Origin of the sequence: Paraburkholderia sp. PREW-6R, from assembly GCF_039621805.1 — a bacterium.
In the GTDB taxonomy this organism is placed as follows: Bacteria; Pseudomonadota; Gammaproteobacteria; order Burkholderiales; family Burkholderiaceae; genus Paraburkholderia.
Genome location: NZ_CP155074.1, coordinates 57672 through 115342 on the forward strand (window position 1 = coordinate 57672; position 57671 = coordinate 115342).

Sequence of the window (57671 nt, forward strand, 5' to 3'; positions counted from 1 at the left end):
CCGGCGGACCAGTCGGTCAACATGGAAATCTCCACCGCGAATGCCGACGACGCGCGCGAGGCGGTCGAAGCCGCCGACCTCGCCTGGCGCAAAGCGGACTGGTCCGGACTGAAGCCGCATCAGCGCGCGCTGATTCTGTATCGGATCGCCGATCTGATCATGGCGCGTCACGAAGCGCTCGCACAACTGCAGCGCCGCGACAACGGCAAGCCGATCGGCGAAACGCGTGTGCTGGTGGCGAGTGCCGCGAACACGTTCCGCTACTTCGCGGCTTGCCTCGAAACGCTCGACGAAGACGTCACGCCATCGCGCGGCGACTATCTGACGATGAGCGTCTACGAGCCGATTGGCGTGATCGCGGCGATCACGCCTTGGAATTCGCCGATCGCGTCGGACGCGCAGAAGCTCGCGCCGGCACTTGCGGGCGGCAACGCGGTCGTGCTTAAGCCCGCTGAGGTGACGCCGCTAATTTCGCTCGCGCTTGCGCGCATTTGCGAGGAAGCGGGTGTGCCGAAGGGTGTTGTCAGCGTTCTGCCGGGCAAGGGTTCGGTGATCGGCGATGTGCTGGTGCGTCATCCGCTGGTGAGAAAGGTGTCGTTCACCGGCGGCACCGAGGTGGGCCGAGGCATTGCGCGGCTTGCTGCTGACAAGTTGATGCCCGTCTCGCTCGAACTCGGCGGAAAGTCGCCCACCATCGTATTCGACGACGCGGACCTCGACCATGCGGTCAACGGCGTGCTGTACGGCATTTTCAGTTCCTCCGGGGAGGCGTGCATCGCGGGCTCGCGTCTGTTCGTGCAGCGCCCGATCTACGACGTGTTCATGAAGCGCCTTGCCGAAGGCGCACGCAAGTTGCGCGTGGGCGATCCGTCGCGCAGTGAGACGCAAATGGGTCCGCTGATTACTGCCGCGCATCGCGAGAGCGTCGAGCGTTACGTCGCGTTGGGCCTTCAGGAAGGCGGCCGCCTGCTGTGCGGCGGCGAGCGTCCGGTGGGCGATGGACGCGAAGCCGGCACCTACTATCAACCGACCATTCTCGAAGGACTCACGAACGACGCGCGCATCTGCCAGGAGGAAATCTTCGGCCCGGTGCTGGTCGCCATGCCGTTCGACGACGAAGCATCGTTATTGAAAGACGCGAATAACAGCGTGTTCGGTCTTGCCGCCGGCATCTGGACGCGCGATTACAAGCGCGCTTACCGCACGGCGCGTGCGCTGGAAGCGGGCACCATCTGGATCAATACCTACAAGCTGTTTTCGATTTCCACCCCGTTCAGCGGCTGGAAAGAAAGCGGCATGGGACGCGAAAAGGGCCGGCTCGGCATTCGCGAATACATGCAGCAGAAAAGCCTTTACTGGGGCTTGAACGACGCGCCGCTGGCGTGGGCCAACTGATACGCAGGATAAGCAAGAGGCACGTTATGACGATTCTCGGCATCGAACAGATTACATACGGCGTGACGGATCTGGCTACCTGTCGCCGCTTTTTCGCGGACTGGGGCCTGAAGGAAGTCGCGCACGACGAAACACGCGCGCGCTTTGAAACGCTCAACGGCTGCACGATTCTGGCCGTCAACGCGAACGATCCATCGCTACCGCCCGCGTTCGAGGAAGGCCCGACCTTGCGGGAAGTGACATGGGGCGTTGCGACGAAAGCGGAGCTCGACGAACTGCGCGGCCGCTTCGCGGGTCAGCCGGGCCATGTCGAAACCGATGACGCGGTGGGCTGCATCGACCCGAACGGCATGGCCATTCGCGTGGAAGTGACCCGCAAGCGCGCGCTCGACATTCAGGGTTCGCCTTCGAACGTGTGGGGCCAGACGCTGCGCGTCGATCAGCCTTCGCCGATATACGAGCGCGCCGAGCCGGTCGAAGTGGGCCACGTGGTGTTCTTCACCAACAGGCTCGCGGAGCAGGAGAAGTTCTATCAGGAACTGCTCGGCTTCGAAATGTCGGACCGTTACCCGGGCCGTGGCGCGTTCATGCGCTGCGCGCCGCACGGCGGTCATCACGACATCTTTCTGCTTGCGTTGCCTGGCGGCAAACGCGGTCTGAATCACGTGGCGTTCACGGTGCGCGATATCCACGAAGTGTTCGGGGGCGGCATGCATATCAGCCGATGCGGCTGGGAAACGCAGCTTGGGCCGGGACGTCATCCGGTGTCGTCGGCGTACTTCTGGTATTTCCAGAATCCGGCGGGCGGCCTGATCGAGTACTACGCCGACGAAGACCAGCTCACGCCCGAGTGGCAGCCACGTGACTTCGAACCTGGGCCGACCGTGTTTGCGGAGTGGGCGATCGATGGCGGCATCGACGGTACGACGCGTCGCCAGAAAAACGCGAAGGCGCCCGAAGGCAAGTTCATGACGGAGCAGAAGAAATGACGGACGTTGCTGTCGAGAAGGCGCAAGCCGCGCATGCCGGCCTCGAGGCGCCGCACACCATCGTGGTGATCGGTGGCGGTCAGGCGGCCGGCTGGGTCGTGAAGACGCTGCGAAAGGAAGGCTTCGCCGGTCGCCTCGTGATGATCGCCGACGAGATCCATTTGCCCTACGAACGCCCGCCGCTCTCGAAAGCCGTGCTGGCGGGAGAAGCGGATATCGAAACCGTGCGCCTCGTCAAACCGGACGATGTCGGCGCGCTGAGCGTCGAAGCGTGGCAGCCCGATTGCGCGACGTCGATCGATCGGGCGCAGCGGATCGTGCGCACGCAGTCGGGCCGCGACGTGCATTACGACCGGCTCGTGATCGCGACGGGCGGCGCGGCGCGCCGCTTGCCGGCATCGTTGGTGAAGACTTCGCACATTGCCTATCTGCGCACGCTCGACGAAGCGGTGGCGCTCGGCGAGCGTTTGCGCGCGAGCAAGCGTGTGCTGGTGGTGGGCGGCGGCTGGATTGGTCTCGAAGTCGCGGCGACGGCGCGCAAGCTCGGTGTCGAGGCGACCGTCGTGGAGGGCGCGCCGCGCTTGTGCGCGCGTTCGTTGCCGCCGATGGTCTCGGACTTCCTGCTGGCGTTGCATCGCTCGAATGGCGTTGACGTGCGTCTGAATGCATCGCTCGTTTCGATCGCCGACCATCCGGGCGACGCCAGCCGGATTTGCGCGACGTTCGCCGACGGCGCGACACTCGACGCGGATTTCGCGGTCGCGGGCATCGGCCTGACGCCCCACACGGCGCTTGCCGAGGCGGCGGGCATCAAGGTGGAAGACGGCATCGCCGTCGATCAGTTCGGCGCCACCGACGACCCGCGCATTTTCGCGTGCGGCGACGTCGCGAATCATCCGAGCGCGTGGCTCAAGCGCCGCGTGAGGCTCGAATCGTGGGCCAATGCGCAGAACCAGGCGATCGCCGTGGCGAAGGCATTGCTCGGCCAGTTCGAACCGTATGCGGATATTCCATGGTTCTGGTCCGATCAATACGACGTGAACCTGCAGATTCTCGGCGACATCCCCGGCGACGCGCAGCTTGCCGTGCGCGGCGATCTGCCGGGCAAGCGCGCGACGCTGTTTCACCTGGAAGACGGCGCGATTCGCGGCGTGATTGCGATCAATACGCCGCGCGAACTGAAACTGTCGCGCAAGTGGATGAATCAAGGCCGGACCATCGACCTTGCCACCCTGACCGACGCCTCAACGGCGCTTGCCTAACCACATCTACGGACGGCACAACGGCATGAGAACCATCGACAACACCTTGGGAGACCGCAGCAGCGCCGGTGTCTCCGGTCCTGTGACGCGAGGCTCGATCATCGCGCGGCTTGAACGCTTGCCGAAGAACGCGATGCAGGTGCGAGCGCGCATTCTGATCGGGCTGGCGACGTTCTTCGACGGCTTCGACGTGATCGCGATCGCGGCGACTCTGCCGATCCTGATTGCGAAGTGGCATCTGACGCCGTGGGAGATCGGCTTTCTGATCGGCTCCGGCTCCGTCGGCCAACTGATCGGCGCGTTCGTTTTTCCGTGGTTCGCGGAACGCAATGGCCGCGTGAAGGCGATTGCGCTCAGTTCGGGGATCATCGGCATCACGAGCATTGCATGCGGTTTTGCGCCGACGTTTGCGGCGTTCGTCGTGTTGCGGGTGATCCAGGGGCTGGGGCTGGGCGGCGAGCTGCCGGTGGCTGCGACCTATATCAACGAGATCAGCCGCGCGCATGGCCGTGGCCGCTTTGTGCTGCTGTATGAAATCGTCTTTCCGGTCGGGTTGCTTGCGTCGAACGCGTTGGGTGCGTGGATCGTGCCGCGCTTTGGCTGGCAGGCGATGTACTTCATCGGCGGCATGCCGTTGATTCTGTTTTTCGTGTTGCGCAAGCTGGTGCCGGAATCGCCGCGGTGGCTCGCCGAACACGAGCGGATGGCCGACGCGGACGCCGCCGTGCATGCATTCGAGCGCGCGGCGAAGGGTCCGCTGCCGCCGCTTGCGCATTCCGCAGAGTTCGACGCGATGGCGAACCGTCACCCGAAGCGCCGCATGAGCGATCTGTTCGGACCGGCCTATCTGAGGCGCACGATGGCGGTGGCCATGTTGTGGATCACCTGCGGCTTCATTCAGTACGGTCTGTCGACGTGGTTGCCGACCATCTACCGCACCATTTATCACGCGCCGCTGCAACTGGCGTTGAATCTGGCAGTGGCTGCTTCGGTGCTTGGCGTGGTGGGCTCGCTGACGTGCGCGTTGCTGGTCGACAAGGTGGGACGCAAGCCGATCATCAACCTGTCATTCGTGGCGTGCGCGATTTCACTGCTATTGGCAGGCGTGTTTCACGACTCGTCGGTCTATGTGGTCGCAACGTGCTGTGCGTTCTCATTGGGTTTTCTCGCGTGCGGCTTTATCACGGCCTATGTGTACACGCCGGAGCTGTACCCGACGAGTATCCGTGCGATGGGCTGCGGCGTGGGCGGCGCATGGTTGAAAGTTGCGGCGATTTTCGCGCCGGCGATCGTATCGAAAACGATGATTGGCGGCAATCTGCAGGTGGCGTTTTATATTCTGGCAGCGGTGCCGTTCATCGCCGCAATTGCCGTGCATTTTCTTGGGATCGAGACCAAGGGAAAAGTGCTGGAACAACTCGAAGCGTGATGGGGAGTTGGGACGCGAGGGAGGTGTGGCGGTGTAGCGGCGATGTGCGGTCGTGCCGCAAACGCCATCTCCATTCACAGTGCCTTGCGATAGACCACGAACCCCGACCGGTCCGCTATATGGTCGTAAAGCTTCATTGCCGTCTGATTGGTCTCATGCGTTTGCCAGTACACCCGTTCGGCGCGATCCGCCTTCGCCCGCGCATAGACCGCTTCGATCAACGCCCGCCCGATTCCCTTGCCGCGCTCCGAGTCGAGCGTGTAGAGGTCTTGCAGATAACAGATGGGCCCGGCGAGGGTGGTATGGCGGTGATACAGAAAATGCGCGATGCCAAGCAGTTGGCCATTGCGTTGCGCAACCAGCGCATGCATGGGCTCGTAACCGTCAAAAAAACGATTCCACGTGATGTGCGTGATTTCGCGCGGCAATGCCGTTTCGCCGCTGCGGCCGTAAAACGCGTTATAGGCATCCCAAAGTGGAAGCCATGCGTCGAAATCGCCAGGCGTGACGGGGCGGACTTGGATTGAGTCGGACATGGGTTTCTGAGGGAAGGTCGAACCAACGCGGCTTCGCATGAGTGAGCGCCAGCCGCAACCAGCCGTCAGCATAAGAAATTTGCTGCTTTATTGTTAGCTCCACCCCGCGCGCAAATCGTGGAGCCACCCTGCCGACCGGTCATCTAACGCGTGTAGCCGCTCTACCGCATTTAACGCGTTTCAGTGCGCAACCAGCGCGCGAGCGTCGCGTCGTCGCCGGTCTCCACCGCCAATGCAATCTGCCGGCCCACCGCGGCGCCGAACTTATAGCCGTGACCGGAGCACGCCGACACGACGAACGTGTTGCCAATGCGCTTCGAAAAGAAGCGCTTATCCGCCGTGAACGTGTACATGCAGGTTTTTACTTCGGAGACCGTATAGTCGTCGATGCGACGCAACGGCGGCGAGAAGAGTCGGCGCACGATGTCGCCTTCGCCGGGCGCCGGCACACGATCGGCATCGGGATCAGGCGAGCGCACCTTGTGTGCGCCTGCACCGAACTTGAGGCCAATGCCGTCGAGCGGCGGCAGCACGTAACCGTCGCTATCGCCGCCTATGTCGACAATCGCGGGCGCGCTCGACCATGCGTGTTCCAGATCGGCGGGCGGTTGCAGATAGGCAACGGCGTTGCGGTACGTCATCAGGTTCTCGGCAAGCGACGGGAAGAGCTGCAACGTCCACGCGCCCGCGGTCACCACGAGCCGGTCGGCGCGCACGATCGTATCGTCTTCAATCCTGACGGCAGCGGTGTGCGGATCGACCGCGAGCACCTTGGTATGCAGGCGGATATCGACGCCGCACATTTTGAGCCACGTTTTCATGTCGCGTGCAATGCGCTCGCTGAATAACGCGCCGCCGTCCTTGTCGAGATACGCATAGCGGAAGGTCTCGGGATCGAGAAACGGATAGCGTTCCGCGGCTTCGTGCGGTTCGATCCGCTCGTATTCGAACGCCATCCGGTCCAGCCCCTCGCGAAACTGTTCGCCGGCATCGCCTGCGCGTTGCGAAATGCCGAGAACGCCACAGTTCGCATAGTGCGACACGCCAAGGTCGTTCCACAGCAGATCCCAACAATCGAATGCTTCAGCGATGGCGCGCGCGTAGCCATCGGCCTCGCCATAACCCGGCGAATCATCCGGTGCTGGTCGCCCGAAGCCGCCAGCGGGTTGGGGATCGAGCCCTGCTCGATCAGTGTGATGTCGTGTCCCTGTTTCGCAAGCGACCAGGCTGTGCTGAGGCCCGCGATGCCCGCGCCCACGATTGTTACCCGCATGCCAACCCCCCCGGGATGATAGTTCCGGGTCAAAGTCTAGCAGCGAGACAAAATAATCGGCGCGTTTTACGGAAATCGGTGCGCGAACGCGTGGGGGTTATGACACAGCGCTGTCAGCGATGACGTGACGCGAGACGCTGTCAGTGACGACGCCTCGACGCGTCGCGCAGCTGATCACGCACTTTTTTAGCCGCGAAGAGAGGCACATAGTCGAATACACGGGCATCCTGCCGGTAGACCGCGAGTGTGTCCGCATACATTCTTGAGACGGTTTCCGTTGGCGTATCGGTCTCTTCGGCAATGCTTCTCACCACTTCGTCTACTCTAGGTTCGGGCTGCGACATGGAAATCTCCGGGTAGGCAGCGGTTGCACTGAAAGCGTGGACGGCTGGAGTCCATTAGAGGATGCGACCGGCCGGCGCGCCAATTGAATCGATCTATCGCAGGTTTCATTCCACAGGCAGATTTGTCTTGCAGTGCGGCAAGGTGCTGTGAGTCGGTTGTGAAATCGTCCGCATCCATCCGGCCCCACCGAACGTAATAGCTTTTATCACCGCCACGTTGGAGGCTTGTCGCCATGCGCCGTTTTACCCGGGTTGCCGCTGTCTCCGTTGTCGCTACTGCTGCAGCAGCCGTCGTGCTGCTGTCGCTTGCGGGCTGTTCCAACAATCCGCCGAATCCTAATCCTCGCGCGAGCGTGCCGCTTTCTACTGTGCCAGTCGATTTGCCGCGTTATATGGGCCGCTGGTACATCATCGCGAATATCCCGTATTTTGCGGAGCGCGACATGGTGGGTAGCCGCGCGGAATGGAAATTGCGGCCGGACGGCAAAATCGACGACTCTTATTACGGGCACAAGAAGTCTTTCGACGCGCCGGAAAAACATTACCAGTTTCTCGATACTCCGGTGCCCGGCAAGGATGGTGGGGAGTGGAGCGTGCAACTGTTCTGGCCTGTTCATGTGACGCAGTTGACGCTATATGTGGACCCCGACTACCGCTACACGATTCTGGGTTATCCCGGAAAGAACCTCGGCTGGATCTTTTCGCGCGACGCGGACATGAGCGACGACGTCTACCGTTCGCTGCTTGCGCGGCTCGATGCGATGGGCTACGACACGTCGCGCTTCAAACGCGTGCCGCAACACCCCGACCAGTTGGGCCAGCCTGGTTTTGCATCGCCGGGCGACAAGGACTAGTGGCCGTGCTTCTGTGAAGCTGTGTGCCGCATCCGCTGAAATTCTTGTCGCGTATAACCCGCACCGTCACCGAGTGAGGATTGCATGTCGCCTTATATCGCCGCCCTGATCGCCTTGATCGGCCTGGTTGTGATTTTCAGCGCCGTGTGGGCATGGCAGTTGAAGACCGAAAATGCCGGCATGGTCGACCCGATCTGGGCATTTTCGCTGGGCCTCGTGGCGGTGCTTTACGCGGTGGTCAGCACTGGCGATCCGGTGGCGCGCGCGTTGAGCGCGCTAGGCGGACTCGTGTGGGGCATGCGGCTCGGCATGCATCTGTGGAAACGCAATTTCGGCAAACCGGAAGACGCGCGCTATCACCGCTTTCGTGAAGAATGGGGCGACAAGGCGGCCAGCAAGATGTTCTGGTTCTTCCAGATGCAGGTTGTGATTTCCATGTTGCTGTCCATCGCGTTTCTGGTGCCGTCCTATCGGACCACTACGCCGGCCATTGGCTGGATCATTCTGGCCGTGGTGTTGTGGATCGTGTCGGTCGCGGGCGAAAGCATGGCAGACCGTCAGTTAAAAGATTTCAAATCGGACCCGGCTAACCACGAATCGGTTTGCCGCGTCGGGCTGTGGCGTTACTCGCGGCATCCAAATTACTTCTTCGAATGCGTGCATTGGGTCGCCTATATCGCGCTGTCCGTTGGAACATCGTGGGGCTGGTTCACTCTTTTGCCGCCGGTCTTGATGGCGTTTTTGCTGCTCAAGCTCTCGGGCATTCCGCTGATCGAGCAGAGCATGGCCAATCGCCGCGCGGGGTACGCCGACTACATGCGCACCACCAGTGCGCTAATTCCGTGGCCGCCGCGGCATTGACCGTGGATAGCCTTCGCAGATGTCAGAAGACTCGATAAAGAACGACAGGAGCCGGGATCATGAGCGTTTCCACCACAAATCGCACTTTGCCGCCGGCATCGCCTGCCGGGCCTCGCGACGGCTGGCTCATCCACAGCTGCGAACGTGGCTGGCTGCCGGACAGCGTGATCCGTTTGGGTATGCGTCAGTTGATGCGGCAGCGTCTGCGCGACGAAGCGATCGACAATGGCGAAGTGCGCTCTCAACGCCTTAATCGCCTGCTCGACGAATTGCGGGCGAGCCCGATTGCAATCGAAACACAAGCGGCCAATTCGCAGCACTACGAAGTGCCGGCGTCATTCTTTCACGCACATCTCGGGCCGCATCTGAAGTACTCCTGTTGCCTCTATCCTTCCGGGAACGAGACGCTTGCGCAGGCCGAGGCGGCCATGCTCGAAGCGTATGGGGAACGCGCCGAACTCGCGGACGGCCAGCGCATTCTTGATCTCGGCTGCGGTTGGGGTTCGCTGTCGCTCTGGCTGGCGGCACGCTATCCGCGCTCGCAGATCGTGGCATTGTCGAATTCTTACGGGCAGCGCGCTTTCATCGAGGCGCGCGCCGCTGAACGCGGTCTGCACAACCTGTGCGTGGTGACCGGGAACGTCGTGGACTTCGAATTCGACGACGCACTGCTCGCGGGCGGCTTCGACCGCGTGGTGTCGATCGAGATGTTCGAGCACATGAAGAACTACGGCTTGCTGCTGGCGAAGATCGCACGCTGGATGCGTGACGACGCCAGGCTTTTCGTGCACATCTTCGTGCACCGGACGCTTGCGTATCACTTCGAGGTGAAGGACGGCAGCGACTGGATGTCCAAGTACTTTTTTACCGGCGGGACGATGCCCTCCGAGGCGCTGCTGCTCAATTTCCAGGAGGATCTGGCAATGGAACGGCAATGGTGGGTGAGCGGCACGCATTACGAGCGTACCGCGAACCATTGGCTGGCCGCGCTCGACGCTGCCCGTGACAAAGTAATGCCCATGCTCGTCGATACGTATGGGGCACGTGACGCCGCTGTCTGGTTTCAGCGTTGGCGGATGTTTTATATGGCCGTCGCGGAGCTGTTCGGATATGCGAAGGGAAACGAGTGGGGTGTCGGCCACTATCGTTTCGTGAAGCGTTAAAGTGTCACGGTGCTAACGCATCAGGGCATCAAGGCATCAAGGCATCAAGGCATCAAGGCATCAAGGCATCAAGGCATTAGTCTGTTGAAGCGTTAATGCATGAAGCGCTCGCGGCATTGGAACGCCGGCCGGTTCCGGCGATTTCCCCTACCATCACGCATACCGTCCCGGCGCGGTGCGCGTACAGTTAGCCGGCGGCGGCAGCCGCTTCACCACGCATGCCGCCTTCTCGTGCTGCTCGGACCCGCCCATGACCACGCCCACACCGCCCGTTTCAAGTCGCTTCAAAACCAGCGCGGCGCATTATCTCGCCGGCCGTCCCGCTTATTCTCCGCGCCTGATTCGCCGTGTCGCCGAGTGCTGTCGGCTCGACGGCTCCGGACGGCTGCTCGATCTCGGGTGCGGGCCGGGACAGTTGTCGCTCGTGTTCTCGTCGTGGGTCGGTGCAGGCCTTGCGCTCGACCCGGAACCCGAAATGTTGCGCGTCGCCGCGTCGCTGGGCGCGGGCCTCGCGCCGAATATCGAGTACCAGCAGGGCGGTTCCTACGATCTGGCGCCGGCAATGGGGCGCTTTCGGCTGGCTGTCATTGGCCGCGCTTTTCACTGGATGGACCGCGCCGACACGCTGTCGCGCCTCGACGCGCTGATCGAACCGGAGGGCGCGGTGGCCCTGTTTTCGACCTCGACGGTGACAGATGCGCCGATTGCGTGGCTTGCGCCCTATCAGGCGCTGCTGGAGGAATATTCCTGGAGCGACCCGGCACGGCAGCAGCGCGAAACGCACGACCGGGAAAGTCACGACACGGTTCTTGCGAAATCCGCCTTTTCGGTACTCGAACGGGTGTCATTCGTGGAAACACGCCGCGTCACGGTCGAATCACTCCTGGAGCGGCCCCGGTCGATGTCGAGTCTTTCTCGCGAAAGGCTTGGAGAGCGTCTGGATGAACTGCTCGAACGCGCGGCGCAGCTACTGGATGCGCATGCAACCAACGGTTGGCTCGACGAGCGGATCGAATCGACTGCCCTGATCGCGCGCCGCGAGCCGCCTCGCGCCTAATGTCCGTCAAACGCGACCGTGCGCATCGATAGCGGGCATGACAGTCAAAAGCAGTCGAAACGACAGTCGAAATATTCTGAAACACACTATCGGGCGCGCGGTGAAATAAACCGGCAAACTGAAGTGTTTTCCTGATGTGGCAGCGCGTTGCGTTCGCTATGCCTCGCCACATTTTTCAAACAGCTTTCGCAGCCATGCACTTTCGGACGGAACAGACATGAATACGCACGCCGATTCCCTGAGCAGTTCCACCGGAGCGCCGCTTCCGTCGCGTTACACGCGCACGGCGATGGTGCTGCATTGGCTGATTGCGCTGCTGATGATCGTCAACGTCGTGCTTGGACTGAGCGCCGAGTCATGGCCCGATGACTGGGTGCGGCCGGTGGTCGACACGCATAAGTCGATCGGTATAACGGTGCTGGGTCTCGCGCTCATGCGCATCTTGTGGCGGGTGTCGCACAAGCCGCCGCCGTTGCCGCGCGAGTTTCCGTCGTGGGAAAAGATTGCCGCGCATGTTGCGCACTTTCTGCTGTACCTGCTGATGATTGCGCTGCCGCTCTCCGGCTGGCTGCACGATTCGGCGTGGAAAGATGCCGCCACGCATCCCATGCGGTTGTTCAATCTTTTCCAGTGGCCGCGAATCGGCTATGTGATGAACCTCGACCCGTCGCTCAAGGAAACACTGCATGACCGTTTCGGCGCTTTGCACACATGGCTTGGCTATGCATTGATCGCGCTCGTGGCCATGCACATTGGCGGCGCGTTGAAGCATGAATGGATCGACCGCAAGTCGGTTCTCAAACGCATGGTGCCGTGAGCGGCAACGCGCGCGCACTTTCCCATTTCCGTCCACTCCGAACTAGCCGGCAGTTACCTTGAAGAACACTCTGGAACAGGCGCTCGCCCTTGCTTCGCCGCGCATCGTGCCGCGTCCGTCCACGCCGCTCGGCGCGCTGATTCACTTGAGCGTCATCGCGTTGTGGGTACTGCTGTTCGCGCGGGCGTTCTTTCTGAAAGGCGCGCTGGCGTGGTCGACGGGCATTGCGTACGTGCTGTACGACACGTTGCTGCTCGCATTCGTCACCTGGAAGACGCTGCCGCTCATTCGCGGCACACTGCCGCTCAATGCTGCGGACGACTCGCGCGATCTGCCGACCCTGGGTGTGATCGTTGCCTCGCATAACGAGGCAACGGTACTGCCGGTCACGCTTGCGGCGTTGCTGCGTCAAACGCACGGCCCTGCGCAGATCGTCATTGCCGACGACGGTTCCACCGACCGCACGCGCGAACTGCTCACCGAGCGCTTCGGCCTGACGGCTGCCGCCGAGGGCGTGCTGAGCGCGCCAAGCACGCTGTATCCGAACCTCTTCTGGTTGCGCGTGCCGCACGGCGGCAAGGCGCTCGCGCTGAACGCGGCGATTACGGTGATGACCACGCAGACGGTGATGACAGTGGACGCGGACACGCTACTGGATGACGACGCCACTCATGCGATGCGCGCCGCTTTCGCAAGCGAGCCGACGCTGGTTGCCGCGGCCGGCATTCTGGTGCCGGTGTGCGGGAAGTCGGTGTCAGGCCGCATCTTCGAATGGTTTCAGACGTATGAGTACATGCGCAATTTCATCGCCCGGTTTGCATGGATGCGCGCCGATAGTCTGCTGCTGATCTCGGGCGCGTTCGCGTCGTTCCGTCGCGATGCATTGATCGACGTGGGCGGGTTCGATCCGCAATGCCTGGTCGAAGACTACGAACTGATTCATCGCTTGCGTCGTTATTCCGTCGACCACGGTCTGGGCTGGGTCGTGCGCGTGGTGGGCGGCGCGCATGCCCGCACCGACGCGCCGGATAATCTCGCCGGTTTCCTGCGACAACGCCGCCGCTGGTTCGCGGGTTTCCTGCAAACGCAGTACTGGAATCGCGACATGACCGGCAATCCACGCTTCGGCACGTTAGGCATGGTCATGCTGCCGGTCAAGGCGATCGACACCATGCAGCCGATCTACGGCCTCACCGCATTCGCTTTGTTGCTGGGTTTCGTTTTTGGCGGCCACGGCGCGATTGTCATCTCGATCTTTAGCGTGATCGGCCTGAAAACTGCGATCGATCTCGCGTTTTATCTTTGGAGTATCCATCTGTACCACCGCTGGACGGGCAAGCGTGCGGGCAGCAGTTTATGGATGGCGATGCTCGCGGCGATCGCGGAGCCATTCACGTTCCAACTGGTGCGGCATGCCGGCGCGGCGCTGGGCTGGCTGCACTTTCTCCGTGGCGGCCGCGCGTGGGGTGTGCAGCGCCGCACGGGTCTCGTCACGCGCGACAAGGGCTAGCGCAGGCCGACTTCTTTGGCGGACCCAGGGGCCTTCCGCTTCTAGTAGACTGTGCGACGACGTCGGCCTCGGTATCCGTGCCGGCGACCTTTCATGCGCTCGTGCACGGAGACTCTACGTATGCATGCAGTTCCCCCGCTCGAACAAGATCCTGCCGACGTTACCGTCGACGTGCCGCCGGTGGATGGCGCCGCGTCGAAATCCGCTCACTCCCCGGCTAGTGCGAATGCACCGGGTCACAGCGCCAGCAGCGCGCCCGTGCGTGACCTGCGCCGGGTGGGTATTCACCCTGACTACTGGTATCCGCTCGCGTGGTCGCACGAGGTCAAGCGGGGGAAGACGCACGGCGTGACGTTCGCGGGCGAACCGATCGTGCTGGCCCGCACGGAATCAGGCAAGGTCTTCGCGCTCGAAGATCGCTGCGCGCATCGTCAGGTGCCGTTGCATCAGGGTGTGGTGGAGGGCGAGTCGATCCGTTGCGGCTATCACGGCTGGACCTATGACTGCTCCGGCCAATGCATCGACGTGCCGTATCTGGGCCGCGACCGTTTGCCGAACGGCGTGCGCTCGTATCCGTGCCGCGAAGTGGAAGGTCTGGTTTTCGTGTTTCCGGGCGACGCCGCGCTGGCGGACGAGCGGCCGCTGCCGCCGCTCGGCTCCGTGTCTGACAAGAAGTACAAGACGCGCCGTTTTGGCCGCCCGGTGAATTGTCATTACTCGTTCATGCACGAGAACCTGATGGACATGAACCATCAGTTTCTGCACCGCAAACAGATGGGCCAGATGCGCGCGCGCTCGCTCGGGCGTCGGCGCGGCGACGGTTGGGTCGAGGTCGACTACACCTTTGCGCGCATGGCGGGCCAGCAGCCGATTGGCGAAGCCATCGTGTTCGGCCAGAGCCGCAAGACCGGCGGCGACAACGACAAAGACGTCATGACGATCCGCACCGAGTATCCGTATCAGACGCTGCAGATCCGCACCAAGGATCAGACGCTCGTCATGGACCTGTGGATCATCTACGTGCCGCTCGATCGCGAGCAGCGCACCAATCGCACGTTCGGTCTGCTGTCGATCCGCAAGCCGGGTGTTCCGGGCGTGCTCAATCTCGCGTGGCCGTTGCTGGTGTGGTTCACGGAACGCATCTTCAAGGAAGACCGCGAAATCGTCGAGGCGGAACAGCGCGCCCATGATTCGCAAGGTTCGGACTGGAACCATGAGGTGTTTCCGGTCATCAACGAATTGAGGGCGTTGCTGCGCGAAAGCGGCGCGCCGGACCAGGTGGTGGGCGCGGGCACGGGCGATACGTCGGTGATTCGCTTCTGGGATTCGCGCCACGGCAGTCCCCTCGCGAAGAGCTGATCGCGGCGTTCCTGACGCCGCGCGGCGCGTGAGCTTGCACACGCGGGCTAAGGCGCGCGCTCGGGCGGCGGTAGCGGCGGTAGCGGCCGCGGCCGCCGTCGCCGAGCCCAGCAGCGAGCCGCGCCGCCGCAGCCGGCTTTCCGCGCCAGCAGGAATGAATCCATCTTCATATCGTTGTGAATATCGCGCCTGCGAGCGGCGATAATGACGACCGCGCGGCGCCTGCCGCTTACTCAAAGATGTGCAGCAGATGCAGCGATGTTTGCGCCAATCGAGGTAAGCGACAGCGCCGTGCGTGTACCATTTCGCTTTTTTCGATATTCAAGAGCATCCCGTGAGCACGCAACCACTCAACACTACCCCGCGTAAATCCCTGACTCTGCTGCAAATGCTGGGTCTCATCGGCGGCATCGCCCTGATCGTTGCGATCGTACTGAACCAGTTCGTCTGACCTGCGTAACACGCGGGTTTCATGCATTCGACTACACGCCGGCCCTCGCGTGCCGGCTTCATCGATACACCGATTTCCCATGTACAAGAAGGGCGTAGCCGTTGAAATCCAGTTTTCTCCCGCACGGCTGAACGACGGCGCGGGCGATCCTTACTGGATTGACCTGACACAGGTGGAAGCGCAGCGGCTGCTGGAGAGCTTGCAGGCGCGTCTCGCGGAGAGCAGCGCGGGCACTGCCGCGCCGCTGGTTGTGAGCCTGGATGAAACGCCGTCGGCCGAACCGGCGAACGCGTCGAAAGCATCCGCTGTCTCGACCCCTGCTTCTGCTGTTGCAGATGACTTCAAGCAGTGGGTCTGCGTGATCTGCGGCTGGATTTACGACGAAGCGGCCGGTTTGCCGGAAGAAGGCATTGCGGCCGGCACGCGCTGGGAAGACGTGCCGGCCGACTGGCGTTGCCCGCTATGCGACGTGGGCAAGGAAGACTTCGCGCTGGTGGAGTTCTAGGCGTGGTGCGGCTTTTCTGCTTAACCCGCTCCTTCAGGAAAGTCCGCGCCCACCGTCGTCTCTTTCCATGTGTCGAAATCGCTGCGCATCGAATCGAGCTTCTTGTACGCGAGTTCCAGCGCGGTCTTGCCAAGCAGCAGGCGCAGCGGCGGGGTATCGGAAAGCGCGGCGTCGATGATCGCCTGCGCGGCGCGCACCGGATCGCCCGCCTGCTTGCCGCTGCGCGCTTCCGTCTGCTTGCGGCGTTCGCCGGCGGTGTCCGCATAGTCGTCGATCACGGTGGCCGATTGTTTGATCGACGGGCCCGCCCAATTCGTGCGGAACGGTCCCGGCTCGACCAGCAGCACGTCGATGCCGAGCGGCTTCACTTCCGTTGCAAGCGATTCGGACAGCCCTTCCACCGCATACTTCGTCGCGTGGTAGTAGCCGGTCGCCGCGAAACTCGTCAGCCCGCCGATCGACGACACATTGACGATCAGCCCGCTGTGCTGCTCGCGCATGATCGGCAACACGGCCTTCGTCATATCGACGAGGCCGAACACGTTGGTTTCGAACATTGCTCGGACCTCGTCGTCCTCGCCTTCTTCGATCGCGGCCAGATAGCCGTAGCCTGCGTTATTCACCAGCGCGTCGATACGGCCGAAATGCTGCTTCGCTTTCGCGACGACTTCGTCGATCTGCTCGCGCTTCGTGACATCGAGCGGCAGCACGAGCGCGCGGTCGCCATGTCCTTGCGCAAGATCCTGCACTTTCGACGCGTCGCGCGCCGTCACGACCGCGCTCCAGCCACGTTCGAGCACGAGCTTTGCCAGCTCACGGCCAAAGCCGGTGGAACATCCTGTGATCAGCCAGACGGGGTTGTCTCGATTCATCATTTGGGAAACTCCTGTTGATGGTCAACGACGTAAGGAAAACTTCATGCGGCGCGAACGCGTGGTGGTTGCGCGTGCGGCCGTCGCACTTGGTGCATGTGCTGCAATGGGAGTGATCCGTGCGAGCGGTTTGCCATGGTGTTTAGCGTGAAGCGTGCCCGGCCTGTTGCGAACGCGCCTGAAGGCGATGCAAGGCGCTGACAGCAGCGCCGACGGCTAGCCACGCACGGGGTAGCGTTTGATTGTAGCCGTAGCATGTCCCGTGTGCTTGGCGGCGCCAGCAAGGCCACGATGACTGGAATGACCGCGTGGTTCAGCGCGCCCGAACAGCGCGCGCGTAAGACGCGATCATCGCAGCGAGTTCCTGCGCGGCGGGTGTGAGCGGAACGGCTGCGCGCTGCAGAACACACACGTCCTGCTCGAGCGCCCGCTCGCGCACGTTGATGGACGTGAGCGTGGTGGCGAACGGCCCGCGCTTCACCACGACCGACGATTCGAGCGACAGGCAGTCCGTGGCGCCGACCAGGTGCAGACTTTCATACAGCCCTTCCACCGTCGCAATGATGTTGGGCGGCCGCAGACCGTGGCTCTCGAACAGGTGGCTCAGCCGGTTGACCTGCGGGTCGTCGGTGAGATTCGGCGAGCGCGTCGCGATCCACGGGCAGTCGGCCAGTTCTGCCAGCGTGCGCGCACCGGCTTTCGGATGACCTTGCCGGCAGACGATCACCGGGTCCGATGCATACAGCGGCGTGACTGAAAGATCGGTGGTGTCCGTGTGCTTCGACACGAGCGCCGCCGCAAAGTCCAGCGTACCTTCGCGGATCCGCGAAATCATCATGCGCGACGTGCCGACCCGAAGGTGTACCGCGACCCGTTCAAAGCGCTGGCGAAATTCCATCAGTACTGGCGCGAAGGCATCGATCAGCGGTTCAGTGGACATCCCCAATGTCACTTCGCCAACGTAATCGCCGCGTAGTTGCTGCACGTCCTGCTCGGCCCGCTCGCATTCGCCGATGATCGCGCCGGCCCGCTGCAAGAGGCGCTGCCCGAGCGCTGTTAATGCAATGCCGCGATTCGTACGCGTGAAGAGCGTTGCCCCCAGCATGGATTCGAGATTCTGCAATTGCTGGGTAATGCCGCTCTGTGCAATCCCAAGGGCTCGCGACGCCGCACGGATACTGCCGTGTTCCGCCACCGCTGTGAAAGCGCGCAACTGCGAGAGAGTCAGGGCCATGAGCGATAAGCGTCGGATGATCGGTAAAAGTGATCATGATAGTCTGAACGGGACTTCTGCAGAGCGCAACGGCGACATAGCATGGATTCACCCGTGCTTGGTCCCTCGTGCTCTGCCACCCACACTCCGCTCCCATGAAACTTTCGCTGATGATTCTGAGCGCCGCGCTGACCGTCTGCGCCAGCGCGCTGGCTGCCGAGCCGAATACGCTGCGTCTGGGCATCGACCCCAGCTATCCGCCAATGGACGCCAAGGCGCCCGACGGCAGTTTCAAAGGATTCGACGTCGATCTCGGCAACGAAATCTGCAAGCGCATTCATGCACGTTGCCAGTGGGTCGAGCTGGAGTTCTCCGGCATGATTCCGGCACTGCAGGCACGCAAGATCGACGCGATTCTTTCGTCGATGGCGATTACCGAAAAGCGCGAGCAGCAGATTCTGTTTTCGTCGAAACTGTTTCAATTCAAGTCGCGGCTTATCGCGCGTCAGGGTTCGCCGCTCGCGGGCGGTCTGAATGCCTTGGCGGGAAAACAGATCGGCATACAGTCCGGCACGCAGTTCGAAACGTATGCGTTGAAGAACTGGGCGCCGAACGGTGCGCACGTCGTCGCGTACAAGAGTCAGGACGAAGTGTTCGCGGATTTGCAGAACGGGCGTTTGGACGGCGCGCTGCTCGGTTCTGTCGAGGCCGATTACGGCTTTCTGCGCACACCTGCAGGGAAAGGCTTTGCGTTCGTCGGCGAACCGCTTTCCATGGGCGACCGTGGCGTGGGCATCGGCCTGCGTAAAGACGAAACGGCGGTGCAGGCGTCGATCAACGCGGCAATCGCTTCCATGCTCAAGGACGGTACGTATGCGCAGATCGCGAAGAAGTACTTCGACTTCGATCCCTACGGCAACTGATTCTCCATTCGTTTCTGGCGCACGCGCATATGAACAGGCAATCCATTCCGCTTCTCTCGCCGGCTATCGGCACACACCGTGAACTGGTGTCGTTCCACTTCGGCCCGACGGACAGCGGGCAGAAGATTTACGTCCAGGCGTCGTTGCATGCCGACGAAACGCCCGCCATGCTGACCACCGTGCTGCTCAAGCGCCGTCTTGCGGAACTGGAAAAAGCGGGCGCGCTGAATGCCCGGATCGTGCTGGTGCCGGTCGCGAATCCGGTCGGACTTGGCCAGTACGTGCTCGGTCAGTTTCTCGGACGATTCGATCTCGGCAGCGGCAAAAACTTTAATCGCCACTTCGCGCAGTTCCCGAAGCTGGCCGCGCGCGCACGAGATCTGCTTGGCGGCGACGTCGACATGAACCGGCGCATCATTCGCGATCTGCTCGCGGCGGAGCTGGAAGCGATCAAGCCGTTGACCGAGTTCGAGTCGCTGCAACTGGCGATGCTGAAACTCTCGTATGACGCAGATGTGGTGATCGACCTGCACTGCTCGCTCGAAGCCGCCATGCATGTCTACACGAGCGAGGCCGCGTGGCCTGAGTTCGAGCCGCTGTCGCGCTATCTTGGCGCGCAGGCTTCGCTACTGGCCACCGATTCGGGCGGCGCAGCGTTCGACGAAACGCACAGCCTGCTGTGGTGGAAATTGCAGCAGGACCTGCCCGCGGACAAACCCGTGCCGAACGGCGCCATTGCCGTCACGGTGGAATGCCGGGGCCAGCGCGACGTGTCGTACGAAGTCGCGCAGGAAGACGCGGACGCGCTGATCGATTATTTCGTGTGGCGCAAGGCGATTCGTGGCGAAGCCAAGCCGTTGCCGCCGCTGTTATCGCCCGCTACGCCGCTTGCCGGAAGCGAGCAGTTCTATGCGCCGGTCAGCGGGATTCTGATTCATCGCGCGACAATCGGCGACACGATTCGCGTGGGGCAGCCGCTATTCGATATCGTCGATCCCTTGACCGACGAGACGACGACGGTGTCGAGCAACACGGAAGGCGTGTTTTACATGCGTCGCGCGATCCGTTTCGTGACGGCGGGTGCGCCGCTGGGCCGCGTGACGGGCACGCAGCCGTTCAGGACCGGCGTTCTGCTCGGCGCGTAGTCGTCGATCAACCGGCAGAAAAAGGCGCGGCTCACGACCGCGCGTTACTGCTTCCGCCCGACGAGATAGGTGACGCCGTTCGGACCGTAGCGTTCCGAATGCGGCTCGTTGGCGGCGAGATGAAACACGTCGCCCACGCGGTAGAGGCGCTCTTCCTCGCCCACGCGAATGTGCATGTCGCCTTCGATAATGAGCGCCTTGGCCTCGAACGGATGCGCGTGCACATCCATTGCCGTGTTGGCCTCACGCGTAACGACTACCGCGTCAGGGAACCCTTCTTTCGTCAGGCTTTCAGTGAATGCTTCGCGGTTCATGGCGCCACCCTGGTCAGGCAGTGAGGGACACCCACTTTAGCGCGATCCGCTGTTTTTCGCAGCGCTTCAATGCGCTTGCGGACTCCGGCCGGGCGAGCCGTTATCTGCCCGCTCGACCGAAGCCTGCTTTGGCGCCGAAAACTTCCGTTAGCTCGCGACCAGCACCGGCGCGACGGCCGCCGGATCGCTGATGCTCGGCCGGCCATTTTCGACGTGACCGGCCAGACGCCGCGAGAAGCTCGCATCGTCGTTGCTCGTCACCGTCAGGTCGTACCAGTGATGGCTCGACGCCAGCACCCACGCCTCCTCGATATGTGCGCCGGCCGGCACCAGCACCGACCGCGTGCGCGCGCCGTAGACGTTGTCGGTCACCGTCAGGCGCGCAACGCCACCGCCTGTGTTGGTGAACTTCAGGAACACGTTGCCGTTGGCCGCGTCGTATTGCACTTTGACTTCGGGCTGCGCGTGCTTGCCGTGCGCATGGACGCCCGCGGCCTGCGCGCTCGTCGACGTGGTCTGTTGCGTGTTGCCGGAAAACTTGCGTACGAAACCGTTTGGACCGAACACTTCGAACGTATAGACGCCGTTCGTCATGCTCAGGTCGAAGGTTTCGCTGAGCGACTTGCCGGCTTCGACGGTATAGCGCCACGGGCCGTCGGTCCGGTTCGACGCGTACACGTAAAAGTGCGCGCCCTGATCGCCCGTGTTGCCGAACGCGATCTCGAAGCTGTTCCTCGACGCATTGGCGTGGCCGTTCACGTGCAGTTCATACGGCAGCGCGCGGGCAAAACGGATGCCGCCTTCCTGCGGGTCGATCGCGCCCGGCGTCGCGGGAACGGTCGGCTTGGGCTGCGTGGCGCACTGGTTGTCCGCGATGCTCTTGTAGTTGCTCGTGTCCGGCAGTGGCGGAACTTTCGAATCCGGCGTGCGGAAGTCGAACGCGGTCGTGAGGTCGCCGCACACGGCGCGACGCCATGCGGTGATATTCGGCTCATACACGCCAAACCGGGTTTCGATGAAGCGGATCACCGACGTATGATCGAACACCTGCGAGCACACGAATCCGCCCTTGCTCCACGGCGACACGATCGTCATCGGCACACGCGGGCCGAGGCCGTAGGGCAGGCCGTCGGCGGTGTACGTGCCGCCCCGGGCAGGGTTGACCACGTTATGGATTTCGCCTTCGGTGGTGACCGTCGACTTGCCTTGCGCGGGCGTCGTGGCCGGCTGCGGCGGCACGACGTGATCGAAGAAGCCGTCGTTCTCGTCGTACATGATGAACAGAACGGTCTTGCTCCACACTTCGGGATTCGACGTGAGCGCCTCCAGAATCTGCGACGTGTATTCCGCGCCATATGCCGGCGTGTAGCTCGGGTGCTCGGAATACGCAGCGGGCGGGCACAGCCACGATACTTGTGGCAGCTTGTTGGCCAGCACGTCGGCCTTCAGATCGTCGATGGTGCGCACGGTCTGCGCGCGCTCGTACAGCGGCGTACCCGGTTGCGCGTTGATGTAGTTCGTGAAGTTCTGCAGGATGTTGGTGCCGTAGTTGCCGTTCAGCGGATCGTTGCCGTTCAGACCTTGCTGATAGACCTGCCACGAAATGCCGGCGGCCTGCAGGCGCTCCGGATACGTGGTCCACGAGAGCAACTGATACTGCGGCGGCGCATCGCCGTCGACGAAATCGTTATTGTCGAGCAGCGGGCCGCCCATCGTGCCGCTCGGATCGACCATGCCGCTCATCAGGTACGCGCGGTTCGGGTGCGTCGGTCCGGGCAGCGAACAGAAATAGGCATCACAGACGGTGAACGCATCGGCGAGCGCGTAGTGAAACGGAATGTCGCCGCGCAGGTGGTAGCCCATCGTCATGTCGGTCTTGTTGGCGGGCCACTGATCGTAGCGGCCGCCGTCGATCGCGGCGTGGGTCTTGTACCAGGAGTGATCGAGATCGCCCACGCATTGCGCGCTGGTGGTCGACGTGTCGAGGTGAAACGGCAACACGGGCTTGGTCGCGTCCTCTTTCGACGGCTGATACCACACCGGCTTGCCGCCCGGCAGCGGAATCGGGAAGCGGTCGTTGTAGCCACGCACGCCACGCAGGTGGCCGAAGTAGTGGTCGAACGACCGGTTCTCCTGCATGAACACGACAATATGTTCGACGTCGCGAATCGTGCCGGTGCGCGAGAATGCAGGCACGGCAAGCGCATTGCGAATGGATTCGGGCAGCGCGGTCAGCGCGGTGGCAGCGCCGGCGGAGGAAGCGACGGTCTGCAGGAAACGGCGACGGCTAGTTGATGTCATCGAATATCACCTTCTGCTGGGGGAAGAATAGCGCGCCACGCGCGCGCCGGTGGAGTCGGATTAGTTGTTGCCGGCGCTGTCGCCGGGCGCGTAGCGCATGACCGGTGGAACCTGCCGGCTATCGGCAGCGAGGCTTGCCTGCATGTTTTGCGTGATGACGTCGGAGGCTGCGGACGGGTCGGCCGAGAGCGGGCTCGATGCACCTGGCAGGCCGCCGGACGTGGCGCTCTGCCACGCGGGCTGCGCACGTTGTGCGGTATCGTCGTTGACCGCGGCAGGGGGGGACGCTGCACTGTTCGGCGCGGCGTCGTCCGCGCCGCAACCACCTAGCAGTGAAACCGTGGTGGCGAGCGCGAAGGTTGCAAGCACAACCAACGCAACGCTGGCGAGGCGTTTGTCTCTTCTCATGTTCGCGTCCATTTTTCGTGAAAGCCGGTGCAGTCTCCAATGCTTTCAAGAAATAATTGTGAAACGTTTGCGAGTGGTAAAACTTTCGTTCGAAAGTCGGTCCGTTGAAAGAATCGGGAAAGTGAGAAGAAGGACAATGTTCGCGACGGCGACACGCGCGTGCTGATCGCTACACACAGATTCCGGACGGCTTCTTGCAGGAGTTCATTCATGACACGCATTGAAAGACCTTTCGACGCCGCGCGTCTCGACGACGAATGGCTCGAGGCGGACGGCGCCGGTGGTTTCGCGTCGGGCACGGTCGGCACGTGGCGCACACGGCGCTATCACGCACTGCTGCTGGCCGCTACGCGTGCGCCGGGCGGCCGGATGGTGCTCGTCAATGGCGTGGAGGCATGGGTCGAGACGGACGGCAAACGCTATCCGCTAAGCATGCAACGCTATGTGCCGGATGTGGTGTATCCGGATATCACGCCGAGCCTGATCGCATTCGATACGCAACCGTGGCCGACCTGGCGCGTCTCGCTGGGCGACACGCATTGTGTGGTCACGGCGGAAGTTTTCGTCACCAAGGCGACGTGCGAATGTGTATTGCGCTGGCGGCTGGACGGCGGCGCAGACCCTGCAACGAGCGGCGTCATCTTGAAGGTGAGGCCGTTGATATCGGGTCGCGATTACCACGCATTGCATCATCGGAACAGCGCATTCAGTTTCGACGCGCGCACGAGTGGCTCAACGGACGCGAACGCGGGCTGCGTCAGCTGGCAACCGTATGGCGACGTGCCCATGATCCATGCGGCGACGAACGGCGTCTATACGCACGCGCCCGATTGGTATCGCGACTTCTGCTATGTCCGCGAACGCGAGCGCGGTCTCGATTTCAGCGAAGATCTCGCGACGCCCGGCGTGTTCAGTTTCGACCTTGCACGGGGTGAAGCGGTAATGGTGCTGAGCGCATCGGCGGCGTCGAGCGAGCAGGCGCCCAATGCGGCTCATGCAGCCGCCGTCTGCGCGGCCGCCACCTATGCCGCCAATCTTGCGCGTTCCGAGCAGGCCCGCCGCAGCGCTTTGGGTTCGCGACTGCAACGTTCGGCCGACGCGTATATTGTCGCGCGCAATGAGGGCCGCACGGTTCTCGCAGGATTTCCGTGGTTCACCGACTGGGGCCGCGATACTTTCATTGCCATGCGCAAACTGCTGATCGCGTCGGGCCGGCTCGACGAAGCCGAAGCAATCCTGCTCGAATGGTCGGCCACGTTGTCGGAAGGCATGCTGCCAAACCGGTTTCCCGACTATGGCGACACACCCGAGTACAACTCGGTCGATGCTTCGCTGTGGTTCGTCGTCGCCGTTCACGACTATCTGCACACCTTACATGCGGGAGCGGCCACGCGCGCGCGTTTGCAACAGGCCGTCGAAACGATCCTCACCGGCTACACGAACGGCACGCGCTTTAACATCAAGGCGTCGGCGGTGGACGGACTGCTCGGCGCAGGCGTACCGGGCGTGCAGCTCACGTGGATGGACGCGAAAGTCGGCGATTGGGTTGTCACGCCGCGCATCGGCAAACCGGTCGAAGTGCAGGCGCTGTGGATCAACGCGTTGCGCATTGCGGCAGCCTGGAACCCGCACTGGCAGGCCGCTGCGGAACGCGCGCAACAAGCCTTTCTGGAGCGCTTCACCGACCCTCGCACGCATGCTTTGTTCGACAATGTGGATGTCGATTTCATCGACGGTACGGTGGATCGCGCTATCCGGCCCAACCAGATTTTCGCAGTGGGCGGCCTGCCGTTTGCGTTGGTCGAAGGCGAAGCGGCGCGCGCGATAGTCGAGCAGGTCGAAGCTGAACTTCTCACGCCGCTCGGCCTGCGAACGCTCGCGCCGTCCGATCCCGCCTATCGCGGCCACTATGGCGGCTCGCCGCTGGAACGCGATGGCGCCTATCATCAAGGCACGGTGTGGCCGTGGCTTCTGGGCCCATTCGTCGAAGCGTGGCTGCGGGTTCATCAGTCCGACGCTGAAGCACCCGCGCAAGCCAGAGCGCGCTTTCTCGATCCCCTTTACGCGCATCTCGATCACGCCGGTCTCGATCATGTGTCCGAGATCGCTGACGGCGATGCGCCGCACGCGCCCGCAGGCACGCCGTTCCAGGCGTGGTCGCTCGGGGAATTGCTACGCGTTGAACGTCTGCTTGCCCGATTCGAGCCCGCCGTTGCGTAAACCGCGCTACGATGTGTGTCCCACCGCCAAGCCTGATGCAAGGACTTCGTCATGCCACCGCTGCGCGCTGCCAATCTGCTCGCCACCATTGAAGGCTCACGCCTGCACTCGCCCGAGTGCGCCCGCTGGCAACGCTGGGGACCTTACCTGAGCGAACGTCAGTGGGGCACGGTGCGGGAGGATTACAGCGAAAACGGCACGGCCTGGGACTACTTTCCGCACGATCATGCGCGCAGCCGTGCGTACCGTTGGGGCGAAGACGGCATTGCCGGGTTCAGCGACGACAAGCTGAACTGGTGCGTGTCGCTTGCGTTGTGGAATCGCAAGGATCCGATCCTGAAGGAGCGCCTGTTCGGCGTCACCAATGCGCAGGGCAATCATGGCGAAGACGTGAAGGAGCTGTACTTCTACGTCGATGGCACGCCCACGCATTCATACATGCGCATGCTGTACAAGTATCCGCACGCGGCCTTTCCCTATGACGACCTCGTCAACGAAAACGGCTGCCGCGGCGGCGACATGCCGGAGTACGAAATTCTCGACACCGGCGTGTTCGACGACCTCTGTTACTTCGACGTTCAGGTCGAGTATGCGAAGCACGCGCCAGACGACATCGTGATGCGGGTGACGATCGAAAATCGCGCGGACAAGTCCGCATCGCTCGACGTGCTGCCGCAGATCTGGGCTCGCAATTCGTGGTCGTGGCGAGAGAACAACGACAAGCCTTCGCTCGTCGCCGGCACGACCCCGCGCGGCGAGAAGCAGGTGGTCGGGCGTCAGCATGGACTCGAACCGATCGTCGTGACGGCGTGGTCGAAAGATGCGCCGGAGATGAACTGGCTGTTCTGCGAGAACGACACGAACGTGCGGCGTCTGTTCAACATGGAGGGTGCCGGTCCGTTCAAGGACGGCTTCAACGACTATCTGGTGCACGGCGATGAAAATGCGGTGCGGCGAGACGCCGGCACCAAGGCCGGCGCTCATGCGTCGCTCCACTTCGGCCCGCAGGGGCGCGCGGTGGTCTACATGCGTTGGCGCCCGCAGTCCGCGCCGGACGACACGCCGCTCGACGTTGACGCGCTGTTCGCGCGCCGCATTGCCGAGGCCGACGAATTCTACGGCGCGTTGCAACACGAAATCGCTGACCCGGACGCGCGCCTCGTGCAACGGCAGGCGCTCGCCGGCATGCTGTGGTCGAAGCAGTATTACGAATACGACGTGCATCGCTGGCTCGAAGGCGATCCATTGCAACCCACGCCGCCGGCGGCGCGCAAGCACGGCCGCAATGCGGACTGGCGCCATCTGTGCAATGCGGACATCGTGTCGATGCCCGACAAGTGGGAGTACCCGTGGTACGCGTCGTGGGATCTGGCGTTCCATGCCGCTGCTTTCGCGTTGATCGATCCGGCGTTCGCGAAGCGCCAGTTGCTCCTGCTGGTGAAGGACCGCTATCAGCATCCCAATGGCCAGTTGCCCGCTTACGAATGGGCGTTGGGCGACGCCAATCCGCCTGTGCACGCATGGGCCGCCTGGCGCGTCTACGAGATCGATCGCGCGTTGACCGGCAGGGCCGACCGCGACTTTCTCGAACTGGTGTTCCACAAGCTGCTGCTCAATTTTTCGTGGTGGGTGAACCGCAAGGACGCCGACGGTCACAATATTTTCCAGGGCGGGTTTCTCGGGCTGGATAACATCGGGATATTCGATCGTTCGTCACCGCTGCCCACCGGCGGCCATATCGATCAGGCGGACGGCACCGCGTGGATGGCGGCGTACGCGCTGGACCTGATGCGGATTGCGCTGGAACTGGCGTACGCGAATCATGTGTTCGTCGATATCGGCGTGAAGTTTTTTGAGCACTTCCTGTACATCGCGGAAGCAGTCAGTTGCGACGACGGTTGCGATACCGGTCTGTGGGATGCGCAAGACGAGTTCTTCTACGACAAGTTGCGCCTGCCCAATGGCACGAATGTTCCAATGCGCGTGCGCTCTATTGTCGGTCTGATTCCGTTGTTCGCGGTACATGTGCTCGAAGAACGCCTGCATGGCAAATTGCCGGGACTGCGTGAGCGGCTCAGATGGTTCCTCGAACATCGCCCCGATCTCGCGAGGCTGGTGTCGCGCTGGAACGAGCCTGGCAGGCGCAACGCGTTGCTGCTGTCGCTCCTGCGCGGACATCGGATGAAAGCGCTGTTGCGGCGCGCGCTCGACGAAAGCGAGTTCCTGTCGGACTACGGCGTGCGGGCGCTCTCCCGTTACCATCGCGACAACCCGTTCGTGTTCAACCACAACGGCGACAGCTTCACGGTCCAGTATTTGCCGGCCGAATCGGACACACGCGTGTTCGGCGGCAACTCCAACTGGCGCGGGCCCATCTGGATGCCGGTCAACTATCTGTTGATCGAGTCGTTGTACGAATTTCATCGCTATTACGGCGACGATTTCCGCGTCGAATATCCGACAGGCTCGGGTCAGAAGTTTTCGCTCTGCGAAATCGCCGACGAACTCGCGCGCCGCGCCACCCGGTTGTTCCTGAAGAACAAGGACGGCGAGCGGCCGGTGATGGGCGCGTATCCGCTGCTGCAGGCCGACCCGCGTTCACGCGATCTGATTCTCTTCCACGAGTATTTTCATGGCGACAATGGGCGCGGTGTGGGCGCGTCGCATCAAACCGGCTGGACCGGTCTCGTGGCACTGCTTTTGCAACCGCGTGTGATGGCCGCGTCAGGCAACGTGCCGGTGACAGGCGAGCCGGACGAGGCACCGCTTCCCACGTCGCCTCGGGAACAGGCGCAAACGCAAGGCCAGCGGCAAAGCCAGCCACAGGACGGGACGCCCGCGCCGGCCTCTGCCGATTCGTCGGAAGTTTCACCGCAAGTTGCGCCGGAAGTCACATCGGCGCTGGCAGGGGCGCCGGCAAAGTAGCGGCAACTTGCCATGTGTTTAGCGGTTAGCGGTCGCGAGGTTACATCAGCCCTACATCCCGCACGGCGACACGCCGCAAGTGATCGATTTTGAACTGTGCGGGTTCGAGCGTGGTCTGTCATTCACACCACGTCCGTTCCATTGGTTTCCTAAAGTGAATCCCATGTCGACTACACCGAACACTCCAGCTTCGAGCCACCCCACCGACACTCAATCGCCGAGCTGCAAGGTCGGCGCGGGACCGCATGAAGCGCCCGCGTCGCCGGCCGGCAAGCGGCCCGCGCCGCCCTGCACGCTGGTGATCTTCGGCGCGGGTGGCGATCTCACAAAGCGTCTGCTGATGCCTGCGCTTTACAACCTCGCCGTCGACGGACTGCTCGACGGCGGCATGAAGATCATCGGCGTGAATCACGGTGAGCGCGAGACGAGTGCATGGCGCGACGATCTGCACAAGTCGCTCGAACAGTTCGCCGCCGACAAGGCCAGCACCTTTCACGCGGGCAAACTCGACGACAAGGCGTGGGACTGGGTCGCGCAACGCCTCGAATACATGGCGGGCGAATTCGAAACCGATGACGTCTTCACGAAGCTCAAGCAGAAGCTCGGCGAAGGGTCGGGCGGCAACGTGATCTTCTACCTCGCGGTGAGTTCGCGATTCTTCAAACCGATTGCCGAGCGGCTCGGCAAGGCGGGTTTGCTGAAGGAAGAGGACAGCGGCGCATTCCGCCGCATCGTGATCGAGAAACCGTTCGGCACCGATCTCGCGTCGGCGCGTGATCTGAACGAACACATCCTGTCGTATGCGAAAGAGACGCAGGTTTATCGCATCGACCACTTTCTCGGCAAGGACACCGTGCAGAGCATACTCGCGGTGCGCTTTGCCAACGCGTTGTTCGAACCGATATGGCGGCGCGAATATATCGACAGCGTGCAGATCACCGCAGCTGAAACGATTGGCGTGGAAGGGCGCGGCAAGTTCTATGAGCAAACCGGCGCGTTTCGGGACATGCTGCCGAACCACCTGTTCCAGCTGCTCGGCATGGTCGCGATGGAGCCGCCCAATTCGTTCGACGCCGAAGCCGTGCGGGACAAGAAAGCCGAAGTCTTCGACGCGATCCAGCCGCTGACTCGTGAAGACGTGGTATTTGGTCAGTACGAGAAAGGTCCGGCGGGCGTCGGCTATCGCGAAGAACCGGACGTCGCGCCCAACAGCACAACGGAAACCTATGCGGCCGCGCGCGTGTTCGTCGAGAACTGGCGCTGGGCCGGCGTGCCGTTCTATCTGCGTACCGGCAAGCGCCTCGCCGCGCGGCGCACGGAAATCTCGGTGCAACTGAAGCCGGTGCCGTTCAGAATGTTCCGCGACACGCCGGTCGATGCGCTGACGCCCAACGTGCTTACGCTGCGCATCGACCCGGCGCATGGCACGAGCTTCGACTTCAATGTGAAGACGCCCGGACCGGTGATGCAGATCGGGCACGTGCAGTCGTCGTTCGACTATGCCGACTTCTTTGCGGAACGCGCCAACGTGGGCTATGAAACGCTGCTGTACGACTGCATGCTCGGTGACGAGACGTTGTTCCAGCGCGCCGACAGTATCGAAACGAGCTGGGCCGCGGTGGAAGACGTGCTGCATCCGAAAACCGGCGGCCCGATGGCCGTGCACCCTTACCCGGCCGGCAGCGAAGGGCCGGCCGAAGCGGACGCGCTTCTGGCGCGCGACGGCCATGCGTGGCGGCCGCTGAAAACGGAACAACACGAGAAGAAGTGACCATCACGCGTATCAACATCAACGGGGAATGCCATGGCGACACCCAGCACCAAAGCGAAAGGAAAGGCGAAAGAGGCGAGCAGCACCGAACGCATTCTTGCGATCGACGTGGGCGGCACGGGTCTGAAAGCCGCGATCATCGACGCGGACGGCAAGATGCAAACCGAACGCCTGCGAGTCGCGACGCCGCACCCGTGCACGCCGGATCAGCTCGTCGACGAACTCGTGAAACTGGTGCAGCCGCTGGTCGAGAAAGAACCGGCCACGCTGATGTCGATTGGCTTTCCGGGCGTGGTGCGCAATAACCGTATTCTCACGGCGCCCCATTTCGGCGACGAAGGCTGGCACGACATTCCGCTTGCCGACTCGCTGGCGCAGCGGCTCGGCGGCCTGCCGGTCCGCATGATCAACGACGCCGAAATGCAGGGCTTCGCCGCCATCGAAGGGGAAGGCCTCGAATTCGTGCTGACGCTCGGCACGGGCGCGGGCACGGCCATGTTTCGCGACGGCGAACTGATGCCGCACCTCGAGCTCGCGCATCATCCGGTAAGCAAGAAAGGGGTGGCCTATGACGAGTACATTGGCGACGCCGCGCGCGAGAAGGCGGGCAACAAGCGCTGGAATCACCGTGTCCAGAAAGTGATCGGGATCATTGAACGACTCGTGAACTATGACAAATTATGGATCGGCGGCGGCAACGCGACGCGCCTGAAATTCGAGCTTCCGGCAAATGTCGCCACCGTGTCGAACGACGCCGGTATCGAAGGCGGCGCGCGGCTGTGGCACCCACGGTCCGTGCGGGAAACGCGTCAGTTGCCGGATGCCACCACGCGCTCAGGCAAATTCAAATGACACGGTGCGGGTAACGCCTGGATCGGCCGGCCGGGCCGGGCTTCGAGCCGGTGTGCGCGCGGCATCGCTGCGCGGTGCCGTCAGCGCGCAAACCGAAGGCTTCGCGGTGTCGTCGCCCGGTCTTGCCGAACGCGGCACGCTCGATTCGAGTCATACCGCGAGCGCGAACCGGTGCGGCGGCGGCAACGTGCCGCCCGCGCTGCAATAGCGCAACGCACCCGGCGGGCGAAGCGCTACGCCGTCACGATCTTCGATCCGGACGGCGCGCCGGTCTGTAACGAGGTCGGACACGCCTAGCGCGCCGCGTCACCCCAGCGATACTGCACGGTCGCTTCGTCGAGTTGCTTCCTGATCTGCTCGTCGAGCACGACATCCACTGCCGCCAGGGTGTCGCTCAACTGCTCGGCACGGCTCGCGCCGATAATCGCCGAACTGATCAACGGATTGGCCAACACCCACGCGAGCGAGATTCGCGTCAATGATTCGCCGGTGGGCGCCACGATCGCTTTCAATTGCTCGATCGTCTGAAATTCGCGCTCATGCCAGTAGCGTTCCGTGTACATGGCACCCGCCTTGCCGACCGTGTCGGTAAAGCGCCCGGAAGCGGGCTTGGCGTCGTGCTGGTGCTTGCCGGTTAGAAGTCCGCCTGCGAGCGGGTTGTACGGCATCACGGCAAGGTGCTCCTCTCCGGCGAGGGGCAGCAACTCACGCTCGATCTGGCGGAACAGCAGGTTGTAGCGCGGCTGGACCGACACGAAGCGCGCCGTATGCAGAACGTCGGCACGGCCGAGCGCGCGTGCGAGCCGATAGGCGAGGAAATTCGATACCCCGATATAGCGCGCCTTTCCCGAGCGAACGATCACGTCCAGCGCTTCCAGTGTTTCATCGAGCGGCGTGCTGGCGTCGTCGGAATGAAGCTGATACAGGTCGACGTAGTCGGTTCCGAGACGGCGCAACGATGCGTCGATGGCATCGAGCAGATGTTTGCGCGACGCGCCCTGATCCCACGACGACGGCCCCACTTTGCCGACCGCTTTTGTCGCGACGATGAAGCGCTCGCGTTTGCCCTTCAGCCAGCGACCGACGATTTCCTCCGTGCGCCCGGCGAGGTTTTCGCCGCCGCCGAGCGGATACACGTTGGCCGTGTCGATGAAATTGATGCCGGCGTCCGCGGCGGTGTCGAGAATGCGATGGGACGCGTCTTCTTCGGTTTGCAGGCCAAAGGTCATCGTACCGAGGCACAAGCGCGAAACAGTCAGGCCGGTGCTGCCGAATTTGCGAAACTGCATGGGTCACTCCGGGGTTGGGTGGATCGGAACGGCAAAGAGTGTTGCAAAAAGGATAAACGGTTCCGCGTGACGGGGGTCGAGATTGCCGCAGCGCGCTGCTTGTGGAATGATAGCGATTCTCATTTATACTTATAAACCCAGCCAGCCATCCCGTCGTCCTTGCCTAGCAGGAGACCGGCAGCCAGCCATAGCGGCTTTGTCATCGATCCCGTGTTCGTACGGATCCGGCAAGCGCCATTCTGACGGGATTCACATGCTCAAACATACACCGCTCGCGACAGCGCTCGCGCTAGCTTTTGCCGTTCCTTTCGCCACGCCTGCCGTCGCCCAGACGGCGCCGCAGGCTGCGTCGCAACCGTCGGCCGACACCGCGCCGGCAAGCGCGAAACCCGCCACGAATGCGGATGGCACGACGTTGCCGGCCGTCGGCGTGACCGCGCGGGCCGAACAGCAGGACTTTCAGCCGGAGCGTTCGACGGTCGGCGCCAAAACGCCGACCGCGTTGCGCGATATTCCGCAGACGGTGACGGTCATTAACAAGGCGGTGCTGGAATCGCAGGGCGCGACCTCGTTTCAGGACGCGTTGCGCAATGCGCCGGGTGTGACGATCGGTGCGGCCGAAGGCGGCCAGATCGGCAACAACATCAATCTGCGCGGCTTTACCGCGCAAAACGACATTTACCTCGACGGCTTCCGCGACCGGAATCAGTATTACCGCGATACCTTCGACCTCGAACAGATCGAAGTGCTATACGGCCCTTCTTCGATGCTGTTCGGCCGCGGATCGACAGGCGGCGTGATTAACCAGGTCAGCAAGAAAGCAAACCTGAAGGATTCCGCCGAAGTCACCGGCATGATCGGCACCGACGATCGCTATCGCAGCACCGTCGACGTGAACCACAAGCTCACCGATACCTCGGCGATCCGCCTGAACGCCTTCGGCCAAAGCCTTGGTTCGTCGCGCGACGAGATGAAGAACAAGGACTACGGTATCGCGCCCGAAGTGCGCTTTGGCATCGGCACGCCGACCGAGGTGACGATTTCCGCGCTGATCCAGCATAACTACGATATGCCGGACTACGGTGTGCAGGCGCTGAACGGTCGCCCGGCGCCGGTCTCGAAAAATACGTTCTATGGCCTGACCACCGACCGCACGATTCAGGACGTGCAGACGTTCAACGCCGCGATCAAGCACAAGTTCTCTGACGCGCTGACCCTGACCAACCAGACGCAGTTTTCCCACTCCATGACCGACGCGCGGGAAACTGCGCCGCAAGCCGTGCTGACCGGGCCTCTTGCGACCAGCACTGCGCTGACCAACGGCAACTACACGTCGCTCTCGCCGTCGCAACTGTTCATCAAGCTGCAAAGCCATGACCGTGTGATCCAGAACCACTCGCTGTACAACGACACCGCGCTCGAATACAAATTCGATACGGGGCCGATCAGGCACGACGTGATCGCGGGCTTCGAACTCGGCCACGACAGTTATTCGAATCAGGCGTACACGCGTAATAACCTGCCGGTCGTGACGATGGTGAATCCGCAGTATCTGTCGTCGCCCGCAGGTGTGACGACCACGCTCGGCAACTATGCGGATTCCGGTTCGAACGAAATCGGCGCTTACGTGAACGATACGGTGTCGCTTGGCCAGCACTGGAAACTGGTCGGCGGTCTGCGCTGGGACCGTTTTCAGGCGCAGATTCACAATACGGTCAGCCTGCCGCGCTACGCGACGCAAACCAACTTCTTCACGAGCGTGCGCGCCGGCGTGATTTATCAGCCGACAGACTGGCAGTCTTATTACGTGTCGTACGGCACGTCGTTCAACCCGTCGCTCGAAGCGTTGACAGTGACGAATCTGACGCAGAACCTCGCGCCGGAGTCCACGAAGTCATATGAAGTGGGCGGCAAATGGGACCTGCTCGGCGGCAACATTTCGGTCAACTCCGCATTCTTCCGCGAGGAAAAGAACAACGCGCGCACGCAGGTGTCGCCAACCGAATATGAGCTCGATGGCGACGTCCGCGTGGACGGTTTCCAGACCAACGTTACGGGGCACATTACCGACAAGTGGCAGGTGTTCGGCGGCTACACGTATATGAATGCGATCATCCTGAAGGCGCTCGATGGCACCCAGGGACACGTTCCAGCGAACACGCCGCGCAACACGATCACGATCTGGACGACTTATGCGCTTACGCCGCACTGGGAATTGGGCGGCGGTCCGATTTACATGTCGCCGCGCTACGCATCGAACACGAATTACGTGAAGGTGCCGGGCTATACGCGTTGGGACGTGACCGCCGCGTACCACGCGAAGAAGTACGACGTGCGCCTGAACCTGCTGAATCTGACCAACAAGCAGTACTACGACGGGCTGATCGCGTCGGACGGCGGCCGCTCCGTGCCGGGCATTGGACGCACGCTGCTGGCTACGTTCGACTATCGCTTCTGATTTTTTGCGCTGCGTGCGCGAAGGCCACATGCGTTAGGCTTGCCGCTTTTGTGATGCGGCAAGCCGACGCCCGGGACACACCAATGTTGCTGCACATTCCGAATGTTTTGAACGCCGAACAGGTCCGCGCGATCCGCGAACGTCTGGACCGCGCAGGCGAGGCCTGGGTCGACGGCCGCGCGACCGCCGGCTATCAGGGCGCACCCGTGAAACGCAACCAGCAGATCGCGGAGCACACGCCGGTCGCACGCGAACTCGGTGACGAGATTCTTGCCGCGATCGAACGCAACCCGCTGTTCATCAGCGCAGTGCTGCCGAATCAGGTGTACCCGCCGCTCTTTAACCGCTACGAAGGCGGCATGACGTTCGGCAGTCATGTGGACGGCGCGGTGCGCGTGTTGCCCAATGGCGTGAAGTTGCGCACCGACGTGTCGGTCACGCTGTTTCTTTCCGAACCTGCCGACTACGACGGCGGTGAGCTCGTGATCGAAGACACCTACGGCGTGCAGCAGGTCAAGCTGCCGGCGGGCGACATGATTGTCTATCCGGCGACGAGCCTGCACCAGGTGACCCCGGTCACGCGCGGCGCGCGCGTCGCCAGTTTTTTCTGGGTGCAAAGCCTCGTGCGCAACGACACCCAGCGCGCGCTGCTGTTCGACATGGACACCGCCATTCAAAGGCTGAACGCCACCCACGCCGACGACACTGCACGCCGCAGCCTCGTTGGCTGTTACCACAATCTTCTGCGTACCTGGAGCGAACCGTGAGCGCACCCGACACCCTCGATATTCAGCCGCCGGCGGCCGACCGTTTCGCGACGCACGAGCCGCAGCGGCTCGACCCCGACGAACTGAAGTCGCGGCAACGGCGCTCGCGACGCGCCACGTTCGTGAAGTGGCTGCGCAAGGTGCATGGCTGGGTTGGCTTGTGGGGTGCCGCGCTGGGACTGCTGTTCGGCACCACCGGTTTCTTTCTCAATCACCGTGGCGGCCCGTTGCGCGTTTCGACGGGAGAGCCGCAAGTGGCGATGTTGCAGGTGCCGCTGCCACAGCCCGCGCCGGACACGCCGCGTGAACTGGCCAAATGGCTGAAGCACGAACTGAAAATCAACGGCAACCCGGGGCGTATGCAGAAAGAGCCCGCGCATCCGGTGGCGTGGGGCGATCGCAGTGTCGTTCAGCCGGAGCACTGGCAACTCAGCTTCGCGTCGCCCGGTGAGAACACGTCGGCGGAATACTGGGTGGGCAATGGCTACGTGACGGTCAAGCGCAGCGCGAATACCTTCCTCGCGACGCTCGCGAATCTGCACAAAGGCGTGGGCTTGAGCGTCGGCTGGGTGCTGCTGATCGACACGCTGGCGGGCAGCATCATTCTGCTGTCACTCACGGGCGTTCTGCTTTGGACCGAACTGAACAAGCGCAAGACCATTGGCGCGGTGCTGGTGCTCGGCTCGATCGCCGCCGCGGTATGTGTCGGCATGATGTGAGCATGAACGCGGCGCGGCGGCCCGGCGGCCCGGCGGCCGCGGGTCCGTAGAGCCGGCAAGCCCGCGAACCGGCGAACTGGCGAACCGCCTATCCAGCGACCGCGATGCACGGCCGGCGACCCGCTGATCGGAAAGATTGGTTTGCAGTCACCGTTCGCAGCACGTTTTACCACTCCTACGCGCTGCTTCAGGCCGCGCCTCCTCGCGTATAAGCAGTGCGCAGAATGCGTCTTTAAGCCACGTCAGAGGCCCGCTCTTCGGTGGCTCCAGCGCGGCTTTGCCTTCCTGCCGCATGTCGCTACGTGCGAAAATCCCGCTACGTTCATTGCACCATGACCGGTTGGGCGTCGTCGCGTCGGGCATCGCTTTTGCAACCGCGGTCCGCACGTTTGCGGCAAAGCCATTGTGGAGGATATCGCGTTGAAAGAGCCGGACAGTCTTATGTCGGAAGCCTCGCCCATCGATCAAGGCACGCCCTCGTTTCTGGCGGGCGGCGGTGAACTCGGCGCGCTGATCCGCGCTTACGACTGGAATTCGACGCCGCTTGGGCCGCCCGATAGCTGGCCACAAGGGTTGAAGATCGCGATCCGCATCATGCTCACGTCGCGGCAGCCGATCTGGATCGGCTGGGGCGACGAACTGATCTACTTTTACAACGATCCGTATAAATCGATCATCGGTGGCAAACATCCCGTCGCGCTCGGGCAGCCTACTCGCGTGGTATGGCGCGAGATCTGGACGGATATCGAACCGTTGCTCGACGAAGCAATGAGTGGCGCGGAGGGCACCTTCGTCGAACAGAAGCTGCTCATCATGGAGCGCAACGGCTTTCCCGAAGAGACGTATTACACCTTTTCGTACAGCCCCATTCCGGGCGATAACGGCGAGCCGGGCGGCATCATTTGCGCGAATAGCGACGATACGGCGCGCGTGGTGGGCGAGCGGCAACTCGCGCTACTGAAGGAACTGGCGGCCGCGAGTCCCGACGGCCGCGACTGGCGCGCGGCGTGCGAACTGAGCGCGCGCGCGTTGCGCTCCAATCCACAAGACCTGCCGTTTGCGCTGCTGTACGCGGCCGATCCCGGCAGCGACACGTTAAAGCTCGTGGGCACGAGCGGCATCGAGCGCGGCCATCCGGCCGCGCCTGAAACCATGAGCGCGAACGACAGCCCGGTCTGGCCGTTCGCCGACGCTTTCAGTATTCAGGAGCCGCAGATCGTGCGGTGCCTGACGCAGCGTTTCGGCACGGCGTTGCCGCGCGGTCCATGGCAGCTTGCGCCCGAGCAGGCGGCGATCGTTCCGGTATCGGCCGGAAGCGACACGGCGCAGGCCGTGCTGATGATCGCCGGCCTGAGCCCATACCGTCTGTTCGACGAAGCGTATCGCAGCTTTCTGAACCTTGCCGCCGGACAGATCGGCGCGACGATCGGCTATGCGCAGGCGTACGAGGAAGAGCGGCGGCGCGCGGAGGCGCTCGCGGAAATCGACCGCGCCAAGACCACGTTTTTCTCCAACATCAGCCATGAATTCCGCACGCCGTTGACGCTGATGCTCGGGCCGCTCGAAGAGCTGCTCGCGAAACCGCAATCGCAGCATGGCGCCGCCGAAGCGGGCAGCGCCGGCGACCGCACACTGATCGAAATCACGCATCGTAACGGCTTGCGTCTGCTCAAGCTCGTCAACGCGCTGCTGGATTTCTCGAGGATCGAAGCAGGGCGCATCCCGCTTCAGACGCAGCCCACGGATATCGCGGCGTTCACCGCGGAACTCGCATCGCTGTTCGAGTCCGCAATGGAAGCAGCGGGCCTGCGGCTTGAAGTCGACGTGCCGCCGGAGCCCGTGATCGCGCAGATCGACCGGGAGATGTGGGAAAAGGTCGTGATGAATCTGCTGTCGAACGCGTACAAATTCACGTTCTTCGGCACGATCCGCGTCGCGGTGCGCGTGCTCGAACGGGATCGTATCGAAGTCAGCGTGACGGACAGTGGCATTGGTATCGCCGAAGCGGAAATCCCGCGGCTATTCGAGCGCTTTCATCGCGTGGCAGGTGCGCCGGGCCGCTCGGTGGAAGGCAGCGGTATCGGTCTTGCACTGGTGCAGGAACTGGTGAAGCTGCACGGCGGAACCGTCGCGGTGGAGAGCACCCTCGGCGAGGGCGCGCGCTTTGCCGTGACGCTGCCGCGCGGCGCGGCGCTGCCGCTGATCGCGAGCAACGCGGTCCATGCGTCGATGAGCAAACACGCACGCGACTATGTCGACGCCGCGTTGCGCTGGAGTCCGGAAAACGAGATCGTCGCCGAATTAACGGAGGTGGCGCCACCCGGCGGCGACGCGACGCCAGGCGGCAAGGCCGCCACGCCGGCGCGCCTGCTGGTGGTCGACGACAACGCCGATCTGCGCGAGTACATGAGCCGTATCCTGCGCTCCGCGGGTCACGACGTGCGCCTTGCTACCGACGGCCAGGTGGCGCTCGAAGCGGCGCGCGCCGAGCCGCCCGACCTCGTGCTGTCCGACGTGATGATGCCGCGGCTCGACGGCTTCGGACTGCTGCGCGCGCTTCGCAACGATCCCGCTCTTCGTGATACGCCGGTCCTGATGCTATCGGCGCGCGCGGGCGAAGAGGCGCGCGTCGACGGCATCGAGCAGGGCGCGGACGACTATTTGACCAAGCCGTTCTCCGCGCGCGAACTGCTGGCGCGCGTGGCCGGCAATCTGCAACTGGCACGGCTGCGTCGCGAGACCGAAATGAAACTGCGCGAGGAATCGCGCACGCTCGAAATCCTGAATCGCGTGGGCACGACGGTGGCGGCCGAACTCGATCTGAGCCGCGCCGTGCAGATCGTCACGGACGCCGCAACCGAGCTGACCGGCGCCGCGTTCGGTTCGTTCTTTTACAACGTGTTCGACGAGGACCACGGCAGCTACATGCTCGACGCGCTGTCCGGCGTGACGAAAGAAGCGTTCGAGCAGTTCCCGATGCCGCGTAACACCGCGCTCTTCGCGCCCACCTTCGGCGGCGAGGGCATCGTTCGCGCCGACGACATCACGCAGGACCCGCGCTATGGCCTGAACACGCCGCATCGCGGAATGCCGGAAGGGCACCTGACGGTGCGCAGCTATCTGGCCGCGCCCGTGCAGTCGCGCAATGGCGAAGTGGTGGGCGGGCTGTTCTTCGGTCATCCGGAGCCGGGCATATTCACCGAACGCGCGGAGCGGATCGTCGCGGGTATCGCGGCGCAGGCCGCCATTGCGATCGACAATGCGCGCCTTTATCAGGCCGCGCAAAGCGAGATCGCTCAACGCACGAAGGCCCAGCAGGCATTGCACGATCTGAACGAGACGCTCGAGCGCCGCGTGATCGAGACGGTGGCGGACCGCGACCGTTTGTGGGAACTCAGTGAAGATCTGCTGGTGGTAGCCGACATAGACGGGCGGTTGCAGCGGGTCAGTCCATCATGGTCGAACGCGCTTGGCCACAACTCGCAATGGCTGATGCAGCGCTCCTATGACGACCTCGTTCATCCGGATGACATCGCGACCGTCAGGCTGCATCTGGCCGAACTGCGCCGAACCGGTTTGCCGGTGCGCTTCGAGAACCGCTTCAAGCGGATCGACGGCACATGGCGCTGGGTCGCGTGGACCCTTGCGCTCGATCCGGACACCGATCGCATCCACGGCGTGGGCCGCGACGTCACCGCCGACAAGGAAACCACCGAGGCCCTGCGGCATGCCGAAGAAGCACTGCGCATGGCGCAGAAGATGGAAGCGATCGGCAAGCTCACGGGCGGCGTTGCGCACGACTTCAACAATCTGCTGCAGGTGATTGGCGGCAATCTGCAACTGCTCGCCAAAGACGTGGCGGGGGCGGAAAAAGCGGAGCAGCGCGTGCGCAACGCACTCGCCGGTGTCGCGCGCGGCGCGAATCTCGCGTCGCAATTGCTGGCGTTCGGGCGGCGTCAACCGCTCGCGCCCAAGGTCGTCAATCTCGGCCGCTTCATACGCGGCCTCGACGACATGCTGCGGCGCGCGCTGGGCGACGGCGTCGAAGTCGAAACGATCGTATCGGGCGGCTTGTGGAATACGCTCGTCGACCCGTTCCAGGTCGAGAACGCACTGCTCAACCTGGCAATCAATGCGCGCGACGCAATGAGCGGTCATGGCAGGCTCACCATCGAGGCCGGCAATGCGGCGCTCGACGACGCTTACGCCAAGCGCAACGCGGACGTCACACCGGGTCAGTATGTCATGCTGGCCGTGACGGACACCGGCACCGGCATGTCGGCGGAAGTCCGGGAGCGGGTGTTCGAACCTTTCTTTACGACGAAGCCCGAGGGCCAGGGGACGGGCCTCGGGTTGAGCATGGTCTACGGCTTCGTCAAGCAATCCGGCGGTCACGTAAAGGTCTACAGCGAGGAAGGTCACGGCACGACAATCCGCATCTATCTGCCGCGTGAGCGGCAGGAAGAAGATCTCGAAACGAACGTCGATCCCGGGCCGGCCAAAGGCGGCACGGAAACCATTCTGGCCGTCGAGGACGACGAAGAAGTGCGCACGACCGTGGTCGAACTGCTGGCCGACCTCGGCTATCGCGTGTTGAAGGCGAAAGACGCGCAGAGTGCGTTGGCGATCATCGAGAGCGGTGTGCCGATCGACCTGCTGTTCACCGACGTCGTCATGCCCGGCCCGCTGCGCAGCACCGAGCTGGCACGCAAGGCGCGTGAGCGTCTGCCGTCCATCGCCGTGCTGTTCACGTCGGGCTATACGGATAACGCCATCGTGCACGCCGGGCGGCTCGACGAAGGCATCGAACTGCTCAGCAAGCCCTATACGCACGAAGCGTTGGCCCGCAAGGTGCGCTACGTGTTGCAGACGCAGAATCCGCAAGCGGAGCAGATCGCGTCGCTCGAACCGCATCAGCTTGAAATCGAGCCGCCCGCTACGTCATCGAGCGGCGACACGTTCGCCAATACGTCCTCGCGCATTCTTCTGGTGGAAGACGACGAGCTGATACGCGAGAGCACCGCCGAGCTGCTGCGCACTTTCGACTTCGACATCTTGGAGGCCGAAGGCGAGCATGACGCGAGGCGCCTGCTCAGCGAACACGCGATCAGCGTGATGTTGACCGACGTGGGGCTTGCAGGCAAATCGGGCGTGGATCTGGCAATGGAAGTGTGCGCGTCGCGGCCGGATCTGCGCGTGATCTTTCTGACCGGCTACGATCTTGTGCTGACGCCGGAGCAACGCAAGGTGTTGCCGCATGCGATGCTGCTGCGCAAGCCTTACGATCCGCTCGATCTGATCGACGCGCTGAAGACGCCGCTCGGCTGATCGATCGGTCATCGGGTCGGCGAGCCGGCGCCTCGGCCGGGGTCAAAATCAGGTCATAGCCCCGATGCGAGGCCGCCAGCGCAACACTGACGGCTCGCGCTAGAATCTTTGCAGATCGGATAGCCCTATCCTGCCGTTTCTTCCGGATTCCGCCAATGACCACAGCCGCCAATCAGGTCGACGCCGCACTCGTGACGCGGCGCGCGATCCGCGCGTTTCTGCCCACACCGGTTCCGCGCACTGAAATCGAAGCGATACTCGAAGCAGCCAGCCGCGCGCCGTCGGGCACCAACACGCAGCCGTGGCGGGTCTATGTGGTCACCGGTGACTCGCTCGCGCGCCTTTCGCAAGCCCTCGTTGCGGCCTACGATCACCCGCAGCGCGACGCGTTGTACCAGCAGGAGTATCCGTACTACCCGGAACGTTGGGTGTCGCCTTACATCGACCGTCGCCGCAAGATCGGCTGGGATCTGTACGGGTTGCTCGGCATCGAAAAGGGCGACAAGGCGCGCATGCACGAGCAGCATGCGCAGAACTACCGCTTTTTCGGCGCGCCCGTGGGTCTGTTCTTCACGATCGACCGCACGCTCGAACTGGGCAGCTGGCTCGACTACGGCATGTTTTTGCAGGCAATCATGACGGCGGCGCGCGGGCGGGGTCTCGACACATGCCCGCAGGTGGCGTTCACGCAGTTTCATCGCGTGATTGCGCAGCATCTGGACTTCTCCGCCGATGAACGACTGGTGTGCGGGATGTCGCTCGGTTTCGCCGACACCCAGGCCGTTGTCAATACGTTGCGCACCGAGCGCGAACCGGTCCAGGCATTCACCCGGTTTTTTGACTGAACCGGCTACGCCTCGTCTGTTGCGACGGGCGAGTGTCCTCTCTTCCAATCCGACCACAATGACAACATTTCGCCGCCATTATCTGCTGATGAGCGTGGGCGTGGGCTCATCGCTCGTACTGTCCCGCGTCGCATGTGCGGAAACCAACTCACTCAATGAAGCCGACCCCAAAGCGCAGGCGGTGGGTTACAAGGAAGACGCGGCCAGGGTGGACAAGGCAAAATTCCCGGGGTATTCAGCCGGCCAAACCTGCGCCAACTGCTCGCTGTTTCAGGGGAAGGCCACCGATGCCTACGGCGGTTGCACCCTGTTCGGCGACAAGCAGGTCGCCGCGCGCGGCTGGTGCAACTCGTACTCCAATATGTAAGCCTTTTGCAGCTCGCATTTTCCGCCAGCACGCGAGTCGGAGCGGGTTACATCGGCGCCTTGAGCACCAGTTCGTGTGAACGGCCGATCCACAGCGCCGCGTCACGATGGTCGCGCAGTGCGTCGCCGGTATTCGGGTGCACGAAGATATCGAGCGCGCCGTGATTGAGCGTTAGCCAACCGATGAGTTCGCCGAACTGGGCGGGCTCGAAGGCGAGCTGATACGACCACTTGGGATGTGGGCCGACCGGCTTTTCGTGAAACCGGCCCAGTTGCAGCCTGCCGTTCCAGTGCGAGTCGATCTGTTCGCGGAAAGCCCAGGCGGCATCCCGGCTGTCTGCGTCGAAATAGATATGGGCGTGCCAGCTCTCGATGGCGGAGGTGTCGCGGAGGGTCATGGGGTGTCGGTAGCGTAGCTGTCTTTTTACGACATTCATTCTGCTTCAATTTCCGCCGACGCGCGCGGCGTACGCGGCGTGTGAAACTCTTTGCCAAGCTGTCGAAATTTTTGCTCTGGCGCTAACTGCGCGTTTGGCTTTGTCTATGGCACGGCGCAACGGGACGGCAGCAGCTGCCTGTAGCCGCAACATCGTGAGAAGCGCGATTTGCGCAAAGCCGCAGCGTATGCAGCGCCGGCCGCCACTCAATTCTGATGGCGAAGCGCCGTGTTCTGCGCGCGACGCCGCGGACGGCTAGTAAGAATTGTCGTGAATTGTCGCGTTAGAAGCGCGTTTTTACCACGCCGCTTTGGTGCTGACTTGTGATCCGCCCGCTGAATGCATTCAGTGAATACCTGGCGGAAGCGCGCGTCGGCATCACCTGATGCGTTGCGAGGGAACGAACGTCGCGTGCGGCCTGAGTTTTGAGCGTAGACCCGCCACGGCCTGTCGCGCTCCCGGCGTCACTGCACAGTGCAGACTCGGCATTTTTGTTCGTTGGCATGCGCTTTGCTTTGTCTCATCAGCGGCATGCTGATCCGGGCGCATCCGACAGCTTGCGCACGAGACGCCGCGCCTCAGGGGCACGGCGCCATCTGGCAAAAAAACGAAAAATGCTGAACACGAAACCACACAGGGTTACGCACGGCGTAGAAGGCGAAGCGATCTCGCTCATCTTCTACCCCGACACAGGTTGCTTGCGCTTCGCCGACGCGCTCGGATCTTTTCACGAGCTCCGGCCACCGCATTCCTGGATCGCCATTTCGAGCGCTTCGCGCGGCGTGTGCCGCGGAACGCATGCGATGACGGACGTATTAACCACACTGCTGCGTGAGTTTTGCGCAAAGCGTGCCCGCTGGATGAGCGGCCCGCGGCGCCTGTCGGCGCCGGTGCCTGCAACCTTTGGCGGGCCCGTTCATACTCATGCTCATGCGTCCGACGACGCGCCGGTGCATGCGTCGCATCGGCTGCCTGCCGCTCCGTTTGGAGCGCGTTTGCAAGCCTAGCGGAAGCGTTGCGGCGCGATTCGGCAGTCGAAACAGACAGACGGGCGCTGGCCAGTGGATCGATTCAGTTTTTTGCGGTGTCGTTCGTCCAGCATGCGAACGGCTTAGTGAACTTTGCGAGGTGGGCTATGGAGATTATCGAGCTTGAACCCAGCGTCTCGGCGGACGGACGCGCGGTGATTTTCCAGCTTTCGACGCGCGGACGTGACCTCGAATGCGCGGTCACGCGTGAAGCGTTGGAGCAGCATTTCTGGCTGCAACGCGGCGCCGGCGAGGAGCGTGTGCTAAAAACATTTGCCGACGGTCGCAAACGGATCACAGCGGTTGCCGAAAGAAAAATGCTCGCACGGCCGGGTGAAAAAGTTTTGCTGACCATCAGCGATTTTGCGTCGCGCAAGTAATCTTCGAACCGTGTTCCGGTTCACGTTCCGCTGGCGCTCCGTGGCGCTCTTGTGCTCTCGCGCCAGATGTTTTCCGGGCGACGGTGATCATCACCGTCGCTTTCATATGTTCTGAGCGTGCGTGCTTAGCGCTTCTGACCCGCATTGTTCCTCCTCTGCTTCACCACTCGTAGACGCTGAAAGCGAGGTGCGGCGCGCTTCTCCGGCGTGCTCGCATCCACGTCACGTCTGACGAATTCACGCGGCGACGTCGATTCATCGAACTGACCTGCCAATTCCCTTCGCTTCGCAAGATTGCATGTGAATGCGCTCGCATACACTGTTTTCCATGGAGCGACAAATCACCGAGCCCCATCAGCGCGGTCTTCCCCCCGCGTTGGTTTTGAACCGTACCGTTGATGACAGTAGCTCGCGGCCGTCGAGCGCGACAGTGCAGTGAAGCAGTAGAAGTTAGAAGCAGTGCAAAGAAAAGCGCGCGCAGTCGACACATCCAAACGCGCCATTCAGCAGGGGTGGTATCAACGCAGTTGAAGACAAGGACCGGTGGTTAGCAGTGGAGGTAGCAGTAGGAGTAGCAGTAGCAGTACAGGGAGCGATCATTTCTGGCAGTAGCGTTTCAGTAGTAGCGTTTCAGCAGTAGCGTTTCAGCAGTAGCGTTTCGGCAGTAGCGTTTTGGCGGTAGGTTTTTGGCAGTAGCGATTTGGCAGCAGGTTTTTGCAGTAGCAGTTCAGTCACGACACGTTGTGCAGTCAGTGCCAGCAATATCCAGTGGAAGTCGATGTTGTAGTTGCAGTCGTTGTTGAAGTGGAAGTTTTAATTGCGAGAGCTTTGTTCGTTTTGGTGGGTATAGGTCGGCACGCATCCACGCGCGAGCTGACTGTTCCATCCTGTCAGACCCTGTTCCCTCGCGGGAGCAGGGTTTTTTTTCGCCGATGTGTTTCGCGCCGCTTGTATTTCGAGGTATCGGACCGATATGCCCGGGTCGCGTCAGCGACGATAGCGGCGCGCACGTGCGGAAATAAAGCCTGCGTTTCCAACAGGTTTTTTCTGCAGGCCGTAAGATGCTGTTCATCCGCACGACATCAGCCTGTCTTGAAGTCGTGTTGGTTTGTTTAAGGCTGTCTTAATTGTGGCTTGCCAGTATGGCTGTACAGACTCAATGGAGATCTGTCAGGCCGCCGGCGTCAGGCGGCATTAGCCGCCGCGCACGACCGTAGATTTTGCGTGAAACTTTGCGTGAAACGTGCGAACCGGTAGCGGAGCCTAGAGTAAGCGAAGGAGGTTGAAACGTTATGTCCAGTAAATCGCGAGTCCGCAAGCACACCCCTACCGCCATGTCGCCGCTGCTGCGTGCGCTGACGTTCAGTCGCACCGCGCATGAGCCGATCACGTCGGCAATGCTTTTGCAGTGCTATGCCGCTCTTGATGCACTTCGTCACGGCCACGGCTCGCGCGATCTGCACATGACACTGAGCCGGCATCTGTTGGTCTCGCAGGAATTGGCGCGGCTTGGGCTCGGCGAAGAATGGCTAGCCGACATCGAAAGCGCCCACGCCGCGATGGTCGAACTCGACGCGCGCGAGCATGACCACACTGAATGGCGACTCGATGACAGCGAATACGCCCGTCTGCGGACGGCACTCGGGATTCTCGATGCGCAACTGTCCGCCGCGTCGTTAAGCGAGATCGCGAGCGCGGAGGCGAGAATGATCGAAGGTCTGATGCGTTCCGCGAAGGTGCGGGCGATCGCAGATGCCGCAGTGTGAGGCGCGCGGGCCGACACACGATCGCGCAATGAAGCGCGACGAACGAAACAGCGTCCCGATAAATCGCACCCCGGAAAGCTGGACAACGGTCCAACGTCCGGGGTGTTTGTTTGAATGACGCGGTTCTTCGCGATTACGGTTCACGCTGTCGATCGAACTGTGCATCGAACGCCGCAGAACGGAACGCGTGGAAAGTTTGCAGCGCCGCTGGTATCGAATGCGCCGGCGCATCACGAATCGCGCACACAGCGTTATGCGTCAGCCGGATCCTCTTGCGTTCCCTCCGCCGAACCGTTCACGCCGAGCTGTTGCCGCGCCTTTTCCCAATACTCTTCCGAACGTCCGTCAGGACTTCCATCTTTCTCCCAAAGATAGAATGCGAGTGTTCGAATCTGCTCCTCGGTAACGGGCACGTCCATTTTCACTCTCCAGCAGTTAATGGTTTTGAGGATTGAGCACGTATCAGAAAAAGGCCGCAATGATCGCCAAGCTGAAGGACTGCTGGCTTTAATGCACGCGCTCTTGTAATCGCCGATTACGCAAGCGCTGTTCCCGCAAATCCGCAATGAATAATTGCCAAATGCAGTGGGTCGAATTGCACACCTGGACCGGCTCTGGGCATGGGGTCTGCTGATGTTTGAGCGCCACATCTTGACCGTGTTGCTCTCTGTGGCGCGGGTGTTTTTCCTCTACCCAACACAACGCTTTCCAGGAGTTTTTCAAATGAAGGGTTATGCAATTTTTTGCGCGCTCGGCGCCACGGCCGTTTTTTCTTGCAGCGCATTTGCTCAAGACAATTCGCCAAGTGCGACCAAAGGTCTAAACGCGGGCGACAACGTTCAATCGGCACCCACGCACAAGTCTACTCACACCCGAAAGATGAAAGCGCCGAAGGCTGGAACGGCTGGCGCATCCGCGCAGCCGGGCGGCACCACGACGCCGGGTGGACCGAACGCGCCGGTTAGCGCGAGCGGTTCCGGCAGCTGACGCTTCAAACCGACGCCCGGCGACGCAGCGGTCTTTGAGACTGCTGTCGGGTATAGCCTTGTCAACCTCTTCGTGAACGCCTCAGTGGCCGGGCGCCTCGCTTTTCAACGCCGCGCCGGCCTATCGCATGCGTGAACGGCCCGTCAGCGCCGTCATGCCCCTCCCCAACATCACCGATGTGCCTGCATGCCGCCGTTGGTGTCGCCTGAGCGTCGGTGCGTCGATCAGCGTGACATTACGTGTGTCGCAGTCGCCCGCTTTTTAAGCCAGTATCTGAAAGCGCCGAAACGCTGGCTGGCGACAGACGTCCATTTCACGCCATGCTTGAACGCATCTCAAGCGTGCTTTAAAGCCGCTTGAGCACGTCGTATCCGAGATGCAGCAGCTGATGTCATCTTGATCGACGAACGTCCGGAAGGACCGCCTGGTGTCGCCAGCCATCCGTTACGTGCCGTTTGCGGGAGCCTTTCACAGTTGTTAGACTGATTTCCTACAGGCATGCGCGCGTGCATGGGCAGCCGTTCGCAGCGTCGGCACGCCGGGCGGTCATGTCTATGGCGAGATTTCGGAGACCTCATGGCTTACATGCTGCTCATCGTCGAACCTACGAATCAGCGCACCGAGCGCGGTGAGGCCGCGGGGCGCGATGTCTACGACCAGATGTTGCGCTTCGCCGCGGATCTCAGGGAGCGCGGCAAACTCGTCGCGGCTGAGTCTCTGAGTTCCACGGACGACGCCGTGCGCGTCGAGGTGCGTAGCGGTCAGCCCAAATTGCTCGATGGCCCATTCGCCGAAGCGAAGGAAATGGTCGGCGGCTTTTTCCTGCTGAACTGCGATACGCGCGAGGAGGCGGTGGCGATTGCGCAGGCGTGTCCGGCGGCGTCCTGGTGCACCATCGAAGTCCGCAAACTCGGCCCCTGCTTTACCTGATCATTGGCTATGAGATTGCGCTCAGGCGTGGCCGTGAACATCGCAAGGGTTTTCCCTGCGCTTTCGTTTATTCACCTCAGGTGTGTCGATCCGGCGGCGCGTTGTTCGTCGTGTGAATGAGATGCCGGCAAGATGCGCGGCTCTTCACTTCACAACGACAGGAGGTATGCGCGATGCGATTCATGATTCTGGTTAAAGCGACCGCCGCAAGCGAAGCCGGCCATATGCCCGAAGCCTCATTGATTGCCGCGATGGGCGCTTATCACGAAGAACTCGCAAAGGCCGGGGTGCTCCTCGACGCCACCGGTTTGCAGCCGAGTTCGAAGGGCTGGCGCGTACGGTACAGCGGCGGCAAGCGCTCGGTGATCGACGGCCCGTTCGCGCAGACCGGCGAGTTGATCGCCGGCTATACGCTGATCCAGGTGCGCTCGCGCGAAGAGGCAATGGAGTGGGCGCGGCGTTTCCCCGCGCCGTTCGGCGAACATGAAGATGGCGAGATCGAAGTGCGTCAGCTGTTCGAACTCGACGACTTCGAGCCCGGCCCGGAAATCGACCGTTTCCGTGAACTGGAAGCCGGCCGCCGCTGAGCGCAGCGGACCATGACCGTCATGGCCCATGATCCACGGTCCGCTGTCACTTCACATCGCGATTCACGGACTCCATCATGCACATGCAGATCGACGTCAATCTCGCCGTTGACAACTTCGAACGGTCAACGGGCACATCTGGGAAGCTGATCTACATGGACCCGAATGCCAGCCGGGCGGGTTGAGACCGTGTCCATAGAGGCCACCCATCGTGCGATCGAGGCGGTCTGGCGCATCGAGTCCGCCAAGGTCATCGCCCACGTCGCGCGGATGGTGCGTGACGTGGGCCTTGCCGAGGAACTGGCGCAAGACGCACTGGTGGCCGCGCTCGAACATTGGCCCGCGGCGGGCGTGCCCGGCAATCCCGGAGCATGGTTAATGACGACGGCAAAGCATCGCGCGCTCGACCGTCTGCGTCAGGACGCGCTGCACGCACGCAAGCACGAGGAACTGGGCCACGATCTCGACGCCGTCGAGGCGCACCTCGTGCCGGATTTCGTCGATGCGCTCGACGCCGCGCGTGCCGACGACATCGGCGACGACCTGTTGCGGCTCGTGTTCACCGCCTGCCACCCGGTGCTCTCCACGGACGCACGCGTCGCGCTCACGTTGCGCCTGCTCGGCGGCCTCACGACGGATGAGATCGCCCGCGCGTTCCTCGTGCCCGAGCCGACGATTGCACAGCGCATCGTGCGCGCCAAGCGTACGCTCACGGCCGCCCATGTGCCGTTCGAGGTGCCGCGGGCGGACGCGCGGGCGCCACGGCTCGCGTCGGTGCTGCAGGTGATCTATCTGATTTTTAACGAAGGCTATTCGGCCACGACCGGCGACGACTGGATGCGCCCCGCGTTGTGCGAGGAAGCGTTGCGGCTTGGCCGCGTGCTGAGCGGTCTCGTGCCGGACGAAAGCGAGGTGTTCGGGCTCGTCGCGTTGATGGAGATTCAGGCGTCTCGCACGCATGCACGGACCGATGCGCAGGGGCGTCCCGTGCTGTTGTTCGATCAGGACCGTAGCCGCTGGGACCCGCTGTTGATTCGTCGCGGGCTGGCCGCGCTAGCGAGCGCAGAGGCGCTCGGCGGCGCGACGGGTCCGTATGCGGTGCAGGCGGCGCTCGCGGCGTGCCATGCACGCGCCCGTCGCGCGGAAGATACGGATTGGACGCGTATCGTCGCGCTGTATGACGCGCTGGGACGGGTCGCACCGTCGCCGGTGGTGGAATTGAACCGCGCGGTGGCAGTGGGGATGGCGTTCGGACCCGCCGCCGGGCTCGACATCGCCGACGCGCTCGCCGCCGACGCTGCGCTCGCGCATTATCACTGGCTGCCGAGCGTGCGCGGCGATCTGCTGGCGAAGCTTGGCCGGCTCGACGAGGCGCGCGCCGAATTCGAGCGTGCGGCGAATATGACGCGCAATGCGCGCGAGCGCGAATTACTGCTCGAACGCGCGCGCGGTCTCACACGTTAGGTGTAGGTGCGTCGGCAACGCCGGCGACGCAGAAGGCCGGTAGCCTGCAAGTCATCGAGCCAGCGGATCAACCTGCGCTGTTCCATTTCGCGCGACATGCAGCAGCGCGCGCTGCCCCAGGTGAACAACGCAGACCGCTTGACCGGTCACGCCGAGAAGAACGCGAGCGCACCCATGATCACGCCCGCTGCCGCGACGCCGAAAGACAGGTTGCGCAGCCAGTTCTTGCGTGTGAGCAGCGTAATCGCGCACAGCGCAATTGCCACCTGAATCAGCGTGGTCGCCTGCGCCCAACGGTGATGCCCATGCAGCAGCGCTTCGCTCTTCGCGTCGTTTTCGATGACTTCTTTTTCAATCGCTTCGGCCTTCGCGCGGATCGGTTCTTTCTGCTGCGTGTACTTGGCGACGTCGGCGACGAATTTTGCGTGCGCGTCGGTATTGTTCGTGGACAATGCCGCGCCGAGTTCGGCGAGATTTTCCTTCTCGCCTTTCGCCTGATAGTAGTTCCACTGATTCGACGCTTCGGTCTTCCTGATCGCAGCTTCGTTCTTGTAGTACAGCGCGAGGTTTTCGCTGTTGCCGCTCTGATAGGCGCACAGTGCGCCGATCGTCGCGAGGATCGCCGTCATCACGGCCATGCGGCTCGCGAACGGGTCGTCGTCGTGATGACCCGCGTGTTCAACTGCGTGGTCGTGCGGACCATGCACTTCGTATTCTTCCGACATCTGATTCTCCGAGGCAAAACTTTTCTTGTGGCCGACCGGCGGCACGCACGGCGCTGGCGGCCCCAATCTTAGCGTGTGACGCCGGTCGGCGGAAAAGGTGCCTCACACTGGCGCGACAACGCCGGCGCTTCGTTCGTCAATGTCGTCCGTCGCCCCTCAGTGAATGCCGGAGGCGAGCCACGTCCTTACGAACGGGATCACGTGTTCTCCAGCGAGCATGCCCAGCAGGCCGACTAGCGCGATTATCGGCGGCGCGGGCGACTTCACCTCCAGCACGCTATAGAGCAGGCCGACCACCACGCCGACGGCCAGAGATACCAGATACGCTTTCATCATGCCTGTCTCCTCGAAGGCGAGCCGATTACGGCGGCTGTCACATGTTGATCACGACGCGGCCGCGCGTGCCCGCGGCGACCGCTTCGAATGCTTCGCGCGCGCGGTCGAGCGGAAATTGCTGCGCGATGGACGGCGCCTGCAACTTGCCGCTTTCGAAGCCTTCCACCAGCGCGGTCATCAACGGCGCCGATTCCGCAACGCCGAGTTTGGCGCTGTCCACGCCGAGCAACTGGGTCTCGTTGTGATAGAAGTCGATCAGATCGAATTCGACGCGGCGCTTGCCGGTCGCACTGATTTCGAGCACGCGGCCGCGTCGCCTGACGAGGCTCAGTGCCGTTTCGAATGCCACGCCGCCCACCGTGTCGTAGACCACGTCGACCCCACTGCCGCCGGTCAGCGCGCGTACGGCGCTCGTGACGGAGTCGTCGAACGGAACATATTCGTCGCTCAGGCGGCCCGCTGGCGCATCGGCGGACAGCGGGTGGCGATCCACCGCGATCACCCGTGCGCCACGCGCTTTCGCGATCTGCACCACCGCGCCGCCGACACCGCCGCCGGCTCCAATTACCGCGATGGTTTCACCTGCCTGCAGTTGCGCGTAGTCGACCGTGCCGAGCCAGGCGACCACGAAGTTCACGCCGATCGCCGACGCTTCGGCGTGGCTCAGCGTTGTCGGCTTGCGTGAAAGGGCGGCGAGCGGAATGCTAAGGTACTCGGCGTGCGTGCCGTCACGTGTAAAGCCGATGTCGCCGCCCGTGCCCCAGACCTCCGCCCCGAGCCATTCCTGCGGGCCCTCCGCGACGACACCACTGAAGTCACGTCCCGGCACGCGCGGCAGCACGGTGTGATCGAAGTGGCCCGACACGTTTTTCACGTCGCTCGGGTTGACCGAGGCCGCCTTCACCTGGACGACGGCGTTGTGCGCATCGGCTCGCGGCGTGGGCAGATCGACGAGCTCGAGCACGTCCGGTTGGCCGAACGATTTGAACTGGATCGCTTTCATGGTGGGTGATTCCTGTCGGATGAGGGTGGCTTCGTGCAGCGAATACGGACAATCTAAGTGACCGGTGTGGACCAGTCAGGACAAGGGCTTTCGAATTTCGGACAAAAGGCGGATTGAGGATGCTGACAGCCATGATGTCGGTCGGCGTCCGCCGGGATTGTGCAGCCGTCTCAGTTCGTGCCGGGTGAAGCCGCAGCCGGCACCGCAGCCGGAGCCGGCGCTCCAGCCGAGCCCGCGTCGCTCAGCGTCCCCGCCGGATCGAAGCCGGTTGGCGGCGCGCCTAGCTCTCGCCGGAACATGTCGCTGAAGCTGCTCGGCTGGAATCCGAGCGACCGCGCGATGCTGCTGACCGTGCGCCCCTCCGCGAGCCCGGAGACGGCCACCGCCAGTTGTACCTGCCGCCGCCATTCGGCGAACCCTAGTCCCAATTCGCGCGTGAAAAGGCGTGCAAGTGTGCGCACGCTTGCGCCGACGGAAGCGGCGTGTTGCTCGAAGCTGATTGCGATCGATGGATTGTCGATCACCGCGCGGCACAGCGCGTCGAGCCGCCGGTCTGAAGCGTCGGGTAGTGGAATGCGCAACGACGAGCGCGGTGCGTGGCCCAGTTCGAGCATGGCGAGCCGGTACGCGGCTTCGAGGTACGCCGGATCGCGGGCATTCGTGCGCTCGTATTGCGCAATCGAAGTGATCAGTTCGCGCAGCAGGCCATTTACTTCGAACACGTCGCTGCGACGGCTCAGATGACCGGCATTGCGTTCGTGCAGATACAGGTTGCGCATCTCCACATCGCTCATCATGTGGATCGAGTGAAGCGTGCCGGCCGGCAGCCATACCGCGCGCTGTGGCGGCACGACCAGCGCTTCGCGGCCCACCTCCACCCACATCACGCCCGACACCGCATACAGCACCTGCGCCCATGTGTGCGAGTGCGCGTCGATGCGCAACCCGCGCGGGTAGTGACGCGCGAGCGAACGCGCGTTCGCGTCGTCGTGGAGTTCGGGTGGTCGGGCCTTGGGCACGGCGTTCGGGCGTTGTGCTTCGCAAGAGGAGCGCGGACCGGCTTGGCCCGTTTGCGAAGCATAGCGCGCTTACGTGCGATGACCCATGAACAGCAACAGCAATGACAGCGTCGCCACGGAGCCGATCGTCGAGAGCAGAATCGTGCGCGACGTGATGTGCGCCTCGCGTTCGTAGAATTCGGCGAGCATGAATGGACCGGTGCCCGTGGGCAGCGCGGCGAGCACGACTACCATTTCGACCAGCGCCGGTGCGAGGCCGAATACGCGCGCCGCCAGCCACCAGGCGAGCGCCGGCTGAACGAATAGCTTGACGGCGGTCAGCATGAGCGAGATGCCTGCCGCACCCTTGTCTTCAGAAGACGGACGCTTTTCGGCGAGGAACAGTCCAAGGCTTACCAGCGCGCATGGACTGGCCGCGCCGCCCAGCAATTTTAAAAACGTCTCTGCGCTCGACGGCAGCGTAACGTGCACGCTCGCGAGCAGCGCGCCCGCGATCGGCGACACGATCAACGGATTGCGCGCCAGCGATTTCAGCACCTTCAGACCGAGCTTGTGCGGCGCGCGCTCCGTTTGCAGGCCGATCTCGATCAACACGATCGCCACGGCGAACAGCACGCACGCGGTGAGAATGGTCGCGATGGTGGTTGGCGTGAGACTCGCCGAACCGAACGCGATCAGTCCAAGCGGGAAGCCGATATAGCCGGTGTTCGGATATGACGCCGCAATGGCGTCGACACTGGCGTCGGCGAGATGGCGGCCGCTTGCTAGCCGGACGGCGAGAATCAGCACGAAGACGCCCGCGCAGGCGATCGAAAACGTCACGACGAATGCCGGCTGATACAACTGCTGCCAGGTGGCGTGCGCCATCGTGTCGAACAGCAGGGCGGGCAGCGCCAGCCAGACCACGAAACGATTCAGTTCCGACGCCGAAGCCGGCCCGAGCACGCCCCGCCGTCGGCATACAAAGCCTGCGAGGATCAGGCCGAAGACGGGAAGCAGAATCTCAATGGTGGCTAACATCAGGCGGTAGCGGGTGCGCGGAACGGACGATCTGAGAGCGTAGCGGCTTGTGCCGATACAATCCAATACTGATTTGCATGCGCGACAATACCTTTTTTGCATCCTCAGTCTGGACGCGTCAAAACATCGTGATCGATATCAAGCCGCTACGCTATTTCGTGACGCTTGCCGAAATGCGCCATTTCGGGCGTGCGGCGGCGCGCCTGAATCTGTCGCAGCCGCCACTCAGCCGGCAGTTGGCGGCCCTCGAAGCCAGCGTCGGCGTCAGGTTGATCGAGCGTAGTCCGCGCAGCGTTACGCTGACGGCGGCGGGCGAGCGCTTTTATTCCGACGCGAAAGCGATTCTCGCGGCATTGGAGCAGGCGGTCGGCAACGCGCAGGCGGCGGCTCACGGCGACGCCGGCAAGCTCTCCATAGGTTTCACGATGTGCTCGGCGTACAACGTCGTGCCGGGATATGCGAAGGCCTTCGGCGCGGCCTATCCAGAGGTCGCATTGCATCTGCGGGAAGTGGTCTCCAACGATCTTGCCGCGCAGGTGCTCGCGGGTCACATCGACGCAGCGATCATGTTCCCGACTACGCCGGACAAAGGGATCGCCACCCGCACGATACTGCGTGAGCCTTTGTGCGTGGCGCTTTCGCGCAGTCATCCACGGGCGCGGGCGCGTCGGCTGAACATCGCGCAACTGGCGGGCGAGCCGTTCGTGCTGGCGTCGGAGGAGGTCGCGCCTACGTTGCGCGCCACCATCATCGAGCATTGCCGGTCGGGCGGCTTCGAACCGGATATCCGCTTCGAGGTGCAGTTGCAGCAGACCGTGCTGAGTCTCGTCGACGAAGGCGTGGGCGTCGCGCTGGTGCCGGCTTCGATGCGCAAGGCGCAGCTTGCCGGCGTCGTGTTCCGGCCGCTAGTCGAGGCGCCCTTGATCGAACAGGTGCTGGCGTGGTCACCGGCCAATCGCAACCCGTGTCTCGAACGGTTCCTCGAGCTTGCCTGATGAGGGCGGCAGTCAAGGCGCACGCCGCACACGTGTTGCACCGACGCGGCAAACCTCGCGGACCGAAAATCTGCGATCATCGAACGCACCCCATCTGCCCCGCGCCACTTATGCCAACGCAACCGCTGCAACCCGCGCTAAACGCTCCACCAACTCTACCCGCTCCACCCGCTCGACTCGACACCGATCGCCTTACCTTGCGGCCACACACGCGCGATGACTTTCTCGAAAGCTACGCCATGTGGTGCGATTCAGAAGTCATCCGCTTTATCGGCGGCAAGCCGTTCACGCGCGAGGAAGTCTGGGCGCGTCTGCTGCGCTATGCCGGTCACTGGACCATGCTCGGCTACGGCTACTGGGTCGTGCGTGAAAAGGAGAGCGGGCGCTTTCTCGGCGAAGTCGGTTTCGCTGACTATCACCGCGAGATCGAACCATCGTTGATGGATACGCCCGAGGTGGGATGGGCGCTGGACCCAGCCGTGCACGGCCGGGGCTACGCGACCGAGGCCGTGCGCGCGGCGCTGGATTGGGCCGACGCCAGGTGGCCCAATGGCGAGACGGTCTGTATCGTCGCGCCGGACAATCTGCCGTCATTGCGCGTGGCGCACAAGTGCGGCTATCGCGAACAGCTTCGCACCACGTACAAAGGCAAGGCGACCATCGTGCTGCGACGCCCCGCGAGCGCGCTCTGACCGGTATCCGAGCGCGTCGGCGTGGGCATCCGGCGCACGCGGCCACCTGTTCCGTCAAACGTGGCGATCAGCCTGCCGCCCGCGCGCAATCAGATCCGCAAGCTTTTCGCGCTGATGTCCTTCGGCGTCGAAATTGCCCGCGTCGAGCCAGCGCGTATAGCTCGCCCGCAGCACGGGCCATTCGCTATCGATGATCGAGTACCACGCCGTGTCGCGGTTGCGATCGTGATACACGATCGCCTGCCGGAAGACACCCTCGAACGTGAAGCCATAGCGCTGCGCGGCGGCGCGTGACGGGCCATTCAGCGAATCGCATTTCCACTCGAAGCGCCGGTAGCCGAGTTCGTCGAACACCCGTTGCATCAACAGGAACATCGCCTCGGTCGCCACACGCGTGCGCTTCAGATGCGGCGAATACGTGACGTGCCCGACTTCGATCACGCCGTTCGCGCGGTCAATCCGCATGAGCGCCAACGTGCCGACCGCCTTGCCGGTCGAAAGGTCGATCACGGCGTGGTGCATGGGATCAGCGGATGCGGCCATGCGCGCCAGATGCTCGCGATAGGCGTCGAGACTGTTGAATGGGCCCACCGCCAGGTAGGTCCAGTCGCGGGCGTCGGCAGCGGCGCTGTAAGCCTCGAACAGATCCGCAGCGTGGCGCTGCACGTCAACGGGTTCGATCCGGCAGTAGCGGCCCGTCATCGATTCGCGGCCGGGGCTCTCGACGCCCTTCCAGTCGGGCACGGGCGCGCCGATCGGCTGGTCGAACGCGTTACGTCTCGGTTCCATGCTTGCTCTCCGTTATCAATTTTGAAAAGGCTGCGTCGATGTGAACGATACGTGAAACGTGGTATGTTCAAAAGATCCACCGCAAGTTAATTCGATAGATCCAGCACGATGATCGAGATTATTGGTCCGCTGACGCATGCCCGCCATCCGGGCACGACGCGCGCGGGCGGCAAGCCCGCGCCACTGCAAAAGCAGCTGATCGAGCGCCTGCAGCAGGCGATTCTCACCGGCCGTCTGCCGGCGGGCTCGCTGCTGCCCGCGTCGCGCATGCTGGCAGCGGAGATGGGCGTGTCGCGCAACACGGTGGTCATCGCTTACGAGCATCTGGCCGCGGTCGGCTACGTGGTCGCGGACAGGAAGGGCACGCGGGTGAGTCCGCTGTCCAGCCCGGCCGCACGCGGCGAGCCGCCGGCTCAAGCGACGGTGCGTGACGTGGCCTACGCGGCGCGGGTCGGGCAATTTGGCGCCACGCGCACGCAGGGCGATAGCACGTTGCCGCTCACGCCCGGCACGCCTGCGCTGGACCGCTTCCCGCTGCCGGCCTGGCGGCGAGCGCTCGAACGCGCGATGGAGCGATCGCTGCCGCTTGCGCTCGGCTACGGCACACCGGCTGGCGAACCCGCGCTGCGCGATGCAATTGCCGCCCATCTGCGTATGGCGCGCGGCGTGCGCTGCGACGGCTCGCAAATCGTCATCACCGAAGGCGCGCAGGAAGCGCTGAACCTGTGCACGCGCCTCTTTTCGAACCCCGGCGACACGGGCTGGATCGAAGATCCGGGCTATCGCGGCGCAAAGGCGGCCTTTCATCTCGGCGACCTGAACACCGTGCCGATGCCGGTCGACGCGGAGGGCATCAAGGTTCCGGACGACGCGTGGCAAACGCAGCCGCCGAAGCTGCTCTACACGTCGCCCGCGCATCAGTATCCGACCGGTGCCGTGCTCTCCGTAGCGCGCCGGCTGGCGCTGATCGCGCAGGCGCGCAGCTGCGGGAC

At 62.9% G+C, this 57671-nt stretch carries 49 protein-coding genes and 2 pseudogenes (2 of these 51 cut by a window edge); 34 read left to right on the top strand and 17 right to left on the bottom strand.

Annotated elements, in window-relative coordinates; translation table 11 throughout:
• The 4 genes in view from AAGS40_RS15575 to AAGS40_RS15590 are tightly spaced (at most 26 nt apart) and all read left to right on the top strand, a layout consistent with a single transcriptional unit that may run on beyond the window.
• A protein-coding gene (locus tag AAGS40_RS15575; protein ID WP_345816571.1) for an aldehyde dehydrogenase crosses the window boundary here: on the top strand, positions 1-1395 show its 3' portion. 96 nt of this gene lie to the left of the window's left edge; the window shows 1395 of its 1491 coding nt (coding positions 97-1491); its start codon lies beyond the left edge, outside the window; it ends in the stop codon at positions 1393-1395.
• Positions 1396-1421: 26 nt separating this feature from the next.
• Positions 1422-2384 carry a VOC family protein gene (locus AAGS40_RS15580; protein ID WP_345815683.1) on the top strand — a complete coding sequence of 321 codons (963 nt, stop codon included), beginning with the start codon at positions 1422-1424 and terminating at the stop codon, positions 2382-2384.
• Positions 2381-3646: an FAD-dependent oxidoreductase gene (locus tag AAGS40_RS15585; protein WP_345815684.1), complete on the top strand. Its 1266-nt coding sequence runs from the start codon at positions 2381-2383 to the stop codon at positions 3644-3646. The genes AAGS40_RS15580 and AAGS40_RS15585 overlap by 4 nt, the downstream gene beginning before the upstream one ends.
• Before the next feature lie 25 nt (positions 3647-3671).
• Positions 3672-5075: an MFS transporter gene (locus tag AAGS40_RS15590; protein ID WP_345815685.1), complete on the top strand. Its 1404-nt coding sequence runs from the start codon at positions 3672-3674 to the stop codon at positions 5073-5075.
• A gap of 74 nt (positions 5076-5149) precedes the next feature.
• On the opposite strand, the gene AAGS40_RS15595 is transcribed toward AAGS40_RS15590, so the two are convergent.
• The 3 genes and pseudogenes from AAGS40_RS15595 to AAGS40_RS15605 all read right to left on the bottom strand — a co-directional run bounded on the left by AAGS40_RS15595 (position 5150) and on the right by AAGS40_RS15605 (position 7228).
• On the bottom strand, positions 5150-5611 hold the full coding sequence (locus tag AAGS40_RS15595) for a GNAT family N-acetyltransferase (protein WP_345815686.1): 462 nt from the start codon (positions 5609-5611) through the stop codon (positions 5150-5152).
• A gap of 170 nt (positions 5612-5781) precedes the next feature.
• Positions 5782-6884, bottom strand: a pseudogene (locus AAGS40_RS15600) (FAD-dependent oxidoreductase).
• Positions 6885-7024: 140 nt separating this feature from the next.
• Entirely contained in the window at positions 7025-7228 is a 204-nt protein-coding gene (locus AAGS40_RS15605; RefSeq protein WP_345815687.1) for a DUF3562 domain-containing protein, read from the bottom strand.
• A 233-nt stretch (positions 7229-7461) separates the two neighbouring features.
• Here AAGS40_RS15605 and AAGS40_RS15610 point away from each other — a divergent pair, with 233 nt between their 5' ends.
• From AAGS40_RS15610 to AAGS40_RS15645, 8 genes are all read left to right on the top strand, one after another.
• On the top strand, positions 7462-8082 hold the full coding sequence (locus tag AAGS40_RS15610) for a lipocalin family protein (protein ID WP_345815688.1): 621 nt from the start codon (positions 7462-7464) through the stop codon (positions 8080-8082).
• Between the two features lie 84 nt (positions 8083-8166).
• Entirely contained in the window at positions 8167-8943 is a 777-nt protein-coding gene (locus AAGS40_RS15615) for a DUF1295 domain-containing protein (RefSeq protein ID WP_345815689.1), read from the top strand.
• A gap of 59 nt (positions 8944-9002) precedes the next feature.
• Positions 9003-10106, top strand: coding sequence for a cyclopropane-fatty-acyl-phospholipid synthase family protein (locus AAGS40_RS15620; RefSeq protein WP_345815690.1), 1104 nt, complete (start codon positions 9003-9005; stop codon positions 10104-10106).
• 250 nt (positions 10107-10356) lie between these two features.
• Positions 10357-11163 (top strand): class I SAM-dependent methyltransferase, encoded by an 807-nt coding sequence (locus AAGS40_RS15625; RefSeq protein ID WP_345815691.1) that lies wholly within the window; start codon positions 10357-10359, stop codon positions 11161-11163.
• A gap of 217 nt (positions 11164-11380) precedes the next feature.
• A complete protein-coding gene (locus tag AAGS40_RS15630) occupies positions 11381-11980 on the top strand; it encodes a cytochrome b (RefSeq protein ID WP_345815692.1) in 600 nt (199 codons plus the stop codon).
• 58 nt (positions 11981-12038) lie between these two features.
• Positions 12039-13490 (top strand): glycosyltransferase, encoded by a 1452-nt coding sequence (locus AAGS40_RS15635; RefSeq protein ID WP_345815693.1) that lies wholly within the window; start codon positions 12039-12041, stop codon positions 13488-13490.
• A gap of 120 nt (positions 13491-13610) precedes the next feature.
• On the top strand, positions 13611-14849 hold the full coding sequence (locus AAGS40_RS15640) for an aromatic ring-hydroxylating dioxygenase subunit alpha (protein ID WP_345815694.1): 1239 nt from the start codon (positions 13611-13613) through the stop codon (positions 14847-14849).
• 530 nt (positions 14850-15379) lie between these two features.
• Positions 15380-15805 (top strand): rubredoxin, encoded by a 426-nt coding sequence (locus AAGS40_RS15645; RefSeq protein WP_345815695.1) that lies wholly within the window; start codon positions 15380-15382, stop codon positions 15803-15805.
• Between the two features lie 20 nt (positions 15806-15825).
• Here AAGS40_RS15645 and AAGS40_RS15650 read toward each other — a convergent pair whose 3' ends face one another.
• Both AAGS40_RS15650 and AAGS40_RS15655 read right to left on the bottom strand, forming a co-directional pair.
• Positions 15826-16680, bottom strand: coding sequence for an oxidoreductase (locus tag AAGS40_RS15650; RefSeq protein ID WP_345815696.1), 855 nt, complete (start codon positions 16678-16680; stop codon positions 15826-15828).
• A gap of 310 nt (positions 16681-16990) precedes the next feature.
• Positions 16991-17911, bottom strand: coding sequence for a LysR substrate-binding domain-containing protein (locus AAGS40_RS15655; protein ID WP_345815697.1), 921 nt, complete (start codon positions 17909-17911; stop codon positions 16991-16993).
• Positions 17912-18045: 134 nt separating this feature from the next.
• Here AAGS40_RS15655 and AAGS40_RS15660 point away from each other — a divergent pair, with 134 nt between their 5' ends.
• Positions 18046-18813 carry a transporter substrate-binding domain-containing protein gene (locus AAGS40_RS15660; protein ID WP_345815698.1) on the top strand — a complete coding sequence of 256 codons (768 nt, stop codon included), beginning with the start codon at positions 18046-18048 and terminating at the stop codon, positions 18811-18813.
• Positions 18814-18842: 29 nt separating this feature from the next.
• Positions 18843-19958 carry a succinylglutamate desuccinylase/aspartoacylase family protein gene (locus AAGS40_RS15665; protein WP_345815699.1) on the top strand — a complete coding sequence of 372 codons (1116 nt, stop codon included), beginning with the start codon at positions 18843-18845 and terminating at the stop codon, positions 19956-19958.
• A gap of 44 nt (positions 19959-20002) precedes the next feature.
• Here AAGS40_RS15665 and AAGS40_RS15670 read toward each other — a convergent pair whose 3' ends face one another.
• The 3 genes from AAGS40_RS15670 to AAGS40_RS15680 all read right to left on the bottom strand — a co-directional run bounded on the left by AAGS40_RS15670 (position 20003) and on the right by AAGS40_RS15680 (position 22981).
• Positions 20003-20272, bottom strand: coding sequence for a cupin domain-containing protein (locus AAGS40_RS15670; protein ID WP_345815700.1), 270 nt, complete (start codon positions 20270-20272; stop codon positions 20003-20005).
• Between the two features lie 147 nt (positions 20273-20419).
• Entirely contained in the window at positions 20420-22573 is a 2154-nt protein-coding gene (locus tag AAGS40_RS15675) for a phospholipase C, phosphocholine-specific (RefSeq protein ID WP_345815701.1), read from the bottom strand.
• A 60-nt stretch (positions 22574-22633) separates the two neighbouring features.
• Positions 22634-22981, bottom strand: a complete 348-nt coding sequence (locus tag AAGS40_RS15680; protein ID WP_345815702.1) for a hypothetical protein — start codon at positions 22979-22981, stop codon at positions 22634-22636.
• Between the two features lie 210 nt (positions 22982-23191).
• Here AAGS40_RS15680 and AAGS40_RS15685 point away from each other — a divergent pair, with 210 nt between their 5' ends.
• The 5 genes and pseudogenes from AAGS40_RS15685 to AAGS40_RS15705 form a co-directional block, all read left to right on the top strand.
• The gene (locus AAGS40_RS15685) at positions 23192-25201 is read left to right on the top strand and encodes an amylo-alpha-1,6-glucosidase (protein WP_345815703.1); all 2010 of its coding nucleotides are present in this window, start codon (positions 23192-23194) and stop codon (positions 25199-25201) included.
• Between the two features lie 51 nt (positions 25202-25252).
• On the top strand, positions 25253-28126 hold the full coding sequence (locus tag AAGS40_RS15690; RefSeq protein ID WP_345815704.1) for a glucosidase: 2874 nt from the start codon (positions 25253-25255) through the stop codon (positions 28124-28126).
• A gap of 163 nt (positions 28127-28289) precedes the next feature.
• Entirely contained in the window at positions 28290-29897 is a 1608-nt protein-coding gene (zwf, locus tag AAGS40_RS15695) for a glucose-6-phosphate dehydrogenase (RefSeq protein WP_345815705.1), read from the top strand.
• Positions 29898-29930: 33 nt separating this feature from the next.
• Positions 29931-30749: an ROK family protein gene (locus AAGS40_RS15700; protein WP_345815706.1), complete on the top strand. Its 819-nt coding sequence runs from the start codon at positions 29931-29933 to the stop codon at positions 30747-30749.
• A pseudogene (locus AAGS40_RS15705) lies at positions 30718-31016 on the top strand (hypothetical protein); the annotation flags it as partial. The gene AAGS40_RS15700 and the pseudogene AAGS40_RS15705, both read left to right, overlap by 32 nt.
• Positions 31017-31042: 26 nt before the next feature.
• On the opposite strand, the gene AAGS40_RS15710 reads toward AAGS40_RS15705, so the two are convergent.
• Positions 31043-32038: an aldo/keto reductase gene (locus AAGS40_RS15710; protein ID WP_345815707.1), complete on the bottom strand. Its 996-nt coding sequence runs from the start codon at positions 32036-32038 to the stop codon at positions 31043-31045.
• A 253-nt stretch (positions 32039-32291) separates the two neighbouring features.
• Here AAGS40_RS15710 and AAGS40_RS15715 point away from each other — a divergent pair, with 253 nt between their 5' ends.
• The 6 genes from AAGS40_RS15715 (at position 32292) to AAGS40_RS15740 (ending at position 42522) form a co-directional block, all read left to right on the top strand.
• The gene (locus AAGS40_RS15715) at positions 32292-34496 is read left to right on the top strand and encodes a TonB-dependent siderophore receptor (RefSeq protein ID WP_345815708.1); all 2205 of its coding nucleotides are present in this window, start codon (positions 32292-32294) and stop codon (positions 34494-34496) included.
• 83 nt (positions 34497-34579) lie between these two features.
• Positions 34580-35263, top strand: a complete 684-nt coding sequence (locus AAGS40_RS15720; protein ID WP_345815709.1) for a Fe2+-dependent dioxygenase — start codon at positions 34580-34582, stop codon at positions 35261-35263.
• The gene (locus AAGS40_RS15725) at positions 35260-35982 is read left to right on the top strand and encodes a PepSY-associated TM helix domain-containing protein (RefSeq protein WP_345815710.1); all 723 of its coding nucleotides are present in this window, start codon (positions 35260-35262) and stop codon (positions 35980-35982) included. The genes AAGS40_RS15720 and AAGS40_RS15725 overlap by 4 nt, the downstream gene beginning before the upstream one ends.
• A gap of 441 nt (positions 35983-36423) precedes the next feature.
• Positions 36424-41310 carry a response regulator gene (locus AAGS40_RS15730; RefSeq protein ID WP_345815711.1) on the top strand — a complete coding sequence of 1629 codons (4887 nt, stop codon included), beginning with the start codon at positions 36424-36426 and terminating at the stop codon, positions 41308-41310.
• 155 nt (positions 41311-41465) lie between these two features.
• Positions 41466-42155, top strand: a complete 690-nt coding sequence (locus AAGS40_RS15735; RefSeq protein ID WP_345815712.1) for a nitroreductase — start codon at positions 41466-41468, stop codon at positions 42153-42155.
• A 58-nt stretch (positions 42156-42213) separates the two neighbouring features.
• Positions 42214-42522 carry a high-potential iron-sulfur protein gene (locus tag AAGS40_RS15740; protein ID WP_345815713.1) on the top strand — a complete coding sequence of 103 codons (309 nt, stop codon included), beginning with the start codon at positions 42214-42216 and terminating at the stop codon, positions 42520-42522.
• Positions 42523-42568: 46 nt separating this feature from the next.
• Here the strand turns inward: AAGS40_RS15740 and AAGS40_RS15745 are convergent, their stop codons facing one another.
• Complete coding sequence (locus AAGS40_RS15745) at positions 42569-42919, bottom strand: DOPA 4,5-dioxygenase family protein (RefSeq protein ID WP_345816572.1); 351 nt, start codon at positions 42917-42919, stop codon at positions 42569-42571.
• Positions 42920-44093: 1174 nt separating this feature from the next.
• Between AAGS40_RS15745 and AAGS40_RS15750 the strand changes: the two genes are divergently transcribed.
• Both AAGS40_RS15750 and AAGS40_RS15755 read left to right on the top strand, forming a co-directional pair.
• Entirely contained in the window at positions 44094-44366 is a 273-nt protein-coding gene (locus AAGS40_RS15750) for a DUF1488 domain-containing protein (RefSeq protein ID WP_345816573.1), read from the top strand.
• Between the two features lie 1292 nt (positions 44367-45658).
• Entirely contained in the window at positions 45659-46132 is a 474-nt protein-coding gene (locus AAGS40_RS15755; RefSeq protein ID WP_345815714.1) for a hypothetical protein, read from the top strand.
• A 251-nt stretch (positions 46133-46383) separates the two neighbouring features.
• Here AAGS40_RS15755 and AAGS40_RS15760 read toward each other — a convergent pair whose 3' ends face one another.
• Positions 46384-46551, bottom strand: a complete 168-nt coding sequence (locus tag AAGS40_RS15760) for a DUF2934 domain-containing protein (protein WP_345815715.1) — start codon at positions 46549-46551, stop codon at positions 46384-46386.
• A gap of 214 nt (positions 46552-46765) precedes the next feature.
• Here AAGS40_RS15760 and AAGS40_RS15765 point away from each other — a divergent pair, with 214 nt between their 5' ends.
• The 4 genes from AAGS40_RS15765 to AAGS40_RS15780 all read left to right on the top strand — a co-directional run bounded on the left by AAGS40_RS15765 (position 46766) and on the right by AAGS40_RS15780 (position 50100).
• The gene (locus AAGS40_RS15765) at positions 46766-47119 is read left to right on the top strand and encodes a hypothetical protein (RefSeq protein WP_345815716.1); all 354 of its coding nucleotides are present in this window, start codon (positions 46766-46768) and stop codon (positions 47117-47119) included.
• 576 nt (positions 47120-47695) lie between these two features.
• A complete protein-coding gene (locus AAGS40_RS15770; RefSeq protein WP_345815717.1) occupies positions 47696-48049 on the top strand; it encodes a YciI family protein in 354 nt (117 codons plus the stop codon).
• Positions 48050-48222: 173 nt separating this feature from the next.
• A complete protein-coding gene (locus tag AAGS40_RS15775; protein WP_345815718.1) occupies positions 48223-48636 on the top strand; it encodes a YciI family protein in 414 nt (137 codons plus the stop codon).
• A gap of 189 nt (positions 48637-48825) precedes the next feature.
• Positions 48826-50100: an RNA polymerase sigma factor gene (locus AAGS40_RS15780; protein ID WP_345815719.1), complete on the top strand. Its 1275-nt coding sequence runs from the start codon at positions 48826-48828 to the stop codon at positions 50098-50100.
• A 146-nt stretch (positions 50101-50246) separates the two neighbouring features.
• On the opposite strand, the gene AAGS40_RS15785 is transcribed toward AAGS40_RS15780, so the two are convergent.
• From AAGS40_RS15785 to AAGS40_RS15805, 5 genes are all read right to left on the bottom strand, one after another.
• Positions 50247-50825 carry a DUF4337 domain-containing protein gene (locus AAGS40_RS15785; protein WP_345815720.1) on the bottom strand — a complete coding sequence of 193 codons (579 nt, stop codon included), beginning with the start codon at positions 50823-50825 and terminating at the stop codon, positions 50247-50249.
• A gap of 156 nt (positions 50826-50981) precedes the next feature.
• Positions 50982-51158 (bottom strand): DUF1427 family protein, encoded by a 177-nt coding sequence (locus tag AAGS40_RS15790; RefSeq protein WP_345816574.1) that lies wholly within the window; start codon positions 51156-51158, stop codon positions 50982-50984.
• A 40-nt stretch (positions 51159-51198) separates the two neighbouring features.
• Entirely contained in the window at positions 51199-52164 is a 966-nt protein-coding gene (locus tag AAGS40_RS15795; protein ID WP_345815721.1) for a zinc-binding alcohol dehydrogenase family protein, read from the bottom strand.
• Positions 52165-52334: 170 nt separating this feature from the next.
• Positions 52335-53183 carry a helix-turn-helix transcriptional regulator gene (locus AAGS40_RS15800; protein ID WP_345815722.1) on the bottom strand — a complete coding sequence of 283 codons (849 nt, stop codon included), beginning with the start codon at positions 53181-53183 and terminating at the stop codon, positions 52335-52337.
• 69 nt (positions 53184-53252) lie between these two features.
• Entirely contained in the window at positions 53253-54203 is a 951-nt protein-coding gene (locus AAGS40_RS15805) for an AEC family transporter (RefSeq protein ID WP_345815723.1), read from the bottom strand.
• A gap of 128 nt (positions 54204-54331) precedes the next feature.
• On the opposite strand from AAGS40_RS15805, the gene AAGS40_RS15810 reads away from it, so the two are divergent.
• Together AAGS40_RS15810 and AAGS40_RS15815 are read left to right on the top strand one after the other, a co-directional pair.
• Positions 54332-55198 carry a LysR family transcriptional regulator gene (locus AAGS40_RS15810; protein ID WP_345815724.1) on the top strand — a complete coding sequence of 289 codons (867 nt, stop codon included), beginning with the start codon at positions 54332-54334 and terminating at the stop codon, positions 55196-55198.
• 239 nt (positions 55199-55437) lie between these two features.
• The gene (locus tag AAGS40_RS15815) at positions 55438-55890 is read left to right on the top strand and encodes a GNAT family N-acetyltransferase (RefSeq protein ID WP_345815725.1); all 453 of its coding nucleotides are present in this window, start codon (positions 55438-55440) and stop codon (positions 55888-55890) included.
• A gap of 54 nt (positions 55891-55944) precedes the next feature.
• Here the strand turns inward: AAGS40_RS15815 and AAGS40_RS15820 are convergent, their stop codons facing one another.
• Positions 55945-56679 (bottom strand): GNAT family protein, encoded by a 735-nt coding sequence (locus AAGS40_RS15820; protein ID WP_345815726.1) that lies wholly within the window; start codon positions 56677-56679, stop codon positions 55945-55947.
• A gap of 108 nt (positions 56680-56787) precedes the next feature.
• Here AAGS40_RS15820 and AAGS40_RS15825 point away from each other — a divergent pair, with 108 nt between their 5' ends.
• Positions 56788-57671: the 5' portion of a PLP-dependent aminotransferase family protein gene (locus AAGS40_RS15825; RefSeq protein WP_345815727.1), read on the top strand. Its footprint extends 604 nt past the window's final position; the window shows 884 of its 1488 coding nt (coding positions 1-884); the start codon lies at positions 56788-56790; its stop codon lies beyond the right edge, outside the window.

Bases quoted from the DNA above. Each gene is read 5' to 3' on its own strand.
- AAGS40_RS15580 (WP_345815683.1), top strand. From the start codon at position 1,422: ATGACGATTCTCGGCATCGAACAGATTACATACGGCGTGACGGATCTG.
- AAGS40_RS15585 (WP_345815684.1), top strand. From the start codon at position 2,381: ATGACGGACGTTGCTGTCGAGAAGGCGCAAGCCGCGCATGCCGGCCTC.
- AAGS40_RS15590 (WP_345815685.1), top strand. From the start codon at position 3,672: ATGAGAACCATCGACAACACCTTGGGAGACCGCAGCAGCGCCGGTGTC.
- AAGS40_RS15595 (WP_345815686.1), bottom strand. From the start codon at position 5,611: ATGTCCGACTCAATCCAAGTCCGCCCCGTCACGCCTGGCGATTTCGAC.
- AAGS40_RS15605 (WP_345815687.1), bottom strand. From the start codon at position 7,228: ATGTCGCAGCCCGAACCTAGAGTAGACGAAGTGGTGAGAAGCATTGCC.
- AAGS40_RS15610 (WP_345815688.1), top strand. From the start codon at position 7,462: ATGCGCCGTTTTACCCGGGTTGCCGCTGTCTCCGTTGTCGCTACTGCT.
- AAGS40_RS15615 (WP_345815689.1), top strand. From the start codon at position 8,167: ATGTCGCCTTATATCGCCGCCCTGATCGCCTTGATCGGCCTGGTTGTG.
- AAGS40_RS15620 (WP_345815690.1), top strand. From the start codon at position 9,003: ATGAGCGTTTCCACCACAAATCGCACTTTGCCGCCGGCATCGCCTGCC.
- AAGS40_RS15625 (WP_345815691.1), top strand. From the start codon at position 10,357: ATGACCACGCCCACACCGCCCGTTTCAAGTCGCTTCAAAACCAGCGCG.
- AAGS40_RS15630 (WP_345815692.1), top strand. From the start codon at position 11,381: ATGAATACGCACGCCGATTCCCTGAGCAGTTCCACCGGAGCGCCGCTT.
- AAGS40_RS15640 (WP_345815694.1), top strand. From the start codon at position 13,611: ATGCATGCAGTTCCCCCGCTCGAACAAGATCCTGCCGACGTTACCGTC.
- AAGS40_RS15645 (WP_345815695.1), top strand. From the start codon at position 15,380: ATGTACAAGAAGGGCGTAGCCGTTGAAATCCAGTTTTCTCCCGCACGG.
- AAGS40_RS15650 (WP_345815696.1), bottom strand. From the start codon at position 16,680: ATGATGAATCGAGACAACCCCGTCTGGCTGATCACAGGATGTTCCACC.
- AAGS40_RS15655 (WP_345815697.1), bottom strand. From the start codon at position 17,911: ATGGCCCTGACTCTCTCGCAGTTGCGCGCTTTCACAGCGGTGGCGGAA.
- AAGS40_RS15660 (WP_345815698.1), top strand. From the start codon at position 18,046: ATGAAACTTTCGCTGATGATTCTGAGCGCCGCGCTGACCGTCTGCGCC.
- AAGS40_RS15665 (WP_345815699.1), top strand. From the start codon at position 18,843: ATGAACAGGCAATCCATTCCGCTTCTCTCGCCGGCTATCGGCACACAC.
- AAGS40_RS15670 (WP_345815700.1), bottom strand. From the start codon at position 20,272: ATGAACCGCGAAGCATTCACTGAAAGCCTGACGAAAGAAGGGTTCCCT.
- AAGS40_RS15675 (WP_345815701.1), bottom strand. From the start codon at position 22,573: ATGACATCAACTAGCCGTCGCCGTTTCCTGCAGACCGTCGCTTCCTCC.
- AAGS40_RS15680 (WP_345815702.1), bottom strand. From the start codon at position 22,981: ATGAGAAGAGACAAACGCCTCGCCAGCGTTGCGTTGGTTGTGCTTGCA.
- AAGS40_RS15685 (WP_345815703.1), top strand. From the start codon at position 23,192: ATGACACGCATTGAAAGACCTTTCGACGCCGCGCGTCTCGACGACGAA.
- AAGS40_RS15690 (WP_345815704.1), top strand. From the start codon at position 25,253: ATGCCACCGCTGCGCGCTGCCAATCTGCTCGCCACCATTGAAGGCTCA.
- zwf (WP_345815705.1), top strand. From the start codon at position 28,290: ATGTCGACTACACCGAACACTCCAGCTTCGAGCCACCCCACCGACACT.
- AAGS40_RS15700 (WP_345815706.1), top strand. From the start codon at position 29,931: ATGGCGACACCCAGCACCAAAGCGAAAGGAAAGGCGAAAGAGGCGAGC.
- AAGS40_RS15710 (WP_345815707.1), bottom strand. From the start codon at position 32,038: ATGCAGTTTCGCAAATTCGGCAGCACCGGCCTGACTGTTTCGCGCTTG.
- AAGS40_RS15715 (WP_345815708.1), top strand. From the start codon at position 32,292: ATGCTCAAACATACACCGCTCGCGACAGCGCTCGCGCTAGCTTTTGCC.
- AAGS40_RS15720 (WP_345815709.1), top strand. From the start codon at position 34,580: ATGTTGCTGCACATTCCGAATGTTTTGAACGCCGAACAGGTCCGCGCG.
- AAGS40_RS15730 (WP_345815711.1), top strand. From the start codon at position 36,424: ATGTCGGAAGCCTCGCCCATCGATCAAGGCACGCCCTCGTTTCTGGCG.
- AAGS40_RS15735 (WP_345815712.1), top strand. From the start codon at position 41,466: ATGACCACAGCCGCCAATCAGGTCGACGCCGCACTCGTGACGCGGCGC.
- AAGS40_RS15740 (WP_345815713.1), top strand. From the start codon at position 42,214: ATGACAACATTTCGCCGCCATTATCTGCTGATGAGCGTGGGCGTGGGC.
- AAGS40_RS15745 (WP_345816572.1), bottom strand. From the start codon at position 42,919: ATGACCCTCCGCGACACCTCCGCCATCGAGAGCTGGCACGCCCATATC.
- AAGS40_RS15750 (WP_345816573.1), top strand. From the start codon at position 44,094: ATGGAGATTATCGAGCTTGAACCCAGCGTCTCGGCGGACGGACGCGCG.
- AAGS40_RS15755 (WP_345815714.1), top strand. From the start codon at position 45,659: ATGTCCAGTAAATCGCGAGTCCGCAAGCACACCCCTACCGCCATGTCG.
- AAGS40_RS15760 (WP_345815715.1), bottom strand. From the start codon at position 46,551: ATGGACGTGCCCGTTACCGAGGAGCAGATTCGAACACTCGCATTCTAT.
- AAGS40_RS15765 (WP_345815716.1), top strand. From the start codon at position 46,766: ATGTTTGAGCGCCACATCTTGACCGTGTTGCTCTCTGTGGCGCGGGTG.
- AAGS40_RS15770 (WP_345815717.1), top strand. From the start codon at position 47,696: ATGGCTTACATGCTGCTCATCGTCGAACCTACGAATCAGCGCACCGAG.
- AAGS40_RS15775 (WP_345815718.1), top strand. From the start codon at position 48,223: ATGCGATTCATGATTCTGGTTAAAGCGACCGCCGCAAGCGAAGCCGGC.
- AAGS40_RS15785 (WP_345815720.1), bottom strand. From the start codon at position 50,825: ATGTCGGAAGAATACGAAGTGCATGGTCCGCACGACCACGCAGTTGAA.
- AAGS40_RS15790 (WP_345816574.1), bottom strand. From the start codon at position 51,158: ATGAAAGCGTATCTGGTATCTCTGGCCGTCGGCGTGGTGGTCGGCCTG.
- AAGS40_RS15795 (WP_345815721.1), bottom strand. From the start codon at position 52,164: ATGAAAGCGATCCAGTTCAAATCGTTCGGCCAACCGGACGTGCTCGAG.
- AAGS40_RS15805 (WP_345815723.1), bottom strand. From the start codon at position 54,203: ATGTTAGCCACCATTGAGATTCTGCTTCCCGTCTTCGGCCTGATCCTC.
- AAGS40_RS15815 (WP_345815725.1), top strand. From the start codon at position 55,438: ATGTGGTGCGATTCAGAAGTCATCCGCTTTATCGGCGGCAAGCCGTTC.
- AAGS40_RS15820 (WP_345815726.1), bottom strand. From the start codon at position 56,679: ATGGAACCGAGACGTAACGCGTTCGACCAGCCGATCGGCGCGCCCGTG.